Below are 56,542 nucleotides of genomic sequence, written 5' to 3' on the forward strand. Positions count from 1 at the left end.
ACGCCCGGTTACATTCCGAACCCGGAAGCTAAGCCTTTCAGCGCCGATGGTACTGCAGGGGGGACCCTGTGGGAGAGTAGGACGCCGCCGAACAACCCGCCCTTTTAGCTCAGTCGGTAGAGCGTCTCCATGGTAAGGAGAAGGTCAACGGTTCGATTCCGTTAAAGGGCTCCAAGGAAAAAGGCCCCCGCCATCTGGCGGGGGCCTTTTTTGCGTTGTGGCCGGCTGTCAAGCCCCGACTTTCCGGGTCGTGACCGCGGTCGTGGCGTGGGGCGCAATGGGATCACGGATGAGGGAACGGGGCGGCAGCGGCCTTCTCACCGCATCCGCAGCCCGAGTCCCAGAGCCGCGGAAGGACCGTCTCATGACCATCGCAAGGATCCGACGCCTCGTTCTGAACATCGTGACGGCCCTGGGCCCCGAGGCGGACGCCCCCTCGACCCCCGAGCCCGTCCACCCCGCCACCACACCGGAGCACACCGGCACCCAGGTCCACAACGACCGGCTTCCCCTGGCCACGGAGATGGCGGCCCCGTCCTTCATGATCCTGTCGACCCGGCCGAGGCCCCGGCAGTAGGGAAGGAGAGAAGGGGACTACAGCGCTCTCAGTCGCCCTCGCGCTGCTGCGGGACGCGGAAGGCCAGGATGGCCATGTCGTCCGAGGCGGGTTCGGCGGCGAAGCGTTCCACCGCGCGCAGGACGCGGGAGGCGACCGCGCCCGCGGTGAGGCCCGTGCAGGTGGTGAGGACCTCGGTGAGGCCGTCGTCCCCCAGCATGCGGCTGCCCTCGCGGCGTTCGGTCACGCCGTCCGTGACGCACAGCAGCACGTCGCCCGGGTCCAGGGTCAGCGTCTGCTCGTAGAGGTCGAGGTCGTCGATCACGCCCAGCAGGGGCTGGGGGTCGGCGGCCGGGAGCACCTCGCCGTTCGGACGCAAGCGCAGCGGCAGCGGGTGGCCGGCGCAGACGACCTTCATCAGGGCGCCGCCGTCCGGCTGCGGGTGGAGCTCGCCGTAGAGGAGCGTGAGGAACCGGCTGCGGGCGCCCTCGTCGAGGATGGCCGCGTTGAGGCGTTCCAGGACGGCGGGGCCGCCGAGGCCCTCGCGGGCCAGCAGGCGCAGGGCATGGCGGGCCAGGCCGGTGACGGCGGCCGCCTCCGGACCCGTACCGCAGACGTCGCCGATGGCGAAGCCGTACGCGCCGTCGCGGATCGGGAAGACGTCGTAGAAGTCGCCGCCCACCTCGTTGCCCTCGCCGGCCGCGCGGTAGATGACCTCCACCTCCATGCCGGGGATGGCCGGGGAGCCGGGCGGCAGCAGGCTGCGCTGGAGGGAGCGGCTGATGGCGGTGCGCTCGGAGTACAGCCGGGCGTTGTCGAGGGCGAGGGCGGCCCGGCGGGAGAGGTCCTCGGCGAGTTCGAGGATCTCCTGGCGGAAGTGCTCCTCGCTGGCCTTGCCGAGGGTGAGCATGCCGATCACGCGGTTGCGGGCCATCAGCGGCAGGACGACGGTCTCGCCGCCGACCGCGAGAGCCGTTTCCGGCCAGGGCCGGGCACCGGCCCCGCGGACCGGTTCGGGCGGGCTGACCCGGGAGAGCAGCGCCTTGAGGCCGTCGATGCGCTCCTCGTCCTCGTGCAGGACGTAGGAGAGATACGGATCCGAGGACTGGTCGGCGATGGTGTAGACGGCGCACCAGGTCGCGAGGGTGGGGACGGTCATCTGGGCCATGAGGGCCAGGGTCTGGTCCCGGTCGAGGGTGCCGGCCAGCAGGTCGGAGGCCTCGACGAGGAAGGAGAGCGAGCCGCGGCGCAGGCGTTCGAGCTCGCCGAGGCGGGCGGACTCGACGGCGAGGGCGATGCGGTCGGCCGCGAACTGGAGGCGCAGGGCCTCCTCGTTGGAGTAGCGGCCGGGGATCTCGGCGGCGACGCCGAGGGAGCCGGTGAGCCGGCCTTCGACCTTGAGGGGGACGGTCACCACGGACCGCATGCCGGTGGACTCCAGGAGCGGGACGGCTCCGGGTACGGCGGTGAGGTCGTCGTGGACGGCGGGCATGCGGGCCGAGCCGTACCGGTTGGTGCCGGCCTCGACGGGGACGCGGGCGAAGCGCTGTCGGGTGGAGGGCAGCCCGGTGGTGGCGCGGACCTCGAGCTCGGTCTCGTCGTCGGTGGCGAGGAGCAGGAAGGCGGCGTCGGCGTCGAGGAGGTCGCGGGCCCGCTCGACGGTGCGCTGGAGGAGGCCGTCCAGGTCGTCGGGGGCGGGCGAGCCGATGAAGACCTCGAAGGGGTCCGCGGGGCGGGGCTCGGTGAGCTGGCCGCCGTCCGTGGGGATCCGTACCGGGGTCTGCAGGAGGGCGCGCTCGTCGTCGTGGACGAGGAGGCAGACGATGGAGGGTTCGCCATGGGCGTCGCGTACCCGGAGGTGGGAGGCGTAAACGGGGATGACGCGGCCGTCGGCGCCGCGGATCCCGTAGCTGCCCTCCCAGCGGGACAGGCCCAGGGCCTCCGCGATGCCGGTGCCGGTGCCGGGGGTCTGGGGCCAGGCGGCGAGCTCGGCGAGCGGGCGGCCGACGGCCTTCTCGGCGGGGTAGCCGAAGACGTGCTCGGCGTCCTCGTTCCAGGCGGAGACGGCTCCGGCGGAGTCGATCTGGAGGACGGCGACGCGGACCCGGCTGTCGGCGAGGGGCAGCAGCCGGTCGGGGACGACGGGGCCCGCGGAGCGGGTACCGACCGGACGGTCTGGCAGGTCGAGGCGGAACCACACGTGTTTGTGGGTGGCGGTGTACTCGACGCCCCAGCGGGTGGCGAGGGCGGCGCAGAGCATCAGGCCGCGGCCGTTCTCGCGGTCGGGGTCGGCGTACGGGCGCTCGCCGGGGTGCTGGAGGGGGAGCTCGCGCTCCGGGTAGCGGTCGGCGACCTCGACGCGTACGCCGTCCTCGGCGCGCAGGCACAGGACCTCGGCCCGGGTTCCGGCGTGGACCACGGCATTGGTGACGAGCTCGCTGGTGAGCACCACCGCGTCGTCGACGATGTCCGCGAAGCCCCAGCCGTGCAGGGTGTCGCGGACGAACGCGCGGGCGGCGGCGACCGAGCGCCCGAGGGGGTCGAAGCTGGCAGCCGCCCGTGCCGTGATCACAAGTCTCCTTCGACGCGGTTGGACATCGGGTGCCAGGTTACTTACCTTCGCGGTCGGCATGGTGCCGTCGTCGGGGATTCCACCCGCAGGGTACGGCGGGTGTGCGATGGTGCCGAAGTGTTATGGCCGGGTTCGGCCAGGGTGAAACACTGGGCAGGCTTGAAGAGCTGGGCAGGAACACTCGTAGCCCGGTGGAACAGTGGTCGACCCTTTCGGGAGGGACACGGTGGAGTCTGGCGCAGCGGTGCGGCGAACGGGAACGCGGCCGAAGGGCGGTCGGTCCCGGCGCGGCGGCACGACCGAGGTCGATACCGCCGCTCTGAACCGGCTGCTCACGGCCCTGGTGTCGATGCGGGACGGGAACTTCCGCAAGCGGCTGACGGTGTCCGGCGAGGGCGTGATGGCGGAGATCGCCGCCGTCTACAACGAGGTCGCCGACCGCAACCTGCACCTGACGGGGGAGCTGTCGCGGGTCCGCAGGATGGTGGGCCGCGAGGGCAAGCTCAGCGAACGGCTGGAAACCGGTGCCTGTGAGGGCTCGTGGGCGGCCGCGATCGACGCCTCGAACCAGCTGGTGGACGATCTGGCGCGGCCGGTGTCCGAGGTGGGCCGGGTGCTGTCGGCGGTCGCCGAGGGTGATCTGGACCAGCGGATGGATCTGCGGACCCAGGCCCAGGAGGGGGCGGGGCATCCGCTGCGCGGGGAGTTCCTGAAGGTCGGGCGTACGGTCAACAACCTGGTCGACCAGCTGTCCGCGTTCACCGACGAGGTGACGCGCGTGGCGCTGGAGGTGGGTACCGAGGGCAAGCTCGGCGGTCAGGCCCAGGTGCGCGGAATGTCCGGTTCCTGGAAGGATCTGACCGACTCCGTCAACACGATGGCGTACCGGCTCACCGCTCAGGTGCGTGATATCGCTCTCGTCACGACGGCGGTGGCCAAGGGTGATCTGTCGCGCAAGGTCACCGTGCACGTGGCCGGCGAGATGCTCCAGCTGAAGAACACCGTGAACACCATGGTGGACCAGCTGTCCTCGTTCTCCTCCGAGGTGACCCGGGTCGCCCGCGAGGTGGGTACGGAGGGGGAGCTGGGCGGCCAGGCGAAGGTGCCCGGTGTCGCCGGTGTGTGGAAGGACCTGACCGACTCCGTCAACACGATGGCGGGCAATCTGACGGCTCAGGTGCGCGGGATCGCGCAGGTGACGACGGCGGTCGCGAACGGCGACCTGTCGCAGAAGGTACGGGTGAGCGCGCGCGGCGAGGTCGCGCAGCTGGCCGAAACGATCAACCAGATGACGGAGACCCTGCGGACCTTCGCGGACGAGGTCACGCGCGTGGCCAGCGAGGTCGGGGCCAAGGGTCTGCTGGGCGGTCAGGCGCAGGTGCCGGGGGCCGCGGGGACGTGGAAGGACCTCACCGACTCGGTGAACACGGTCTTCCGCAACCTGACCACGCAGGTGCGGGACATCGCACAGGTGACGACCGCCGTGGCCAACGGCGACCTGTCGCAGAAGGTCACGGTCAACGTGGCCGGCGAGATGCTGGAGTTGAAGAACACCGTCAACACGATGGTGGACCAGCTCCAGTCCTTCGGTGCGGAAGTGACGCGTGTGGCCCGTGAGGTCGGCGTCGAGGGCGAGCTGGGCGGTCAGGCGCAGGTGCCGGGGGCCGCGGGGACGTGGAAGGACCTCACCGACTCGGTGAACACCGCCTTCCGCAACCTCACCGGCCAGGTCCGCAACATCGCGCAGGTGACTACGGCGGTGGCCAACGGCGATCTGTCGCAGAAGGTCACCGTGGACGTCTCCGGCGAGATGCTCCAGCTGAAGAACACCGTGAACACGATGGTGGACCAGCTGTCGTCCTTCGCCGACCAGGTCACGCGGATGGCGCGGGACGTGGGCACCGAGGGGCGTCTCGGCGGCCAGGCACGGGTCGAGGGGGTGTCCGGCACCTGGAAGGAGCTCACCGACTCCGTCAACTTCATGGCCGGGAACCTGACCTCGCAGGTGCGCCAGATCGCGCAGGTGACCACGGCGGTGGCGCGCGGTGACCTGTCGCAGAAGATCGACGTGGACGCCCGGGGCGAGATCCTCGAGCTGAAGAACACCATCAACACGATGGTCGACCAGCTCTCCGCCTTCGCGGAGCAGGTGACCCGCGTGGCCCGGGACGTGGGCACCGAGGGGCGGCTCGGCGGCCAGGCCCAGGTGCCCGGGGTGGCCGGCGTATGGCGTGACCTGACGGACTCGGTGAACGGCATGGCCGGGAACCTGACCTCGCAGGTGCGCAACATCGCGCAGGTCGCCACGGCGGTGGCGCGCGGTGACCTGTCGCAGAAGATCGACGTGGACGCCCGCGGCGAAATCCTGGAGCTGAAGAACACCCTCAACACGATGGTCGACCAGCTCTCGAACTTCGCGGAGCAGGTGACGCGGGTCGCCCGTGAGGTGGGCACCGAGGGCATCCTGGGCGGTCAGGCGGAGGTGAAGGGTGTCTCCGGCACCTGGAAGGACCTCACCCAGTCCGTCAACTTCATGGCGAACAACCTGACCTCGCAGGTGCGCAACATCGCCGAGGTGACCACGGCGGTCGCCATGGGCGACCTGTCGAAGAAGATCACCGTCGACGCCAAGGGCGAGATCCTCGAGCTCGTCACCACCGTCAACACGATGGTGGACCAGCTGTCGTCCTTCGCGGAGCAGGTGACGCGGGTGGCGCGCGAGGTGGGCACCGAGGGCATCCTCGGCGGCCAGGCACGCGTGCGCGGTGTGACCGGTATCTGGAAGGACCTGAGCGACAACGTCAACACCATGGCCGGGAACCTGACGGCCCAGGTGCGCGGGATCGCGCAGGTCTCGGCGGCGGTGGCCAACGGCGACCTGACGAAGAAGGTCACCGTCGAGGCGCGCGGTGAGGTCGCGCAGCTCGCCGACACGGTCAACACGATGGTGAAGACCCTGTCGTCCTTCGCCGACGAGGTCACGCGCGTGGCCCGCGAGGTGGGTACGGAGGGCCGGCTGGGCGGTCAGGCGCACGTGCCGGGCGTCTCGGGGACGTGGAAGGACCTCACCGACTCGGTAAACTTCATGGCCTCCAACCTCACCGGTCAGGTGCGGCAGATCGCCATGGTCACGACCGCCATCGCCAAGGGCGACATGACCAAGAAGATCGACATCGACGCGCGCGGGGAGATCCTGGAGCTCAAGACCACCATCAACACGATGGTGGACCAGCTGTCCTCGTTCGCCGACCAGGTGACGCGGGTGGCCCGCGAGGTGGGCACCGAGGGCATCCTGGGCGGTCAGGCCCGGGTCCGGGACGTCGACGGCACCTGGCGGGACCTGACGGAGTCCGTGAACGAGATGGCCGGGAACCTCACCCGGCAGGTGCGCGCGATCGCGGCCGTTGCCACCGCGGTGACCCGCGGCGACCTCAGCCTGAAGGTCGACGTGGACGCCGCGGGCGAGATCCAGGTCCTCCAGGACAACATCAACACGATGATCGTCAACCTGCGCGACACCACCTTGGCCAACAAGGAGCAGGACTGGCTCAAGGGCAACCTGGCGCGGATCTCCGCGCTGATGCAGGGCCGCCGCGAGCTCGACGACGTGGCCTCGCTGATCATGAGCGAGCTGACCCCGGTGGTCTCGGCGCAGCACGGTGCCTTCTTCCTGGCCCTGCCGGCCGGCGGCACCAACGAGATCGGTACGGAGGGCGGTACGGACGGCTCGTACGAGCTGCGGATGCGCGGGAGTTACGCGTACGCCGGTGGCCAGGTGCCCACCTCCTTCCGACCGGGGGAGGGGCTGATCGGGACGGTCGCCGAGGAGAAGCGGACGATCCTGGTCGAGAACACCCCGCCCGGCTACCTGAAGATCTCCTCGGGGCTGGGCGAGGCGCCGCCGGCGCACGTGATCGTGCTGCCGGTGCTCTTCGAGGGGAAGGTGCTCGGCGTCATCGAGCTGGCGTCCTTCACGCCGTTCACGCAGATCCAGAAGGACTTCCTCAGCCAGATCGCCGAGATGATCGGTACGAGCGTCAACACCATCAGCGTCAACTCCAAGACGGAGATGCTGCTGAAGCAGTCGCAGGAGATGACCGAGCAGCTGCGCGAGCGCTCCGACGAACTGGAGAACCGGCAGAAGGCCCTGCAGGCCGCGAACGCGGAACTGGAGGAGAAGGCCGAGCTGCTGGCCCAGCAGAACCGGGACATCGAGGTGAAGAACACCGAGATCGAGGAGGCCCGGCAGGTCCTGGAGGAGCGGGCCGAGCAGCTCGCGGTCTCGATGCGCTACAAGTCCGAGTTCCTCGCGAACATGTCGCACGAGCTGCGGACCCCGCTCAACTCGCTGCTGATCCTGGCCAAGCTGCTCGCCGACAACGCGGACGAGAACCTGTCGGGGAAGCAGGTGGAGTTCGCCGAGACCATCCACGGCGCCGGCTCGGACCTGCTCCAGCTGATCAACGACATCCTCGACCTGTCGAAGGTCGAGGCGGGCAAGATGGACGTCTCGCCGACGCGGATCGCACTGGTCCAGCTCGTGGACTACGTGGAGGCGACCTTCCGGCCGCTGACCGCGGAGAAGGGGCTCGACTTCTCGGTGCGGGTCTCGCCGGAGCTGCCGGCCACGCTGCACACCGACGAGCAGCGCCTCCTCCAGGTGCTGCGCAACCTGCTGTCCAACGCGGTGAAGTTCACCGACACGGGGGCGGTGGAGCTGGTGATCCGGCCGGCCGGGGCGGACGTCCCGACGGCGATCCGGGAGCAGTTGCTGGAGGCCGGGTCGCTGCGGGAGGCCGACGCGGACCTGATCGCGTTCTCGGTGACCGACACCGGCATCGGGATCGCCGCGAGCAAGATGCTGGTGATCTTCGAGGCGTTCAAGCAGGCCGACGGGACGACGAGCCGCAAGTACGGGGGCACGGGCCTGGGCCTGTCCATCAGCCGGGAGATCGCCCGGCTGCTCGGCGGGGAGATCCACGCGGCCAGCGAGCCGGGCCGCGGCTCCACCTTCACGCTGTACCTGCCGCTGCACCCGAGCGAGCTGCCCCCGCAGGGGTACGCGCCGCCCACGCCCGGCGGCGGCCGCGCCGAGCTGTACCGCAAGCCCGTCGAGGAGGCGCGGCCCGCGCTGCCGGCGGCCCCCGCGGCGCCCGCTCCGGCGGGTCCGGGGTTCGGCTCTCCCGCCCGGGCGGAGCGCTCGGCCCTGCCGGGCTCCGAGCCGGGCCAGGGCGGGGCGGCGCTGTTCCGGCGCCGGCGCAAGTCGCTGAGCGACCTGGAGCCGCGTACGGCCGTGCCGGGGCAGCCGGGTGTGGCGGGGCCCGAGGACGGCTGGGGCAGCGCCGAGGAGGAACTCCCGGTCGTGCCCCGGACGTACGACTTCCATGGTGAGAAGGTGCTCATCGTGGACGACGACGTGCGCAACGTCTTCGCGCTGACCAGCGTGCTGGAGCAGCACGGGCTGGCGGTGCTGTACGCGGAGAACGGGCGGGAGGGCATCGAGGTGCTGGAGCAGCACGACGACGTGACGGTCGTGCTGATGGACATCATGATGCCGGAGATGGACGGGTACGCCACGACCTCGGCGATCCGGCGGATGCCGCAGTTCGCGGGGCTGCCGATCATCGCGCTGACGGCGAAGGCGATGAAGGGGGACCGGGAGAAGGCGATCGACTCCGGTGCTTCCGACTACGTGACCAAGCCGGTCGACCCCGACTATCTGCTGTCGGTGATGGAGCAGTGGATGCGCGGAAAGTGAGCGCCGGGCGAGCGGGCTGACAACGATTGCTGACGGACTGTGCCCGAGGCGGTGTGGGAGGGCGGTAAACGGGGAACCTTCTGCTCTCCCGCCACGTTTCTGCTTCGTGCACAGTGACATCTTGGTGACAGGGTGTGGCGATCTCAGGACTGGGGCTACGATGACCGGCACAAGGACGGACGGCGCAAGGATGCCGTCCTCTGGGGCGGGGCCCGGCGCACAGGCCGGAGCCCGGAGCCGGGGAGGCCCCATGCCGGGGCGAGGAGGACAGGGCATGGTGCAGAAGGCCAAGATCCTCCTGGTCGATGACCGGCCGGAGAATCTGCTGGCGCTGGAGGCCATCCTCTCCGCGCTCGATCAGACACTGGTCCGGGCGTCGTCGGGGGAGGAAGCGCTCAAGGCGCTGCTGACGGACGATTTCGCGGTCATCCTGCTGGATGTGCAGATGCCGGGAATGGACGGATTCGAAACGGCCGCGCACATCAAGCGGCGGGAGCGGACCCGGGACATCCCGATCATCTTCCTGACCGCGATCAACCACGGTCCGCACCACACCTTCCGCGGGTACGCGGCGGGCGCGGTCGACTACATCTCCAAGCCGTTCGACCCGTGGGTGCTGCGGGCCAAGGTCTCGGTCTTCGTGGAGCTGTACACGAAGAACTGCCAGCTCCGCGAGCAGGCGGCGCTGCTGCGGCTCCAGCTGGAGGGCGGCGGCACGAACGGCGTGGACGGCAGCAAGGAGACGGCCGGACTGCTGGCCGAGCTCTCCGCGCGGCTGGCCGCGGTCGAGGAGCAGGCCGAGGCGCTGACCAAGCAGCTCGGCGAGGACTCGGCCGAAGCCGCGGTGGTGGCGACCGCGGCCCATCTGGAGCGCAAGCTGACCGGGCTGCGGCGGGCGCTGGACGCGCTGGAGCCGGGGGCCGGCGGGGGAGCCGTACTGCCGCTCCAGGGCTGAGGGGCGCCGCACCTGGCGGTGTGTCAGGTCTGGTGGTGCGTCAAAGCACCGGTGGAACGGGCGACACGAACGGGTGAAGGGGTGGGCACGCGTGTCCACTGGCGTGGACACCGGTAACCTCGGCCCATGGCCTCACGTACGTCCGGCAAGGGTTCCCAGAGCACCGCGGGCACCGCGAAGGGCCGCACCGGCCGTACCCCGGCGCCGGCGAAGAAGGCGGCCCCCGCGCGCAAGCCCGCCGCGAAGAAGGCCGCGGCCCCCCGGCGCGCCCCGGTCAAGAAGGCCGCGCCCAAGCCCGCGCCGTCCCCGACCGGGGGTGTGGTGCGGCTGGTGCGGGCCCTGTGGCTTGGCTGCGCGCACGCGGTCGGGGCCGTCTTCCGCGGGATCGGCCAGGGCGCAAGGAACCTCGACCCGGCCCACCGCAAGGACGGCCTCGCGCTGCTGCTGCTCGCCCTCGCGCTGATCGTCGCCGCCGGAACCTGGTCGAACCTGAGCGGTCCCGTCGGGGACCTGGTCACCATGCTGGTCACCGGTGCCTTCGGACGACTGGATCTGCTCGTGCCGATCCTGCTCGGTGTCATGGCGGTACGTTTCATCCGCCATCCCGAGCAGGCCGACGCCAACGGCCGCATCGGCATCGGGCTCTCGGCCCTGGTCATCGGGGTGCTGGGGCTGGTCCACATCGCCTGCGGGGCGCCGGGCCGGGACGAGGGCACCACCGCGATGCAGAACGCGGGCGGGCTCATCGGCTGGGCCGCCTCCAAGCCGCTGATCTTCACCATGGGCGCGCCGCTGGCCGTGCCGATGCTGGTGCTGCTCACCGTCTTCGGGCTGCTCGTGGTCACCGCGACACCGGTCAATGCGATCCCGGAGCGGCTGCGGCGGCTCGGGATCAGGCTCGGGATCATCGCCCCGAACGAGTATGACGAGGGGTACGGGGAGCGCGAGGGCGCGGGCGACCGGCACGATCCGGACCGCTGGCGGGCCCGTACCGGAGCCGGGGAGGTCCCCGCCGACCCGGCGGACGCGGCCGAGGACGAGGCGCCGGCCCGGCGGCGCAGGCCGCGGCGGGCCGCGTCCCGGCCGGCCATGGACCGGGAGATGGACGCCGTCGACGTGGCCGCGGCGGCCGCGGCCGCGCTGGACGGCGCGGTCTACGGCGGAATGCCGCCCTCCCCGCTGGTCGCCGACCTCACCCAGGGGATCTCCGTCGACCGCGAGGGCGTGGAGATCACCGCTCCGGTGCCGACCGCCCGCGAGGAGCGTTCCGTACCGCGTCCGGGCGCGCCTGCCGCCGCCTCCGCAGCTTCCGCCGCTTCCGCCGCGGAGGATGCCGAGGCGGCCGAGAGCCCGCACGACACCACCGCCGCGGCCTCCGGGACGCTGGCGGTACCGGACCTGACCAAGGCGCCGCCGCAGAGCCACGGCCTGCCGCCGCGCGCCGAGCAGCTCCAGCTGCGCGGGGACATCACCTACGCCCTGCCCTCGCTGGATCTGCTCGAGCGCGGCGGGCCGGGCAAGACCCGCAGCGCCGCCAACGACACGGTGGTCGCCTCGCTGACGAACGTGTTCACCGAGTTCAAGGTCGATGCGCAGGTCACCGGTTTCACCCGGGGGCCGACGGTCACCCGCTACGAGGTGACGCTCGGCGCGGCGGTGAAGGTCGAGCGGATCACGGCGCTGGCGAAGAACATCGCCTACGCCGTGGCCTCGCCGGACGTGCGGATCATCAGCCCGATCCCGGGCAAGTCGGCGGTCGGCATCGAGATCCCGAACACCGACCGCGAGATGGTCAACCTGGGCGACGTCCTGCGGCTGGCGGACGCGGCCGAGGACGACCACCCGATGCTGGTCGCGCTGGGCAAGGACGTCGAGGGCGGCTACGTCATGGCCAACCTCGCGAAGATGCCGCACGTGCTGGTCGCCGGCGCCACCGGTTCCGGAAAGTCCTCCTGCATCAACTGCCTGATCACCTCGATCATGGTCCGGGCGACCCCGGAGGACGTCCGGATGGTGCTGGTCGACCCCAAGCGGGTGGAGCTGACGGCGTACGAGGGCATCCCGCACCTGATCACGCCGATCATCACCAACCCCAAGCGGGCCGCCGAGGCCCTCCAGTGGGTCGTGCGCGAGATGGACCTGCGCTACGACGACCTGGCCGCCTTCGGCTACCGGCACATCGACGACTTCAACCAGGCCATCCGGGACGGCAAGATCAAACTGCCGCCGGGCAGCGAGCGCGAGCTCAGCCCGTACCCGTACCTCCTCGTGATCGTCGACGAGCTCGCCGACCTGATGATGGTGGCCCCGCGCGACGTAGAGGACTCGATCGTCCGCATCACCCAGCTGGCCCGCGCGGCCGGCATCCACCTGGTGCTGGCGACCCAGCGGCCCTCGGTGGACGTGGTCACCGGCCTGATCAAGGCGAACGTGCCCTCGCGCCTCGCCTTCGCCACCTCCTCGCTCGCCGACAGCCGGGTCATCCTGGACCAGCCGGGCGCCGAGAAGCTCATCGGCAAGGGCGACGGGCTGTTCCTGCCGATGGGCGCGAACAAGCCCGTCCGGCTCCAGGGCGCCTTCGTCACCGAGGACGAGATCGCCGGGATCGTCCAGCACTGCAAGGACCAGATGGCGCCCGTCTTCCGGGACGACGTCACCGTCGGGCAGAAGCAGAAGAAGGAGATCGACGAGGAGATCGGCGACGACCTGGACCTGCTGTGCCAGGCGGCCGAGCTGGTCGTCTCCACCCAGTTCGGCTCCACCTCGATGCTCCAGCGCAAGCTGCGCGTGGGCTTCGCCAAGGCCGGACGGCTCATGGACCTGATGGAGTCGCGCGGGATCGTCGGCCCGAGCGAGGGCTCCAAGGCCCGTGACGTGCTGCTGAAGGCCGACGAGCTGGACGGGGCGCTCGCCGTCATCCGCGGGGAGACCCCCCCGTGAGGCGGCCGGCCCGCCGGGAAACGGCGGGGATATCGCGGGCAACCGTTTCCCTTGGGCCCGCGTCCAGTTGAAGGGAGGTGGCGGCACCGCGCACGGCATCGCGCACGGCGCAGCGCCGCCGCACGCCGCCCGCACCGGGCGGAGCCCTCCGCGCCATTCGGATGGCGTATGAAGTGCACCCTCCGGTTGCTCCACCCTTTCGTCACCCCCCTAGACTGGACATCCAGCAGGTGGCTACACGCTCGAAAGGCGCCCTCGTGTCCATCGGCAACGCCAACTCCCCCGAAGAAGAGCGGCCTTCGACCGACGACCGGTCCGAGGACCGCATCGTCGAACGTTCCGCCGAAGCCCCTTCCATCGGGACGGCTCTCAAGAAGGCCCGGATCGCCGCCGGGCTCACCGTCGACGAGGTCAGCTCCACCACCCGCGTGCGCATCCCGATCGTGCACGCGATCGAAGAGGACGACTTCACGCGCTGCGGCGGCGACGTCTACGCCCGCGGCCACATCCGTACGCTCGCCCGCGCCGTCAACCTCGATCCGGCACCCCTGATCGAGAGCTACGACGCGGCCCACGGCGGCCGGCCGGCACCCACCCCCGCCGCGCCGATGTTCGAGGCCGAGCGCCTCCGCCCCGAGCGGCAGCGGCCCAACTGGACCGCCGCCATGGTCGCCGCCATCGTCGCCGTGATCGGTTTCGTGGGCTTCACCGCCTTCAGCGGCGGCGACGAGAAGACCAAGAAGCCGGTGGCGGAAGGTTCCGCCGCCCCGCAGCCCGCTCCCAAGCAGAGCGGCGGCAAGCCGGCCACCCCGCCCCAGCAGACCCCGCAGGCCCCCAAGCCGGAGCCTTCCGACAGCGCGATCGCCGCCGCGCCCAAGGACCTCGTCACGGTCGTCCTGACGGCCGACACCGGCGAGAGCTGGATCTCGGCCAAGGACCACAACGGCCGGCTGCTCTTCGACGGCACCCTGAACCAGGGTGAGTCCAAGACCTTCACGGACAAGGAGTCCGTCGACCTCGTGCTCGGCGACGCCGGGGCCGTGAAGCTGTTCGTGAACGGCAAGGAGATCAAGGACGACTTCCAGCCGGGCCAGGTGGAACGTCTCACATACACCAAGGCGGACCCCCTCGAGGAACAGCCCCAGGCGGGCTGATCCGAGGCCGCCCTAGGGCGGAACGCTTTGATCCGGATCCCCGGGGCGCTGCGCGGCACCTGCCGCAGGCCCCGGGGATCTTGCTGTGAGGGGGCGTGAGTCGGGTGCCGCCGCCGGGACGAAGTAGTCTTGAGTCCATGCCCGAACGCCGTACCGTCGCCCTTGTCACTCTTGGCTGCGCCCGTAACGAGGTGGACTCGGAGGAGCTCGCAGGCCGCTTGGCGGCGGATGGCTGGGAGCTCGTCGAGGACGCCGCCGATGCGGACGTAGCCGTCGTCAACACCTGCGGCTTCGTCGAAGCCGCCAAAAAGGACTCCGTAGACGCCCTGCTCGAAGCCAATGATCTGAAGGATCACGGCAAGACGCAGGCCGTCGTCGCCGTCGGCTGTATGGCCGAGCGCTACGGCAAGGAACTCGCCGAAGCGCTTCCCGAGGCGGACGGTGTGCTCGGCTTCGACGACTACGCCGACATCTCGGACCGCCTGCAGACCATCCTCAACGGCGGCATCCACGCCTCCCACACCCCGCGCGACCGGCGCAAGCTGCTGCCGATCAGCCCGGCCGAGCGGCAGGCCGCCGACGTCTCCCTGCCGGGCCACGCCCAGGAGCCGGCCGAGGCCCCCGCCGACCTGCCGGAGGGGCTCGCGCCCGCCTCCGGGCCGCGCGCGCCGCTGCGCCGCCGCCTGGACAAGAGCCCGGTCGCCTCGGTCAAGCTGGCCTCCGGCTGCGACCGGCGCTGCTCCTTCTGCGCCATCCCGTCCTTCCGCGGCTCCTTCATCTCCCGCCGCCCCAGCGACGTGCTCGGCGAAACGCGCTGGCTCGCGGAGCAGGGCGTCAAGGAGATCATGCTGGTCTCCGAGAACAACACCTCGTACGGCAAGGACCTCGGCGACATCCGCCTGCTGGAGACCCTGCTGCCCGAGCTGGCCGAGGTCGACGGCATCGAGCGCGTCCGCGTGAGCTACCTCCAGCCCGCCGAGATGCGGCCCGGCCTGATCGACGTACTGACCTCGACCCCCAAGGTCGTGCCGTACTTCGACCTGTCCTTCCAGCACTCGGCCCCCGACGTGCTGCGCTCCATGCGCCGCTTCGGTGACACCGACCGGTTCTTGGAGCTGCTGGACACCATCCGCTCCAAGGCCCCGCAGGCCGGCGTGCGGTCCAACTTCATCGTCGGCTTCCCCGGCGAGAAGGAGTCGGACTTCGCCGAGCTGGAGCGTTTCCTCACCCACGCGCGCCTCGACGCCATCGGCGTCTTCGGCTACTCCGACGAGGACGGCACCGAGGCCGTCACGTACGACGGCAAGCTGGACGAGGAGACCATCGCCGAGCGGCTCGCCCACATGCAGCGGCTCGCCGAGGAGCTCACCTCGCAGCGCGCGGAGGAGCGGATCGGAGAGACGCTGGAGGTACTCGTCGAGACGGTCGTCCCGATCGACGAGGCGGAGGACGGCGAGGGTGCCTACGGGCGCGCCGCCCACCAGGCCCCCGAGACCGACGGGCAGGTCGTCTTCACGGACGGCGCCGGCCTGGTCCCCGGGCGTATCGTCACGGCGAAGGTGGTCGGCACCCTGGGTGTCGACCTGGTGGCCGAGCCCCTGGGCGCGGATCTTGAGGAGGCGGCCGGATGACCGGAGTCCCGGCATCTGCGGCGGGCGGGACCGGCCGCCGGCCCGCGCCCGGCGCGAAGCTGGGAGCCGCGGCGGTCAATCAGGCCAGCCTGTGGAACATCGCCAACATTCTGACGATGATCCGGCTCGTGCTGGTGCCGGGCTTCGTCTTCCTGCTGCTCGCCGAGGGCGGCTACGACCCGGCCTGGCGGGCCTGGGCGTGGGCGGCGTTCGCCGTCGCCATGATCACGGACATCTTCGACGGGCACCTGGCCCGCACGTACAACCTGGTCACGGACTTCGGCAAGATCGCCGACCCCATCGCCGACAAGGCGATCATGGGGTCGGCGCTGATCTGCCTGTCCTGGCTGGGCGACCTGCCGTGGTGGGTGACCGGGGTGATCCTCGGCCGCGAGCTCGGCATCACGCTCCTGCGCTTCTGGGTGATCCGCTACGGAGTGATTCCGGCCAGCCGGGGCGGCAAGCTGAAGACCCTGGCGCAGGGCACGGCCGTGGGCATGTACGTGCTCGCGCTGACCGGACCGCTGGCGACCTTGCGCTTCTGGGTGATGGCGGTCGCCGTCGTGCTGACCGTGGTCACCGGTTTGGACTACATCCGGCAGGCGGTCGTCCTGCGCCGCAAGGGCATCGAGGCGGAGCGGGCCGCCGGGTGACGGACGCGGCGGGGGAATCTCCGGGGGCGGTGGACGCGTCCGGAGCGGCCGACGGGGCCCGGGTGGCCGCGGAGGTGCTGCGGCTGCTCGCGGAGCGTGACCAGACCCTTGCCGTGGCCGAATCGCTGACCGGCGGGCTGGTGGCCGCCGAAATCACCGCCGTCCCCGGAGCCTCGAAGTCCTTCCGCGGCTCGGTCACGGCCTACGCGACGGAGCTCAAGCACCGGGTGCTGGGCGTGGACGCCGCGCTGCTGGCGGCCGAAGGCGCGGTGAACGCGCAGGTCGCGGCGGAGATGGCGGCGGGCGTGCGGGGCGTCATGGGCGCTTCGTGGGGAATCGCGACCACCGGAGTGGCCGGCCCCGACCCGCAGGACGGGCAGCCGGTGGGCACCGTTTTCGTGGCCGTGGCGGGTCCGGACGTCAGGAAAACGGCCCGGCTGAGGTTGAACGGCTCCCGTGCGGAAATTCGTAGGGAGAGTGCACGGACAGTGCTCGAACTTCTCTCAAGCCAACTCCGTGAGAATGCGCGGGGGCAGGATACGGAACAGAACGGGGGGATTTGATGTTTGCAGCCCTGAGTGAACACGACATCGCTCCCCGCACGGCCGCGGCGCGAGGCGGTACGGTGGGGCGTGAAGGATGCGGCTACACGGTCAGAGGAGGGAGCCACCGATGATTCTGCTCCGTCGCCTGCTGGGTGACGTGCTGCGTCGGCAGCGCCAGCGCCAGGGCCGTACTCTGCGCGAAGTCTCCTCGTCGGCCCGAGTTTCGCTCGGCTATCTCTCCGAGGTGGAGCGGGGGCAGAAGGAGGCATCCTCCGAGCTGCTCTCCGCGATCTGCGACGCGTTGGACGTACGGATGTCCGAGCTGATGCGCGAAGTCAGTGACGAACTGTCGCTGGCCGAGCTGGCACAGTCGGCCGCGGCAAGCGAACCGGTGAGCGTACCGGTCCGCCCGATGCTCAATTCGGTCTCCATGACTTCGGTCACGGCCGGACCGGAGCGGGTGACCATCAAGGCGCCTGCGGAAGCGGTGAATGTGGTAGCCGCGTGAGCGAGTACGTGCGCGTGTGAGTGTGGCCGGAGCCCCGGCCGGTGCCCAAGGCACCGGCCGGGGCTCCCGGCCGTTCTGGGTGCGGGCCGGGGGCGGGTGCGGGAGGATGGTGCGGTCCGGGCTCCGGCCCCTTGGAGGTAGCCGTGCGGCCATTACTGACAGCCTTCGCGTTGGCGGTGGGCGTGCTGTGGTGGTGGGCCGTGCTGCGGCTGGCCCTGGCGCCGGCGGAGTCCGGGCCGGTGGAGGGCGCGGTGGCCGTGGGGGGCTGGGGGCTGGGACTGCTTCCGGTGCACTGCGTCCCCGGCCCGGTGCGGCGCAGCAGGGCCGCCGGGGCGGCGGGCGCTACCAGGGCATCGACACTCCACCGTTCGGGCGCAGGATCTGGCCCGTCATGAAGGACGAGGCGTCCGAGGCCAGGTAGAGCACGGCCTGGGCGATGTCCTCGGGCTCGCCGACCCGGCGCAGCGGGGACATGCGGACCATGACCGCCTCGGTCTGCTCCTGGACCTCGGTGCCGTGCCGGCCGGTCATCGGGGTGCGGATCCAGCCCGGGGCGACGGCGTTGACCCGGATGCCGTGGGGTCCGGCCTCGGTGGCGAGGGTCTTGGTCAGCTGGACGACGGCGGCCTTGGCGGCGCTGTAGCAGAGCAGGCCGGGCTGGGCGGCGTCCACGGCCCCGGAGGCCATCGTGACGATCGAGCCGGGCCGGCCCGCCGCGATCATGGAGCGGGCGGCTTCCTGGCAGGTGCGCAGGACGCCCTTGAAGTTGATGTCCAGAACCCGGTCGAGGTCCTCGTCGGCGGTCTCCAGGACGCTGCTGGTGTGCATGACCCCGGCGATGGCCGCGGCGATGTCGAGCGGGCCCGCGGCGGAGACCGCGGCCTTCAGAGCGGTCCGGTCGGTGACGTCCAGGGCGTGGACGGTGGCGGCGCCGCCGGCCTTGGCCACGAGGGCGGCCGTCTCGGCGAGCCCCTGTTCGTCGCGGTCCGCGCAGTGCACGTGTGCGCCCGCGCCGGCGAGCAGGACGGCGGTGGCGCGGCCGATGCCGCTCGCCGCGCCGGTGATCAGGGCGGTGCGGCCGGTGAGGTCGTACGAGGCTGTGGGCATGCCGGGACCGTACGAGCGCATCTGACGGCCAGTCAACTAGCCGGTCGGGCCGGATTGGCACCGGGGGCACCAGTACGTGGGGCGGCCGTCCTGCGGGGCCTCGCGGATCGGGGTGCCGCAGCGCAGGCAGGGGCGGTGGGCGCGGCCGTACACGAAGAGGTCCTGGCCCCGGCGGTGGCTGCCGGTGGTGTTGCGGGGGCCGGGCCGGTCGCCGGTGTTCGCGGCCAGCAGGCGGTGGGCGGCGGCGGCCAGCCGGGGCAGGGTGGCCTGCGGGAGCGTGCCGACGGGGGTCCAGGGGGTGACGCGGGCCAGGAAGCACAGCTCGGCCTTGTAGATGTTGCCGATCCCGGCGAGGTTGCGCTGGTCGACCAGGGCCTCGCCGAGGGGGCGGCCGGGGGCGGCGAGGAGGTTGGCGGCGGCCCGGTCCGGGTCCCAGTCGGGGCCGAGCAGGTCGGGGCCGAGGTGGCCCACGGCCCGGTCCTCGTCGGCGGTGCGGATCAGTTCGAGGACGGGGAGGCGGTAGCCGACGGCGGTGTCGTCGGCGGTGCCGAGGACCGCCCGGATCTCGTACGAGGGCCCGCCGTGCCATGTCGCGCCCGCGGGGAAGACGTGCCAGGCGCCGTCCATGCGCAGATGGCTGTGCAGGGTGAGGCCGCCCTCGAAGCGGGCGAGGAGGTGCTTGCCGCGCGGGGTGACGCCGAGGGTGGTGCGGCCGGTGAGGTCGGCCGTGGCGAAGCGGGGGACGCGCAGGTCGCTGAGGGTGAGGGGCTTGCCGGCGAGGGCGCTGTGGAGTCGGGACGCCGCGCGCCGGACGCTGTCTCCTTCGGGCATGACGCCATTGTCCCGCCGGGGGGCGGGTCGGGGGCCTGCGGCCCGCGCCTCGCGCCCGGTGGGGGCCCTTCGGCCGCTTCGGCGATCCGCTGCCCCCGGTTCGGGTCGTGTCGGCGGGGTCCCGCGGGCTTCGTCGGTCACTTTGGTCAGGTGTCGCAGTCGCCGGGGGGAACGAACAGGAGAGAGCCATGAAGATCGCAGTCCTCGGCACCGGCGGCGGTGGGCGCGCGCACGCCGCCCGGCTCCTGGAGCTCGGCCACGAGGTGGTCGTCGGTACCCGAGACTCGCAGGCCACGCTGGGGCGGACCGAGCCCGACTTCATGGGCATCGAGCCCTTCGGGCAGTGGCTCGCCGGCTACCCGGGCATCGAGCTCATGAACTTCGCCGACGCCGCCGACCGCGCCGACTTCGTGATCAACGGGATCGACGGGGCCAGCGCCGTGCGGGTCCTGGGCGGCATCGGCGGGCACCTGGCCGGGAAGACCGTCATGGACTACGCCGTTCCGTTCATCTACAACCCGGAGCGGGCCCATCCCTGGCCCACTCCCTGGGGAGTCATGCCGGCCCTCGACCCGGTGGACTCCGACAGCCTCGGCGAACGCATCCAGCGGGCCGTGCCGCGGGCCCGCGTGGTGAAGGCGGGAGTCACCCAGGAGCAGGAGACCGTGGTGAACCCGCGGGCCGTCGGCGGCGGCGACCACACGATGTTCATCGCTGGCGAGGACGCCGCCGCGAAGCAGCAGGTCACCGAGGTGCTGCGGGCGTACGGCTGGCAGGACGTCCTCGACCTCGGCCCGCTCGTCTCCTCCCGGGGCATGGAGATGTACGCCCACATGCACAGCGCGATCCAGTTCGCACTCGGCGGCGCCCGCTTCGGGATGAAGGTGGTCCGCTGACCGGTCGGGTGGTCCGCTGATCAGTGGGGCGGTCTGCCGGCCAGTGGGGTGGTCCGCCGTTCAGTTCCGCAGCCGCAGCCCCCTCGGGGTCGCGTGGAACCCGGCCTCCTCGAGTGACCGGCCCAGCGGAGAGGTCAGCGACGGGGAGGCGTTGATGCGCTCCACCGTCAGCGCCGGGAGCGTGCCCGCGCGGGCGGCCGCCGCCAGCGTCCCGACGGCCGCCTCCAGACGGGGATCGCCCGCCTCCGGCCAGGCGAGGAGGGTCTTGCCGCCGCGCTCCAGATACAGGGTGAGCTCGCCGTCGACCAGGACCACCAGGGAGCCCGCCTTGCGGCCCGGCTTGTTCGTGGCCCCCGTCGGAGGCTCCGGCCAGGGCAGCGCCGCCCCGTACGCGTTCGCCGGATCCGCGGCCGCCAGGACCACCGCCGCCAGCGGGGGTGGGGTCCGCTCGGCGGCCCGCAGCCGGTCCACGGCCCCGTCCATCGCGAACTGGGCCGCGCCGAGCCCCTCGACCACATAGCCCCGGCGGGCCTGGCCGCTGTCCTCGAACGCCGACAGGACGCGGTAGACCGCGCTGAACCCGCCCTCCACGCCCTCGGCGGCGACCGCGCCCCGGGTCACCACCCCGTGCCGGTCCAGCAGGGTCCTGGCGAGCGCGTGGGCCCGGTGGGTCGGGTCGGGGGCTTGGGACGGCAGCAGGGACCAGCGGCCCGAGACCGTGGGCGGGCCCGTACGGGACACGGTCGCGCTGAGCGTGCCGTACCGTCCGCGCGGGACCGTGCGCCGGGCCCGGTGGGCCGTCGAACCCGCCGTGCGGCCCGAGCCGAGCAGGGACCGCAGCGGGCCCAGGGTGTCATTGGTGAGCCGGCCCGACCAGGCCAGGTCCCACACCGCCTCCGACAGCGCGACGTCGGAGGTCTCCGGGACCGCGGCCCGCACGGACTCGGCGATCTGGCGGAAGAACAGGCCGTATCCGCCCGAGAGGCAGTCCAGGACCGCATGGTGGAGCGGTCCGAGCTCCAGCGGGTGCGGCGGGGGCAGGAGCAGCGGAGCGGCCTCCGCCAGGTACAGGGAGACCCAGCCGTCCTTGCCCGGGAGGGCTCCGGCGCCCGCCCAGACCACCTCGCCCGCCGTGGTCAGCTCGTCCAGCAGGCCGGGGGAGTAGCCGCTGACCCGGGACGGGAGGATCAGGCGCTCCAGCGCCGAGGCCGGGACCGGGGCCCCCTGGAGCTGCTCCACGGCCCGGGCCAGGCCGTCGATGCCGCGCAGGGCGCCGCCCAGGTGCTGCCACTGCGGCAGGAACGTGGCCAGCGAGGCCGGCGGGACCGGCTCCAGCTCCTGGCGCAGCGCCGCCAGCGAACGGCGGCGGAGCCTGCGCAGCACCGTCGCGTCGCACCACTCCTGGCCGATGCCCGCCGGATGGAACTCGCCCTCGACCACCCGACCGGCCGCCGCCAGCCGGTGCAGGGCGCCCTCGGTGACCGCCGGGCCCAGGCCGAAGCGGGCGGCGACGGCGGCCGTGGTGAACGGCCCGTGGGTGCGGGCGTACCGGGCGAGCAGGTCCCCCAGCGGGTCCTTGACCGGCTCGGTGAAGGCCTCCGGGACGCCGACGGGCAGCGCCGTGCCCAGGGCGTCGCGCAGCCGGCCCGCGTCCTCGATCGCCGCCCAGTGGTCCGCGCCGCCGATCCGGACCCGGATGGCCCGGCGCGCCGCGGCCAGCCCGGCCGCCCAGTCGGGCTCGGCCCCGCGGCCGGCCAGCTCGGCCTCGGTCAGCGGCCCCAGCAGCCGCAGCAGGTCGGCCACCGACTCGGCGTCCTTGGCCCGGCGGTCCTCGGTGAGCCACTGGAGCTCCCGCTCCAGCTCCTCCAGGACCTCCGCGTCGAGCAGTTCGCGCAGCTCCGCCTGGCCCAGCAGCTCGGCCAGCAGCCGGGAGTCCAGCGACAGCGCGGCCGCCCTGCGCTCGGCGAGGGGCGAGTCGCCCTCGTAGAGGAACTGGGCCACATACCCGAACAGGAGGGAGCGGGCGAACGGCGAGGGCTCGGGGGTGGTGACCTCGACCAGGCGGACCCGGCGGGCCTCGATGTCGCCCATCAGCTCGGTGAGGCCGGGCACGTCGAAGACGTCCTGGAGGCATTCGCGTACGGCTTCCAGCACGATCGGGAACGAACCGAACTCCGAGGCCACCTGGAGCAGTTGCGAAGCGCGCTGGCGCTGCTGCCACAGCGGGGTGCGCTTGCCCGGGCTGCGCCGCGGCAGCAGCAGGGCGCGGGCCGCGCACTCGCGGAAGCGGGAGGCGAACAGCGCCGAGCCGCCGACCTGGTCGGTCACCAGCTGGGTGACGTCGCCCCGGTCGAAGGCGACATCGGCCGCGCCGAGCGGGGCCTGCTCGTCGTCGAACTCGAACGGCGCCGGTGCGGTGGGGTCGTGGTCCAGCAGGTCCATGGAGAGCAGGTCGGCATCCGGCAGGCGCAGCACGATCCCGTCGTCGGCGTGCATGACCTGCGCGTCCATGCCGTACTTCTCGGCGAGCCGGGCGCCCAGCGCCAGCGCCCACGGCGCGTGCACCTGGGCGCCGAAGGGGGAGTGGACGACGACCCGCCAGTCGCCGAGCTCGTCGCGGAACCGCTCGACCACGATGGTCCGGTCGTCCGGCACGTGACCGCAGGCCTCGCGCTGCTCGGCGAGGTACGCCAGCACGTTCTCCGCGGCCCACGCGTCCAGCCCGGCCGCCAGCAGCCGCAGCCGGGCGTCCTCGTCGCCGAGGCCGCCCAGCTCGCGGAGGAACGCGCCGACCGCGCGGCCCAGTTCGAGCGGCCGGCCCAGCTGGTCGCCCTTCCAGAACGGCAGCCGGCCCGGCACACCGGGCGCCGGGGTCACCAGGACCCGGTCCCGGGTGATGTCCTCGATCCGCCACGAGGTGGTGCCGAGGGTGAACACGTCCCCCACGCGGGACTCGTAGACCATCTCCTCGTCGAGCTCCCCGACCCGGCCGCCGCCCTTCTTGGGATCGGATCCGGCGAGGAAGACGCCGAAGAGGCCGCGGTCGGGAATGGTGCCGCCGGAGGTGACCGCGAGGCGCTGGGCGCCGGGCCGGCCGGTGACCGTCCCGGCCACGCGGTCCCACACCACCCGGGGTCTGAGCTCAGCGAACGCGTCCGAGGGATAGCGGCCCGCCAGCATGTCCAGCACCGCCGTGAACGCCGACTCCGGCAGCGCGGCGAAGGGCGCCGCCCGCCGGACCAGCGCGAGCAGGTCGTCCAGCTGCCAGGTGTCCATCGCCACCATCGCGACCAGCTGCTGCGCCAGGACGTCCAACGGGTTCGACGGGACGCGCAGGGACTCGATGGAGCCGGTGCGCATCCGCTCGGTGACCACGGCCGCCTGCACCAGGTCACCCCGGTACTTGGGGAAGACCACACCGGTGGAGACCGCGCCCACCTGGTGCCCGGCGCGGCCCACCCGCTGCAGCCCGGAGGCCACCGAGGGCGGGGACTCCACCTGCACCACCAGGTCCACCGCGCCCATGTCGATGCCCAGCTCCAGGCTGGACGTCGCGACCACGGCGGGCAGCCGGCCCGCCTTCAGATCCTCCTCCACCAGCGCCCGCTGCTCCTTGGACACCGAGCCGTGGTGCGCGCGGGCCATGAGCGGGGGCGCGCCGAGGGCGGCGCCGGACTGGGCCATGACCTCCGCCGGGGGAGCGCCCTCGGGCAGCCGCTCGCCCAGCGCGCGCTCGTACGCGATCTCATTGAGCCGGTTGCACAGCCGCTCGGCGAGGCGCCGGGAGTTGGCGAACACGATCGTGGAGCGGTGCGCCTGCACCAGATCCGCGATCCGCTCCTCCACATGCGGCCAGATGGACGGCTTGTCCCCGCCCTCCCGGCCCTCGGTGGCCGGCGAGCCCCCCAACTCGCCCATGTCCTGCACCGGGACGACCACCGACAGGTCGAACTCCTTGGCCGACGGCGGCTGCACGATCTCCACCCGGCCGCGCGGCGCGAGGTACCGGGCCACCTCGTCCACCGGCCGGACCGTCGCCGACAGCCCGATCCGGCGCGCCGGGCGCGGCAGCAGCTCGTCCAGCCGCTCCAGGGACAGGGCGAGGTGGGCGCCGCGCTTGGTCCCGGCCACGGCGTGCACCTCGTCCAGGATCACGGTCTCGATCCCCGACAGGGCGTCCCGGGCGGCCGAGGTCAGCATCAGGAACAGCGACTCGGGCGTGGTGATGAGGATGTCCGGCGGGCGGGTGGCCAGCGCCCGGCGCTCGGCGGGCGGGGTGTCGCCCGAGCGGATCCCGACCCGGATCTCCGGCTCGGGCAGACCGAGGCGGACGGACTCCTGCCGGATCCCCGTCAGCGGACTGCGCAGGTTGCGCTCCACGTCCACGGCCAGGGCCTTCAGCGGCGACACGTACAGCACGCGGCAGCGCTTGCGGGCCTCGGCCGGGGGCGGGGACGAGGCCAGCCGGTCCAGGGCGGCCAGGAAGGCGGCCAGCGTCTTGCCCGAACCGGTGGGCGCCACCACCAGCACGTCGGAGCCCTGCCCGATCGCCCGCCAGGCACCCTCCTGCGCGGAGGTGGGCGAACGGAAGGCCCCCGTGAACCAGGAGCGGGTCGCGGGGGAGAACGAGGCGAGCGCGGAGCCGGACATGCCCCCATCGTGCACCCCGGCACTGACAACGGGCCGGACCTGCGCGAACGCCCCCGGCCCGACGGGCGCAGAATGGGGTGATGGGGACGGACGAGGGGCGCCGGGAGTGGGCCCGGCACTGGCAGTACCCGGAACTGCCCGGGCTGGACCTGCTGCGCGCCCACTACGTGCGCCACACCTTCCCGCGCCACGCCCACGACGGATACGTCATCGCGGCCGTCACCGGCGGCATCGAGGAGATCGGCCTGCCCGGCGGCACTGTGCGGGCCGGGCCGGGCAGCGTGGTCCTGATCAACCCCGAGGTGGCGCACACCGCGCGTGCCGGGGTGCCGGAGGGCTGGGCCTACGCCACCCTCTACCCCTCCCGCGGCCTGATCACCGAGGTCGCCGCCGAGATCGGCACGCTGCGTGGGACCCCTGGATTCACCGCCGACATGGTCGCCGACGCGCAGGGCTCCCGGGTGATCGCCGAGGTGCACCGGGCCGCCGAGGCCGGAAACGCGCTGGCCGCCGACACGCTGCTGCGGGGTGTGGTGGCGCGGATGCTCAGCCGCCACGCGGGCCCGCTGCCCGCCCGTACGGCCCGCCGCGCGGGCGCCGCCGACGCCGAGCGGGCCCGGGCCGTGCTGGAGGACCGGATGGCCGATCCGCCGTCGCTGGAGCAGCTCGCGGCCGAACTGGGGACGAGCCCGTTCGCCCTGCTCAGGGCCTTCCGGGAGCGGTTCGGGATGCCGCCGCACACCTGGCTGACCGACGCCCGGGTCCGGCGGGCGCGCCGGCTCCTCGACGCGGGGAACCCGCCCGCGGAAGCGGCCGTCACCGTCGGCTTCAGCGACCAGCCGCACCTGAACCGGCACTTCACCCGCATCGTCGGCGTCCCGCCGGGCGCGTACCGGCGGGAGCGGGCGGCGGGCCGGGCCTAAGGGCGTCGCGGGTCCCGGGCACGGGATGTCGCGGGTCCCGGACATGGGATGTCGCGGGCCCGGACATGGGATGTCGCGGGCCCGGGCGGGCGCAAGAACGTACAAGACCGCCGGGCCGGACCCCGCATAGCTTCGGGGCGTGGGAGAACAGCGGATGATCACAGAGGACGAGACGCGGGAGAGCGCGGTGGCGCCCGGGCGGCCGCGCGCCGCCGTCGTGCGCGACGCACTCGGGGTGGGGGTGGCCGTCGGACTGTCCGGGTTCGCGTTCGGCGTCACCGCCGCGGGAGCCGGCATCAGCGTGCTCCAGGCGTGCGTGCTGAGCCTGCTCGTCTTCACCGGCGCCTCGCAGTTCGCGCTGGTCGGGGCGCTGGCGGCCGGCGGCAACCCGTTCACCGCCGCCGCCGGGGCCTTCTTCCTCGGGACGCGCAACGCCTTCTACGGGCTGCGGCTGTCCCAGCTGCTCGCCCTGCCGCGCGCCGTCCGGCCGCTCGCCGCGCACTGGGTGATCGACGAGACCACCGCCGTCGCGCTGGCCCAGCCGGACCGCAGGTCCGCCCGGCTCGGCTTCACCGTCACCGGGCTCAGCCTCTACGTGCTGTGGAACCTCACCACCCTGCTCGGCGCGCTCGGCGCGGAGGCCATCGGCGACACCGCCGCGTGGGGGCTGGACGCCGCCGGGCCCGCCGTGTTCCTCGCCCTCCTCGCGCCGATGCTCAAGACCGGCACCGAGCGGGCCGTCGCCGCCCTCGCACTCGTCCTCGGGCTGGGATTCCTGCCCGTGCTGCCCGCCGGGGTGCCCGTGCTGATCGCCGCGCTGGCCGCGCCCGCCGTGCTGTGGATGAAGGGACGCCGCTCGTGACCGTCTGGATCGCCATCGGACTGACCGTCCTCGGCTGCTACGCAGTCAAGCTCGCCGGGCTGCTCGTGCCCGCCGGGGCCCTGGAACGGCCGCTGGTGCGCCGGCTCGCCGCCCTGCTGCCGGTGGCGCTGCTCGCGGCGCTCACCGCCCAGCAGACCTTCAGCACCGGCAGCGCCCTCGTCGTCGACGCCCGCGCCGCCGGGCTCGCGGCCGCCGGGCTCGCCCTGCTGCTGCGCGCGCCCTTCCTGCTCGTGGTCGCGGCCGCCGTCGTCGTCACCGCGGGGGTACGGGCCCTCGGGGGCTGACCCCGGCCGCCAGGCGCCCGTACGCGCGCAGCGTCAGCAGGGCCTCCAGCGTGGCGATCGGCCGCCGCTCCAGCGAGCTGCCCGGCGCCCAGGCCCGGCGGCGCACCGGCCAGCCGCCGTCCGCCTGCTGCTCCGAGGCCAGGAAGTCCAGCGCCCTGGCCATCTCCCGGTCGGTGAACCAGCTCCGGGCCGACGACTCCGGGCGGCGGGCGAAGTCGTAGGCGTACAGGTGCTCGCCCGGCGCGTAGCCGGGGAACAGCGGGTGCTGCGAGCGGCGCCACGGGTCGAGGACCACGAGGTTCTGCTCGCGCACCAGCCGCCCCAGCCGGTCCGCGGCCGCCGTGGCCCGGGCCCGGTCGGGGGCGCCGTCGAGGAAGGCCACCGCGCTCTGGACCTCGTACGGATGCGAGTGGCGCATGGTCTCGATGCGGTCCCAGCAGAAGTCCGTGGCCCGGAAGAGCCAGGCGTGCCACACCCGGTTGCGGTGCAGCAGGCCGACGACCGGGCCCGTGGCCAGCAGCTCGCCGGGCGGGTCGTCGTAGGCCGGGTGGTAGGGGGCGGCCGGGTAGCCGCGCGGGGCCGGCGAGACCACCGGGAGGGCGCCCTCCGCGGTGGAGACCCCGGTCAGGTGGCGGCAGAGCCGCTCGATGCGCTGCCCGGCGCAGCGGCCCAGGCTGTCCAGCACGCGCAGCGCGTGCGCGGTGTGCAGGGGGTGGCTGAGCGGACCGCGCAGATCCGGATCGAGGGCGTGCCCGTAGCCGCCGTCGCCGTTGAGGTAGGAGCCGAGGGCGGTGTCCACCGGGTCGGCGTCTCCTCCGAGGAAGTGGAACGCGAACCGCCGCTGCTCCAGCACGCGCGCCGTGAGCCAGATGAACTGCTCGGCGCGGGCCAGCGGGGTCGGCGCGGAAGCTTCGTCTCCAGACATGCGTGCAACGTAGGGCGCGCCGCGGCGGCGGGGAGGGCCGAACGCGGCCGGTGCACTCTCCCGGGGCGGGATACTGGAGGCATGCGGTTGACGATTTTCTGGGAGCGGATGGCCGAGCACTTCGGAGCGGGGTACGCCGACTCCTTCGCGCGGGACCACGTCATGGCGGAGCTGGGCGGCCGGACCGTCCACCAGGCGCTGGACGCCGGCTGGGAGGCCAAGGACGTGTGGCGCGCGGTCTGTTCGGCGGTGGACGTGCCGGCCTCGCTGCGCTGACGCCCGGTGGGACGCGGAGCCACGCGTCGCGCGGGCGGGTCTTCGCGTCCCTCGCGGTGCGAGCCGTGTTCGCGCGCGCGGGCACCGCTTCGTGGTGCGGGCTGCCGGTGGGACAGACTGGGCCGCGTGGCAGCCAGTGATGAGACGACACCCGATCAGCCCGCAGACTCCCACGGCGTGACGCAGCCGCCGCCGGCCGGGCCCGCCTCGCAGGCCGCGCCCGCCGGCCCCGGAATACCGCCCGCCGGCCCCACCGGGGCGGCCGGGGCCGGGCCGGCGGGCGGCGCGGGGACGGCCGGGGCCGGGAGCCCGCCGGCCGCCGCGCCCCCCGGCAGGGACGAGGCGCGGATGCCGCGCTGGCTGCCGCGCGCCGTGATCCTCGTACTGGCCCTCGTCGCCTGCTTCCAGCTCGGCAGCTGGGCCTTCCACCAGCTGATCGGGCTGCTCGTCAACATCCTGATCGCGTTCTTCCTCGCGCTCGCGATCGAACCCGCGGTGTCCCGGATGGCGGCCCGCGGCCTGCGCCGCGGGCTCGCCACCTTCCTGGTGTTCCTCGCGGTCTTCATCACGGCCGCGGGCTTCCTCACGCTGCTCGGCTCGATGCTCGCCGGGCAGATCATCGAGATGGTGGAAGGCTTCCCGGGCTACCTCGACCGGGTGATCAACTCGATCAACGACACCTTCCACACCGACCTGTCCCGGCTGGAGATCCAGGACAGCATGCTGCGCTCCGACTGGCTGCGGAAGTACGTGCAGAACAGCGCGACCGGCGTGCTCGACGTGTCCGCCACCGTGATCGGCGGACTCTTCAAGCTGCTGACGATCGGCCTGTTCTCCTTCTACTTCGCCGCCGACGGACCGCGGCTGCGGCGCGCCCTGTGCTCCGTACTGCCGCCCGCCAAGCAGGCCGAGGTGCTGCGCGCCTGGGAGATCGCCGTCGCCAAGACGGGCGGCTACCTCTACTCGCGCGGACTGATGGCGCTGATCTCCGGCATCGCGCACTACATCCTGCTGGTGATCCTCGGAGTGCCGTACGCGCCCGCGCTCGCCGTGTGGGTGGGACTGGTCTCCCAGTTCATCCCCACCATCGGCACCTACCTCGCGGGCGCGCTGCCGATCCTGATCGCCTTCGCCGTCGACCCCTGGTACGCGCTGTACGTCCTCGGATTCGTGGTGGTCTACCAGCAGTTCGAGAACTACGTCCTGCAGCCGAAGCTGACCTCGAAGACCGTGGACATCCATCCGGCGGTCGCCTTCGGATCGGTCGTCGCGGGCACCGCCCTGCTGGGCGCGGTCGGGGCGCTCATCGCCATCCCGGCCATCGCCACGCTGCAGGCCTTCCTCGGCGCGTACGTGAAGAGGTACGAGCTGACGCGGGACGCCGACGCCTCTACTGCGCGGCCTCGCCGCCGAGTACCGCTGCCAAGGCTTCGGTGACGGCGGCCTCGACGGCGTTCTTGTCCACCCCGAGGCCGGTCAGCAGGCCCTCGCCGTGCTCCTGCTCCAGGAGCGCGAGGAGCAGGTGCTCCGTGCCCACGTAGCCGTGGCCCAGGCGCAGGGCCTCGCGGAAGGTGAGCTCCAGGGCCTTCTTGGCGGAGGCGTCGAAGGGGATGAGGTCGGGGACGTCCGCCGCGGCCGGGGGCAGGGCGGCGGTGGCCGGGGGCAGGGCGGCGGTGGCCGCGGCGCGTACGGCGTCGGCCGCGACCCCTTGGGCGGTCAGGGCGAGCGCCGCGAGGCCCTCGGGCTCGGAGAGCAGGCCGAGGACGAGGTGCTCGGTGCGGATCTCGGTGTTGCCGGCGGCGCGGGCCTCGTTCTGCGCGACGACCACGACGTTGCGGGCGCGGGGGGTGAACCGGCCGAAGCCCTGGTTGGGGTCGAGGCCGGGGTCGCCCTCCTTGTCGGCCTTGGGCACGAAGCGCTTCTGGGCGGCCTGGCGGGTGACGCCCATGCTGCGGCCGATGTCGGTCCAGGAGGCACCGGAGCGGCGGGCCTGGTCCACGAAGTGGCCGATGAGGTGGTCGGCGACGTCGCCCAGGGCCTCGGCGGCGACGACGGCGCCGCTGAGCTGCTCCAGGGTGTCCGTGTGGACCTTCTTGATGGCCTCGATGAGGTCGTCGAGGCGAACCGGATTGGTCATGCGAACGGGTTCCACGGAAGGGTTCGTCATGGGTGCAACCGTAGGTTGACAGTCGAGAGGGTGTCAACCCGCGGTTGTCACTTGGCGGGTCCGTGGACTCTTGCGGACCTTTGCGGATCCCTGCTTCGCGGCCGGGTCGCCGCGCAGGTCGAGCCGCATCAGGACGCGGGGATGGCCGGCCAGTACGGAGGAGGTGTCGGCGGCGTGGCGGAAGCCGGCGCGCTCGAAGTTCTTCCGGAGCCCGGCGTACGCCATCGTCAGGTCGACCTTGGCGCCGCCGTTGTCGAGCGGGTAGGCCTCGATCGCCGGTGCGCCGTGGGCGCGGGCGAACTCGACCGCGCCGGCGATGAGGGCGTGCGAGATGCCCTGCTTGCGGTGGCCCGGGCGTACGCGGATGCACCACAGGGACCAGACCGGCAGGTCGTCGACGTGCGGGATCCTGCGGCTGTGCGCGAAGGAGGTGTCCGCGCGCGGTGCCACGGCGGCCCAGCCGACCGGCTCGTCGCCGTCGTAGGCGATCACGCCCGGCGGGGGTTCGCCGCGACACAGCCCGGCGACGTACTCTCCGCGGGCCGGCCCGCGGAGCTCGTTGTTGAGCTTGGAGGGGATCCGGTAGCTCAGGCACCAGCAGACGTTGGCCCCGGGCGACTTCGGGCCGACCAGGGTGCGGACGTCCTCGAAGGCCGACGCGGGGCGTACCTCGAGGGCCATGACCGCTCCCTTCCCGCGGTCGTTCGACCGCATGTCCACGATGGCACGTCCGGCTCGGCGGGGTGACGGCGTGGTGCGCTTGACAGGGAAATCGAACATCCATTCTGATGAGTTATCCACAGCCGTACCGGTCGTGGAGGCGCATTGTCAGTGGCAGGCATTAGCGTCAATGGCGTGAAGCGATCGACTCAAGCAAACCGGGTGGAACCCATGGCAGGCACCGACCGCGAGAAGGCTCTCGACGCCGCGCTCGCACAGATTGAACGGCAATTCGGCAAGGGTGCGGTCATGCGCCTCGGCGACAAGCCGAACGACCCCATCGAGGTCATCCCCACCGGGTCGACCGCGCTGGACATCGCCCTCGGCGTGGGCGGGCTGCCCCGCGGCCGCGTGATCGAGGTGTACGGGCCGGAGTCCTCCGGCAAGACGACCCTGACCCTGCACGCCGTGGCCAACGCGCAGAAGGCCGGCGGCACCGTCGCCTTCGTGGACGCCGAGCACGCGCTCGACCCCGAGTACGCGAAGGCCCTCGGCGTCGACACCGACAACCTCATCCTGTCGCAGCCGGACACCGGCGAGCAGGCGCTGGAGATCGTGGACATGCTGGTCCGCTCCGGTGCCCTCGACCTGATCGTCATCGACTCCGTGGCGGCCCTGGTGCCGCGCGCGGAGATCGAGGGCGAGATGGGCGACTCGCACGTGGGTCTCCAGGCCCGCCTGATGAGCCAGGCCCTCCGGAAGATCACCGGTGCGCTCAACCAGTCCAAGACCACCGCGATCTTCATCAACCAGCTCCGCGAGAAGATCGGTGTGATGTTCGGCTCGCCGGAGACCACCACCGGTGGCCGCGCGCTGAAGTTCTACGCCTCCGTGCGCCTCGACATCCGCCGTATCGAGACCCTGAAGGACGGCACCGACGCGGTCGGCAACCGCACCCGCGTCAAGGTCGTCAAGAACAAGGTCGCGCCCCCGTTCAAGCAGGCCGAGTTCGACATCCTCTACGGCCAGGGCATCAGCCGCGAGGGCGGCCTGATCGACATGGGCGTGGAGCACGGCTTCGTGCGCAAGGCCGGCGCCTGGTACACGTACGAGGGCGACCAGCTCGGCCAGGGCAAGGAGAACGCCCGCAACTTCCTGAAGGACAACCCGGATCTCGCCAACGAGATCGAGCGGAAGATCAAGGAGAAGCTGGGCGTGGGGGTCCGCAAGGACGCCGCCGCGGACGACGCCGCAGCCGCCGCGCCCGCCGAGGCCGCGGCCGTGCCCGCGCCCGCCACGAAGGCGAAGACGACGGCCAAGGCCGCCGTGGCCAAGAGCTGACCCGTGCGGGAGCAGGAGCGGGGCGGCAGGGACCGGGGCGGCCGTGAAGGCCGCCAGGAACTGCCGCCCCAGAGCCCCGAGGAGCAGGCGCGGGCGATCTGCCTGCGCCTGCTCACGGGGAGCCCGCGCACCCGGCGCCAGCTCGCGGACGCCCTGCACAAGCGGGGCATCCCCGAGGAGGTGTCGCAGCAGGTCCTCTCCCGGTACGAGGAGGTGGGCCTGATCGACGACGCCGCCTTCGCCGGGGCCTGGGTCGAGTCCCGGCACCGCGGCCGGGGCCTGGCCCGCCGCGCCCTCGCGCAGGAGCTGCGGACCAAGGGGGTGCACGCCACGCTCGTGGCGGACGCCCTGGAACTGCTGGACTCCGACCAGGAGGAGGAGACCGCCCGCGAGCTCGTGGAACGCAAGCTCCGCGCCACCCGGGGCCTCGAGCGCGACAAGCGGATCCGGCGCCTCGCCGGGATGCTCGCCCGCAAGGGGTACCCGGAGGGCATGGCCCTGCGAGTGGTCCGCCGTGCCCTGGAGGCGGAGGGCGAGGACGCCGACGACCTGGAGCACCCCGGGTAGGCGCGTCAGGAGGGTTCGGTCACCGGCAGGCCCGCCGACTTCCAGGCCTGGAAGCCGCCCGTCAGGTCCGTCGCGCGGTGCAGGCCCAGGGCGTGCAGGGAGACCGCGGCCAGGCTGGAGGCGTAACCCTCGTTGCAGATCACCACGACCTGGAGGTCGTGGCTGTCGGCCTCGGGGGCGCGGTGGCTGCCCTGCGGGTCCAGGCGCCACTCCAGCTCGTTGCGCTCCACCACCAGCGCGCCCGGGATCAGGCCGTCGCGCTCCCGCAGGGCCTGGTAGCGGATGTCCACCAGCAGGGCTCCGGTGCGGAAGGCCTCGTACGCCTCCTCGGGGCCGAGCCGGGCATAGCCCGCGCGGACCCGCTCCAACAGCTCGTCGATGCCGCTCGGGGCGCTCACTGCCAGTCCGCCGGACGCTCGACGTGCTCCAGGCTGAGCACCGGGCCGCTGCGGCTGTAACGCCGGATCAGCGGAAGCGGCGGGTAGTAGGCGTGCACCGAGACCGCGTGCTCGGCCTTGGACTCGTTGAGGACCTCGTGCACGTGGTGCTCCCCGAAGGCCCGCCCGGTGCCCGCGCCCAGGCTGCGGCTGCGGTCCAGTCCGGGAGCCAGCTCCAGCGACTGCCAGCCTTCCGCGGGCAGGCGTACGGCCAGCGAGTGCTCGGTGAGCCGGCCCCGGGCGGTGGCGAACGCGCCCCGCGACTCGGCGTGGTCGTGCCAGCCGGTGCCCGTCCCCGGCGGCCAGCCGATCAGCCACGCCTCACTGCCGCCCGGCCCGTCCAGCCGGATCCAGGTGCGGCCCTCGGGGTCGAGGGGCAGCGAGGACACGATCTCGGGGTCGGCGGCGGTGCGCAGGGCGAAGTCGAGGAGTTCGGCGGCCGTGGGGCCGCCGCCCCGGACGGGCTCGGGGGCGGGTGCGGGAGCGGCTGCGGGCAGCGTGGACTGCGCGGATGGTGCAGACATGAAGGGGACCGTTCCTGGGTTCGCGGAATGCGCGCAGGCCGGTGACGGCACGGGGCGCGCGGAGGAAAGGGCGAATCAGCAGGAAGGGCGACACACGCAGCCCGCGTAGCGGAGCAGGTCCATATGGACCCTCCGCCACAGGCGTACGTCATTGCCGGTCATGCCCGCGAGTGAACCACGAGGGCCACGAGCCGGTCAATCGATCACCGCGATCGGCGGCGTGGCGGCCGAACGCGCCGGCACCCGCGACGCGGGCGCGCCCGCCCGCACCGCGTCCGCCGCCTCGTACAGCTCCGCCGGACGCACCCCCGCGAAGGTGGCGGCCAGGTGTCCGTCCGGCCGGACCAGGAGCACGGTATGCGCGGGAGCCCCCGGATAGCCGTCCGCGACGAGCAGATCGGTACGGACGGGCAGCGCGCTCACCGCCGCCGCGAGGCGGGGCATCAGCCCGGCGCCGAGCCAGTGGCGCCGGTCCCAGACCCCGGTGCCCGGCGCGACCAGGACCACCAGCAGCCGGCCCTGCCCCAGCAGGTCGCGCAGCGGCACGGTCGACCCGTCGGGAGCCGTCACCGGTACGTTCGCCACCGGACCGCCCGGTTCCGTGGCCGTCGGGACCTCCCGTACGGCCACCGGCGGGGCGTACGCGGGCGCCGCGCCCAGCGGGCCCCGCCCCAGGTGGCCGTCGGTCAGCAGGGACTCGGCGGACCGCGCGGAGCCGGGCAGGTACGTGCGCAGCGCGCCCCCGGCCCGCAGCGCCGGCATCGCCTGGTCGGCGGCGCGCAGCCGTGCGGCGACCGCCGTGCGGCGTTCGCCCTCGTAACTGTCGAGCAGGGCCTCGGACGCCCCCTGGTGCCAGGCCAGGGACAGCTTCCACGCGAGGTTCTCCGCGTCCCGGAGCCCCTCCTCCACCCCCTGCGTGCCGAGCGCGCCCAGCAGGTGGGCGGCGTCCCCGGCGAGGAAGGCGCGCCCGTCGCGCCAGCGGCGCGCGAGGCGGTGGTGCAGCGTGTGGACCCCGGTGTCGAGGAGGTCGTACGGGGGAGTCGTACCCCCGCACCATGCCGCCAGGGTGTCCCGTACGAGGGTCACCAGCGTGTCGGGGGTGACGAGCTCGCCGCGGGCCGGAAGCAGCCAGTCCAGCCGCCACACCCCGTCGGGCAGCGGCCGGGAGGTGACCTCCTGCGGCGGGCTGCGGTGCAGCAACGCCTCGCCCGGCCAGGGCAGTTCGGTGCGCAGGGCGGCCACGGCGTGCCGCTCCACGGCGGTGCGGCCCGGGAAGCGGATGCCGAGCAGTTTGCGCACGGTGGACCGGGCGCCGTCGCAGCCGACCAGGTAACTCCCGCGCCACCACGTCGTCTCGGCGCCCTGCGTGTGCGCCGTGACCCCGTGGTCGTCCTGCTCCACGGAGTCCAGCCGGCTGTCGCTGACCAGCTGCACGAGCGGGTGCGCGCCCGCCGCCGCGCGCAGCCCGCGCGCCAGGGCGTGCTGCGGCAGGTGCAGCGGGGCGGGGCCGTCGTCGAAGGTGATCCGCTGGGCGGGGCGGCTGCGCCGCATGGTGCGCCAGGCGGCGAAGTACGCCCCCTCGTCGCGCAGCGTCGCACAGCCCAGCCGGTGCGCCATGGCCGCCGTGTCGGCGTGCAGGACGACGGTCCGGGCCGGACGGGGTTCGTCCTTGCCGGGCCCTTCGTCGAGCACGACAGAGGGCACGCCCTGGCCGGCCAGGGCGAGGGACAGGGACAGTCCGACGGGCCCCGCGCCGACGACGATCACCGGGTCCATGGCGCGGCTCCCGATGTCCGGTATGTGATCACAGAACGTATGCAACCCACTGGAGGTGCCTGCGTCAAGTGACGCCGGTCGCGACAACGCCGTGTGGTGCGGCGTAAAGTGTTCCGCCGCACCACACGGGCTACGCACTATGACTGACCCTATGTCAGGCCGTCGGGGGCTTCCGGAGCCGGAAGCGGGTTCGAGTCAGCCGCCCGCGTTGTTGGCGCCGGTGGCCATGTCGCTGACCTCGGCCACGCCGACGACCGCGCCGGTGCCCTTCTTCGACTTCCGCAGCCGGGCCTCGAGCCAGGAGGCGAACGAGGTGAGGGCGAAGTTCACGACGATGTAGATCAGCGCGATCACGACGAGGGTGGCGATGGTGTTGCTGTAGTTCGCCGAGACCTGCCGGTACATCGACAGCAGCTCGGCGAGGCCGAGCAGGGAACCGCCTAGGGCGGTGTCCTTGAGGATGACCACGAGCTGACTGACCAGGGCCGGAAGCATCGCCGTGACTGCCTGCGGGATGAGCACATACGTCATGGTCTGGCCCTTGCGCATGCCGATCGCCTTGGCCGCGTCGGTCTGGCCGCGGGGGAGGGACAGCACGCCCGCCCGGACGATCTCCGCGATGACGGCCGCGTTGTAGAGCACCAGGCCCGTGACCACGGCGTACAGCGGCCGGACGTCCGAGGGGACGTTGGTGAACTGCACGTACAGGGCAGATCCGAAGAGCATCAGCATCAGCACCGGGATGGCGCGGAAGAATTCCACGAACGCGCCGACCGGCCCCCGTACCCAGGCGTGGTCGGACAGTCGACCGATGCCCAGCAAGGCGCCCAGTGGCAGCGCGATCACCATGGCGATCGCGCCGGCCTTGAGGGTCTCCAACAGGCCGGGGATCAAGAACGTCGTCCAGATCTGGCTGTCGGTGACGAAGGGAGTCCACTTCTCGGCATCGAGCTGGTTCTTCTCGGCCATGAGGGACAACACCCACCACACGGCGAGCCCGAGCAGCGCAATGAAGACGCCGGTGTAGATCCAGTTGCGCGCCTTGGCCTTGGGGCCCGGCGTGTCGTACAGCACGGAGGTCATCGCTTCACCGCCACTCGCTTGGCCACCCAGCCCAGCAGCAGGCCGGTGGGCAGGGTCAGCAGGACGAAGCCGAGGGCGAAGACCCCGAAGACGGCGAAGAGCGCGTCCGCCTCGTTCTCGATCATTTCCTTCATCAGCAGGGCCGCTTCGGCCACGCCGATGGTCGCCGCCACCGTGGTGTTCTTGGTGAGGGCGATCAGTACGTTGGTGAGCGGTGCGACGACCGCCCGGAAGGCCTGGGGGAGCACGATGATGCGGAGCACCTGGAAGAAGCTCAGCCCCAGTGCGCGGGCAGCCTCGGCCTGTCCCACGGGCACCGTGTTGATGCCGGATCGCAGGGCCTCGCAGACGAAGGTCCCGGTGTAGGCGATCAGCCCGAGTACCGCGAGCCGGAAGCCTGCCTCCTTGGACGTGTCGCCGCCCAGGTTGATGCTGAGGGTCTGGTACAAGCCCAGCGAGCAGGCAAGGATCAGCACGGTCAGCGGGGTGTTGCGCACCAGGTGGACGTACGCGGTACCGAAGCCCCGCAGCAGAGGGACCGGGCTGACCCGCATCCCGGCCAGGGCGGTGCCCCAGACCAGCGATCCGGCCGCCGAGTAGAGGGTGAGCTGAACCGTCACCCAGAAGGCTCCGAGCACGTCGTACTGCCCGGAATCAAGAAAATCGAACACGATGCCCTGCGCTCTCCCCAGGATGGCCGGTGAGGTGCGCCGCCGCCCGTGACAGGCGGGCGGCGACGCCCCTCACCGATGAATCAGCTGCCTTCGGTGATCTGCGGAGCAGGCTCGCTCTTGTAGTTGGCCGGGCCGAAGTTCTTCTTCACGGCCGCCTCCCAGGCGCCGTCCGCGACCATCTTCTTCAGCGCGGCGTTGACCTTGGTCTGAAGGTCCTTGTCGCCCTTCTTCAGACCGATGCCGTAGGGCTCGTTGCTCAGGCTCAGCCCGACCAGCTTGAACTTGCCCTTGTTCTTGTCCTGCGCCGCGTAGCCCGCCAGGATCGAGTTGTCCGTGGTCAGGGCATCCACTGCCTTGTTCTCAAGGCCAGTGAGGCAGTCGGAGTAGCCCGGGTACTCCTGCAGGTCGGCCTCGGGGGCCAGCTTGGTCTTGACGTTCTGTGCCGACGTGGAGCCGGTGACCGAGCAGAGCTTCTTCTTGTTCAGGTCCTCGGCCTTGGTGATCGAGGTGTCGTCGGCGCGGACCAGCAGGTCCTGGTGCGCGAGGAAGTACGGGCCGGCGAAGTCGACCTTCTCCTTGCGCTTGTCGTTGATCGTGTAGCTCGCCACGACCAGCTTCACGTCGCCGTTGGAGATCAGGTTCTCGCGCTCGGCGCTGACCGCCTGCTTCCACTCGATCTGGTCCGGCTGGTAGCCCAGCTCCTTGGCCACGTACGTCGCGACGTCGACGTCGAAGCCCGTGTACTTGCCGTCCGGGGTCTTGAGGCCCAGGCCCGGCTGGTCGAACTTGATGCCGATGACGATCTTGTCCTTCTTGGCATCACCGGACGCACCGCCGTCGGCGGAGCCCTTGTCGCTGCCGCCGCCGCAGGCGGTGGCGGTCAGGGCGAGAGCGACGGCCGCGGCCGCGGCCGCAACGGCCTTGGAGATCTTCATGGTGAACTTCCCTCGGATGAGACGTTGTTGAACGACGAGCGACGCGTACGGCCGCACACGCGGGCAGCGCGAACCGCCCGCCGGTGGTCCGTCACCGGATGACTACCAGACCGGAACCTCAGTGGTGCAGGATCTTCGACAGGAAGTCCTTCGCCCGGTCACTTCGCGGGTTGCTGAAGAACTGCTCGGGCGCGGCCTCTTCGACGATCTTTCCGTCGGCCATGAAGACGACCCGGTTGGCCGCGGAGCGGGCGAATCCCATCTCGTGGGTGACGACCACCATCGTCATCCCCTCACGGGCGAGCTGCTGCATGACCTCCAGCACCTCGTTGATCATCTCCGGGTCCAGCGCCGAGGTCGGCTCGTCGAACAGCATCACCTTCGGCTCCATGGCCAGCGCACGGGCGATCGCCACGCGCTGCTGCTGGCCGCCGGAGAGCTGCGCCGGGTACTTGTCGGCCTGCGAGCCGACGCCCACCCGGTCCAGCAGGGCCACCGCCTTGGCGTGGGCGGCCGCCTGGTCCGTCTTGCGGACCTTGAGCTGGCCCAGCATGACGTTCTGGAGCACCGTCTTGTGCGCGAAGAGGTTGAACGACTGGAACACCATGCCGACGTCGGCGCGCAGTCGGGCCAGTTCCCTGCCCTCGGAGGGCAGCTCCTTGCCGTCGAGCGTGATGGTGCCCGAGTCGATGGTTTCCAGCCGGTTGATGGTCCGGCACAGCGTGGACTTGCCCGATCCCGAAGGACCGATCACCACGACGACCTCACCGCGGGCAATGCTCAGATCGATGTCCTGAAGCACGTGCAGCGCGCCGAAGTGCTTGTTGACGTTGCTCAGTACGACCAGGTCGTCCGCGGCGCCGGCCGCGTCCTGCACGTCCTTGGTCACTGATACTCCGCTCATCGGCTTCTTGCTCCGTCCTCCTCGGTTGGGAGGACAGTAGTGACGATGCATCCACAGCGTCATCACATCTGAGGGAGAATTGAGCATAACGATCGGGCCTCGCCCGGATACGCTCCGTGCGCCTCCGCGATCTGCTCGTACCGGGTGCATAACGGAAGGCGCGCCGAGCCGGAACCCCCTTGACGCGGGCGTCCGCATCGGCGTGGATGCAAGGTGGCCCTGAACAGGAACCGAAGACCGAGAGAAGGAGAGGGGGACGACATGAGACTGCTGCTCGTCGAGGACGACGACCACGTCGCCGCCGCCCTGTCCGCGATCCTCGCCCGGCACGGCTTCCAGGTCACCCATGCCCGCAACGGCGAGGAGGCCCTCCAGGCCCTGCTGCCCGCCGGAGCGCAGCCCAGCACCCCTCCCTACGGGGTCATCCTGCTCGATCTCGGACTGCCCGACCAGGACGGCTACGAGGTGTGCGGGAAGATCCGCAAGCGCACCGCGACGCCCGTCATCATGGTGACGGCGCGGGCCGACGTGCGCTCCCGCATCCACGGCCTGAACATGGGCGCCGACGACTACGTGGTCAAGCCGTACGACACCGGCGAACTCCTGGCCCGCATCCACGCGGTCGCCCGGCGCACCGGCGCCTCCGAGGAGGCCGCCGCCACCGGCACCGGGACCCCCGCCACGGTCCGGCTCGGCTCCGTCAGCATCGAGCTGCCCACCCGCCGGGTCAGCGTGGACGGCGCCGATGTGCCGCTCACCCGCAAGGAGTTCGACCTGCTGGCGCTGCTCGCGCAGCGGCCCGGGGTCGTTTTCCGCCGCGAGCAGATCATCAGCGAGGTGTGGCGCACCAGCTGGGAGGGGACCGGCCGCACCCTGGAGGTCCACGTCGCCTCGCTGCGCTCCAAGCTGCGCATGCCCGCCCTCATCGAGACCGTCCGCGGGGTGGGCTACCGGCTCGTCGCCCCCACCACCCCCTAAGGAACCCGCTCCGTGCGCGCCAGGCTGCTCCCGCTGCTCGTCGTCCTGATGGCGGGCACGCTCCTCGCGCTCGGCTTCCCGCTCGCCGTGAGCCTGGCCGCCGGACAGCAGCAGCGGGTGGTCGTCGACCGCATCGACGACAGCGCCCGCTTCGCCGCCCTGGCCCAGTTCGTCATCGACGCCGAGGGCGCCGGATCCAGCGGCGCCGACGAGCGCATCGCGACCCTCCAGCACGAACTCGCCCGCTACCAGGACCTGTACGGCATCCGCGTCGGCATCTTCTACCGCGACGACAACGCCATGGCCCGCGCCCCCGGCTGGTGGCAGCTCCCCGCGTCCGGCGAGGGCCGCCTCGCCTTCAAGGAGGCACTGGCGGGGCGGCGCAGCCACGACCCCGGCCAGGTCTGGCCCTGGCAGACCCACGGCAAACTCCTGGTCGCCTCCCCGGTGGTGCTCGACGGGGACGTGGTCGCGGTCGTCGCCACCGAATCGCCCACCGACCTGATGCGCGCCCGGATCCTGCGCGGCTGGCTGCTCATCGCGGGCGGGCTCGCCGCCGCCATGCTGGTCGCCTTCGGGGCCGCCCTGCGCCTCACCAGCTGGGTCCTCAAGCCCGTGCAGACCCTGGACGCGGCCGCCCACGGCATCGCCACCGGGCGGATGAACTCGCGGGTCGCGGCCGCCGGAGGGCCGCCGGAACTCCAACGCCTCGCCCGGTCGTTCAACGAGATGGCCGACAACGTCGAAGAGGTACTGGAGCAGCAGCGGGCGTTCGTCGCGGACGCCTCCCACCAGCTGCGCAACCCGCTCGCCGCGCTGCTCCTGCGGATCGAGCTGCTCGCCCTCGAACTCCCCGAGGGCAACGAGGAGATCGCTTCCGTGCGCGCCGAGGGCAAGCGCCTGACCCAGGTCCTGGACGACCTGCTGGACCTGGCGCTGGCCGAGCACGCCTCCGCCGAGATCAGCCTCACCGACATCGGCGCGCTGGCCGCGGAGCGGGTCGCCGCCTGGAGTCCGTTCGCCGAGGAGAAGGGCGTACGGCTCACCGCGACGGGCCGGTCCGCGGTCACCGGCTGGGCCGACCCCATCGCCCTGTCCAGTGCGCTCGACGCCGTCATCGACAACGCCCTGAAGTTCACGCCCGCCGGCGAGGTGGTCGAGGTGTCGGTCTCCGTCGTCGAGCGCACCGTGCGCGTGGTCGTCGCCGACCGCGGCCCCGGCCTCACCGAGGACGAGCTGATGCGCATCGGCGACCGGTTCTGGCGCAGCGGGCGCCACCAGAACGTCAAGGGCTCCGGGCTCGGCCTGTCGATCTCCCGGGCCCTGCTCGCCGCGGGCGGCGGGTCCCTCTCGTACGAGACGAACCCGCCGCACGGGCTGCGGGTCACGGTGGCGGTCCCGCGCACCGAACCGCACCCTTCCTGACCTGCGGTTCTACCAGCTCAGGGTGGTGCGGGCCGGGAGGGAGGCCGCGTACAGCTCGTCCACGGCCCGCACCTCGAGGACCGTGGCCCGCTCCTGCCCGGCCCGCCGGACGGACGGCAGGTAGAGGGCGGCGGAGCAGGTTCCGCCGAGGAAGCGGCGGCTGCCGTCGGGCAGCACCCGGGACACCGCGTAGTGCCGGACCGGCCCGGCCGCCCTGCGCCACGAGAGGCGGAGCCGGGCCTGGTCCTCGTGGCGGGCCGCGGCGTCCACGGTCAGTGCGGCAGGAGCCGCCGGGCGCCGGGCGGCGGCGGTGTCGCGTACCGACAGGGCCCCGAGCCGCCAGGCCACGGCTTCCGTCCCGAGCCCCGTGATCCGTACCGCGAGCCCGTATGCCGTCCTCCCCGCCAGCGCCGACAGCCCGACCCGGGTCCGGCGCCAGGCACGCCCCGCGCCGAGGGTCTCCGCCCGCAGCCAGGTGTACGGGACGGGCTCGCCCGGAGCCGCCGGCTCGCGGGTGGCCACCCCGACCTCGACGGCGACCGGGCCCGCCTCGGTGGCGTGCACCAGCTCCAGGGCCGTGGACCGGGTCAGCGGAAGGCGGGTCGCGTGCAGGCCGACGGCGGCCGGGGCGGTGAGGGGCCCGGCGACGAGCAGGCTGGAGCCGCCGCGCCAGGCGCGCGCGAAGTCCAGGGTTACGGCGGGCCGCTGCCCGGCGGTGTCCACGACCCAGCGGCGGCCCGGCAGCCGGTCCTGGAGCCCGAGGTGGTTCCACGCGATGTCGGAGGCGACCTCGCCCTCCTCGTACCAGCGCTCCCCGTGCCCGGTGTTGAAGGAGCAGGCGAAGGGCAGCGAGGCCACCGTGGCCCGGTCGGCGACGGCGCTGGCCGGGGCCCGCCAGGTGTCGGCGGGGTCCGGGCGGGACGGATCGAGGGACGCGCCCGTCCAGAACCGGTCGTCGGCGCGGTGGAAGGCGCCGGGGGAGCGGTCGGTGAGGTGGTTGCGGGTCCACTCGGGCCGGTAGAAGCCGTAGCTGACCACGTGCTCGCGCTCGCGCGGGATGATCGCGTCCCAGCGGACGGCGGAGTTCCAGCCGTGGGACTCGGTGTCCACCGCCGCCCACAGTTCGTGCCGGGACCGGCCCAGCCGGTCCGCGAGCGCCCCCGAGTCGGCCAGGGACCGCGGGGTCCAGCGGAAGTCCACGAACATCGTGTCCGCGACCTTTCCGGCCCGGTCCTCGAAGAACTCCTGGTTGAGCTCGTTGAGCGCGCCCTGCCAGCCGACCCGCCCGGTGGTGTTCATCGCGTCGTACCAGGTGATGCGCAGCCCGTGCGGCTCGCCGGCCGCCCGCAGGGCGCGCAGGAACAGCCGCATCAGGGTGGCGAGTTCGCTGTCCCCGCCCTCGGTCTCGGCGTTGACGAACCAGCCGTCGAACCCGTACGCCGTCGCCACCCGCACCAGCTGCTCGGCGATCGGGAAGCGGCCGAGGGAGTCCCGCTGGACCAGGTCGCGGGTCCACCGGAGGTCGCCGCCGTAGGCCGCGGGCGGCAGGAACACGTTGCCCAGCACCCGGACCCCGTTGCGGTGCGCCGCGTCCACCACGGGCGCGTTCGGGGCGAGCACGATGCCCTCGCCGGCGGAGCCGCCCCAGAACACCAGCTCGTCGATGTACGCCCAGTGCGCCAGCGCGTAGTGGTCCGCGGTGGCCGAACCCTGCGAGGGGTTCTGCGCGGTCGGGCCGAAGGAGACGAGGGAGGCGATCCGGGCCTGGCCGGCGCGGGCGCCTGGGTGCGGCGGCACCGGGGTGAAGCGCGGCGCGAGCGGCACGGTCGCGGTGTTGTGGGCGAGATCGGGATCGCTCTGCGGGGTCCACCGCTTGAGCGAGCGCCATACGATCCCGGGGCCGGGGGCGCCGTCGGGGAGGGAATCGGGGTACCAGTAGGAGGCGTACGGGGCCAGGTCGGCGGGGGTGGCAGGGGCGGCCGCGGCCGCCGGGGCCGGGGCTGTGGCCGACGGGGCCGTGGCTGCCCGGGCCTGCGCGGCGGCGGCCGGTGCCGGGGCGGACCCGGCCGCCAGGGCGACCGCCCCCGCCCCGGCCGCCAGCACCGTGCGTCGGCCCGGCCGTAACGCGCCACACCGCGGATCGTCGATCGGTATCGCCTCGCGCCGCGCCTCGGGGTGTCTCAACGCATCGCTCTCGGACATGCCGGTTCCTCCGGATGGGCGTCAGATCGGGTCGGGAACGCGCAGCACCTCGGTGATGCCGCGCGCGGACAGGTGCGCCTGGTCCTCGGCGAGTTCGGCCAGCACCACCGCCGGCCGGACCCCCTGCGCGGTGAGCTCCGCCCACGCCTCGAAGAAGGCCCCGCCCGGCGCGCACACCGAGCGCCGCGGAGCCGTCTCCGCCCCGCCGACGTCCACGACCAGCGCGGTGGACCGTACGGCGGGACGGTGCGCGCGCCCCCGCCACCGCTCGGCGATCCGGGCGACGGCGGCCCCGGCGGGCTTGGTCCGGCGGTCGTTGGTGAGCAGGCCGAGGCCGTACTCCAGCTCCGGGAAGTCCGCGAGCTCCCGGGAGACGTCGTGCGAGCACCACCAGGTCACGCCCCACAGGTCCGGGCAGTCCAGGGCGCCCGCCACGGTGGCCTCGGTGAACGCGGCCGCCCGCTCGGGCCCGATCAGCGGGGCGGGCGCGCCGACCTCCTGGAGCCACACCGGCCGGTGCGGGTCCAGCGCCCAGGCCTTGGACAGCTCGACCAGGTACGCGGCGTGGTGCTCGGTCGCCGTCCCCGCCGGGCCGTGGCGCTGCGCGGTGCCGTTGAACACCCAGGAGTGCACGGCGGTGGCCGCGCCCAGCCGCGCGGCCTGGGCGACGGTGAAGGGGTGCCCGTCCCGGTACCAGGCGGCGTCGTACTCGGCGTGCACGTGGAACCGCCCGGGCGCACCCTCCTCGCAGGCGGCCAGCATCCGCTCCAGCCAGCGGGCGGCCTGCTGCGGGGTGATCCGGTCGGGGTCGGGGTGGGGGTCGTCGGAGAACTGGTTGATCTCGTTGCCGACGGTCATGCCCAGGAAGTTGGGCCGGTCCGCGAGGGCGGCGGCCAGCGTGCGCAGGTAGTGCTCCTGGCCGGAGACCACCTCAGGGTCGGCGAAGAGGCTGCGCCGGTGCCAGGTCCGGGTCCAGGCGGGCAGGAAGTCGAAGCTCGACAGGTGCCCCTGGAGCCCGTCCACCGCGACGTCCAGGCCGCGTTCGGCCGCCGCGTCGGCGAGCGCGACGAGCTGCTCCACGGCGCGCGGCCGGATCAGCGTCCGGTTCGGCTGGAACACCGGCCACAGCGGGAACACGCGGACGTGGTCCAGCCCGAGTGCGGCGATCGAGTCGAGATCGGCCCTGACCTCGTCGAGGTCGAAGTCCAGCCAGTGGTGGAACCAGCCTTGGGCGGGCGTGTAGTTGGCGCCGAAACGGAGCGCGTGCTCATGCACTGGGCGTCCCTGGAGTCCTAGGAATTCACCGGGCGAGCCACAACCTGCCGGGGCGGAGGTGGAAAGTCAACAGGGCCTCGGCCTTGTGTACTTATGCGCTTGAGCCCTGTTGACACAAGGGTTCCGGCCATCAGAACCTGTGGGAACTAATGCGCTTTAGCTGTGACCGGCCGCAGGGAACCGCGCGGAATGGGACAGCGGTATTTCGGAAGTCACCGAAGGACGAGGCAGGCATGGCTCGCAGACCCACCATCAAGGACATAGCCCGCCGGGCCGGAGTATCGGAGAGCGCCGTCTCCTTCGCGCTCAACGACCGGCCCGGCGTCTCCGACGCCACCCGCGCCCGGATCCGCCGCGTCGCCGAAGAGCTCGGCTGGCAGCCCAACAGCGCCGCCCGCGCCCTGTCCGGCGAACGCTCCGGAGCCGTCGGGCTGGTCCTCGCGCGGCCCGCGCACACGCTCGGCGTCGAGTCCTTCTTCCTCCAGCTCGTCTCCGGCATCCAGGAGGTCCTCTCCGCCGCCCGGACCGCCCTGCTGTTCCAGGTCGTCGAGGACATCGACGCCGAGTGCGCCGTCTACCGCCGCTGGTGGGCCGAGCGGCGGGTCGACGGCGTCCTCGTCGTCGACCCGCGCGTCCACGATCCGCGCCCCGCGCTGCTCGCGGAGCTGGCCCTGCCCGCGGTCATGGTCGGCGAGGGGGACCTCTCCCGCGCCGAGGCCGCCGTCTCCTCGGTCCGCGCCGACGACGCCGGCGCGATGACCCGCATCCTCGACCACCTCCACGGCCTCGGCCACCGCCGGATCGTCCACGTCGCGGGCCTGCCCGGCCTCGCCCACACGGCCCGCCGGATCGAGGCGCTGCGCACCGAGGCCGCGCGGCGCGGGCTCGGCCCCGACCGGGTGCGCTCCGTGGTCACCGACTACTCCGACGCCGAGGGCGCGGCGGCCACCCGCCGGGTCCTCGGCGAGCCCGGGCCGCCCACCGCACTCGTCTACGACAACGACGTGATGGCCGTCGCCGGGATCGCGGTCGCCGCCGAGCTCGGCATCCCCGTGCCCGGCCGGCTCTCCGTGGTGGCCTGGGACGACTCCGCGCTGTGCCGGGTCACCCACCCCAGGCTCACCGCGCTCGTACGGGACACCGCGGGCTTCGGCCGGCTCGCCGCCGAGGAGCTCCTCGCCGTCCTCGCGGGACGGCCCCCCGCGGTGCGCACGAGCGAGCAGCCGCGGCTGGAGCCCCGCGAGAGTACGGCGCCGCCGGCGGCGCATACTGAATCCTGACCCCTTGCCTGGAGCCGCCACCGTGACCACCCCCACCGCCCCCTTCCCCACCCCGCGAGCCGGCACCCCGGCCGCGGGCCTGACGGTGGCGATCGACATCGGCGGGACGAAGATCGCCGGGGCGCTCGTGCACCCCGACGGCACCATGACGGCTACCACCCGCCGCCCCACCCCGCGCGGCGGGGACGCGGAGACCGTGATGGCGGCGGTCACCGAGGTCATCGCCGAACTGTCCGGCTCCCCGCTGTGGCCCTCCGCGGCCCGCTGCGGGATCGGCAGCGCCGGCCCGGTGGACTCCTCCCGGGGGACGGTCAGCCCGGTCAACATCGGGGCCTGGCGGGAGTTCCCCGTCCAGGCCCGGATCACCGCGGAGCTCGCGGCGCGCGGCGCCGACGTCCCGGCCGTGCTGGCCGGCGACGGCGTGGCGATGACCGCGGCGGAGCACTGGCTGGGAGCGGCCCGGGGCCACGCGAACGCCCTGTGCATGGTGGTCTCCACCGGTGTCGGCGGCGGCCTCATCCTGAACAACCAGCTCCACCCCGGCCCCACCGGCAACGCGGGCCACATCGGCCACATCAGCGTCGCCTTCGACGGCGACCCCTGCGTCTGCGGCAGCCGCGGCTGCGTCGAGTCGATCGCCTCCGGCACCGCCATCGCCGACTGGGCCCGCGCCCAGGGCTGGACCCCGGCCGAGCCCGGGGGCGACGCCACGGCCGCCGGAGTGGCCGCCGCCGCCGAGGCCGGGGACCCGGTCGCGCAGGCAGCCTTCGACCGGGCGGGCCGCGCCCTGGCGGCGGCCATCGCCGCCACCGCGACCCTCGTCGAGACGGACATCGCGGTCATCGGCGGAGGCGTCGCGGCCTGCGGCGAGACCCTCTTCGCCCCGATCCGGAGCCACCTCGCCGACTACGCCACGCTGTCCTTCGTACAGGGCCTGACCGTGGTCCCGGCGAGTCTGGGCACGCACGCGGGCCTGATCGGCGCGGCCGCCGCGGCGACCATGCTGCTGCCCCAGGCCGGTACCCCGACCGCTACGGCTTGACCGAACGGTAGTAGCGCCGCGCACCCTCGTGCAGGTCCAGCGGATCGGTGTAGATCGCGGTCCGCAGGTCCACCAGCTGCGCCGCGTGCACCTCGCCCCCGATCTCGTCGCGGCTGTCGAGCACCGTCCGGGTGAACTGCTCGGTCAGCCCGGGGTCCGTGTCCTCCGTGGTCACCAGCAGGTTCGGCACGGCCAGCGTGGACACCGCGCTGGTGTTGCGGGCCCGCGCGTACGCGTCCTGCGGCATCACCGCCGCCCGGTAGTAGCGCGCCGGGCTTCCGCTTCCCTGCAGCTGCTCCACCAGGTCGCCGAGCTGCACGAGCCGGATGTCGTACCGCTCCGACAGCTCGCGCACGGCGTTCGTCGGCAGGCCGCCCGACCAGAAGAAGGCGTCGATCCGCCCGGCCTCCAGCTCGGCCGGCATGGTGTCGATGCCGATGGACACCGGGGTGATGTCGCGCACCGGGTCCAGCCCGGCCGCCGTCAGCAGCCGCTCCGCGATGAGCCGCACCCCGGATCCCGGCTGGCCTATGGCCACCCGCTTGCCCTTCAGGTCCCGCGCCGACTGCACCGGGGAGCCGGCCGGCACCACCAGCTGCACGTAGTCGTCGTAGAGCCGCGCGACCCCGCGCAGCGAGTCCGCCCCGGGCTTCCCGTCCTGCCGGTACTTGGCCACCGCGTCCGCCGTCGCCACCGTGAAATCCGCCTCCCCGGCGGTCACCCGCTGAAGGTTCTGCTGCGAGCCCTCGCTCGTCTGCAGCCGCACCTTCACCCCGGGCATGTCCTGCCGCAGCCGCTGCTCCAGCAGCTCTCCGTAGCGGTGGTAGACCCCGGTCCTGACGCCCGTGCTGAAGGCCAGCTCCCCCTTGAGCTCCGGCTCCCCGAAGGGTTTCAGCCACCAGACCAGGACGCCGAGCAGGGCGAGTACGGCCACCAGGGCCCGCAGGGCGTGGCGCCTGCTGATCCGGGGCGGTACGTGAGGCATGGCCGCGATCCTGCCACCCGCCCGCCGTCCTGTCACGGCGCGGGCCGCCGCCCCCGGGCGGCCGGAGGCCCTCCGGGCACCGCCTACCCTTGTTCCATGACCAGCAGCAGCGACCGGAGCACGGCAGTGGACGTCAAGGGAACATACGAGGTGCGCACCTACGGGTGCCAGATGAACGTGCACGACTCCGAGCGGCATCCGCACGTACCGTGCGTTTGAGTTCATCCTAGGCCGTTCTGACGCACGGTCCCACACAGGCCGCTGACACACTTTCCGTACACCATCTCTCGCTCTTCGGAGTCAGCCCCAAAGGGTGCACGATTCCTGCATGACCATGCATTGCCCACCGCATGGGTCTCCACTGCTGCGTATGGGCATACGAATGAACCCCCGTGGTCTTCCACAGGGGTTCGATGTGTGTCCGGGGCCAATAGATCACGCGTTGGTCGTGCGGTTTCATGCGGTCGCGTGCAATTTCTTGTCGGCCTCATTCTCCTTCGGGGTCTTCCACGCGAGATTTGAGGCGCGGTTGTCCTGGTTGTCGCCGTTCAAGTGGGCGGCATGGTGTTTCGGGTGCGGTTTCTCCCCGTGGAAAGCCAGCGCTACGAGGTAGTGGACGTACCGGGTGACGATGTTCCCGGACGAGTCTTTGACGCACACATGCAGGTAACCCTTGGGGTTGGGGCTCGACTTGAGCCATGCCGGTACGCCGTGCCTGCCCGGTCCCTGTATCCGGCCGCAGTCCGAGACCAGGTAACCGGGGTAGCCGGGCAGGGTTCTGACGGTGGTCAATCCGCCCTGGTCTGGCCGGTGAGGTTCTGGCGGTGAGGCATGGGTGATCTCCCAACGGTGTGCGGTGAACTCCCCCTGTCTGAACATTACGCGTGACGGCCTGTGCTGAAACCGGGTTGGGTTCCCGCTCGATCATTTTCCGGTGGTTACGCCGGGGCAGCGATCAAGTGCAATGCGTAGGTTGAAATCGATTCAAAGGCCAACCCGCCGCCCACCCTGTCAAAGCGGTGCACGTGGGTCCATGTTTGGCAAGTTGGGTGGAGATATTCAAATTTAACCATGGAATCCCAAGATCGCGGACAAGGGTTTTCGTCATATCGCGCTGCTTCCGTGCACGGGGGTTACGGCCTGAAACAGGCTTTGACCTGCGGCTATGCCCCTGTGGGTGGGGTTTCGGCGCACGTCGCGCCGCCCTACGTGCCTATGGCGTCTCCGGTAGGTCCGTGCATGCCACGCCCGGGAAGTCCTCCGGGAATGCCCGAACCTGCCGCCTGGCCTGCGGTTTTAAATGCCCCGCGATCTACTTTATGTATAGAAGGAGAAAAAAGAGGAGCCGTGAGAGAGTGCTTGTCCGGGGGTGCCCAATGTATGTTGCGGGGCATTTTCGAGAGCACACGCGCTTGCCCAGGTGAGGCCAGTGCGAGTCCCCGCGCCGGGGGGCAGCCTGTGGGCATGGTGTCCATGCTCCGTAGATGGCAGGCTTGGCCGCCAAAGCAGGGGAGGGTGAAGGTGAGTGAGTCCTACTGGGTCGCCGCTCAGGGCGACGCCGTGCACCGGTCCAGAGAGTGTCCGGGGCTGGTGTCTGGGCAGCAGGGCAACGAGGCGCAGGGCATCGCGTCCCAGGATGTGATCGAGTACAGCTCGCAGGCTGAGGCCATCGAGCGGGCCGCCGAGCACCGGATGTGCAGACACGCGAAGTGCGCGCTGTGAGCATGCGTTCCGTGGCCCAGCGGACCGTGAAGATTGCGAAGAAGGTCTGGCATTGGTTCGGCATGGTCTGTGCCGGACTGTTTGTGCTTGTGTTCCCGGCGCTCATGATCTTCGGGATCATCGACGGGATCAAGCGCGACGAACAGGAGGAGCGCGAGAGGCAGGCCAGACTGGCGTCGGTGCCGTCAGCGGCACCCACCACACGTACGCCGATCAACTGGACGTACGAGGGAGCTGTCTGTGCCGACGGGACTCTGTCCTTCTCCATCGGTAAGCAGGGGGCGTGCAGCCACCACGGCGGTGTCGCTGGAAGTTGGGAAGCGGATGACGGTACGCAGGTGATCTGCCGGAACCATCCGCCCCGCACGCAAGAGCAAGTTGACCGGCAGATGGCTAAGTTCGGTCGGATCGTCTGCTAGCGGCGGTGGCAGGGACACTGGCACTTGCGGACGAGCAGGATCGAACCGCCGGAGTACGGCAGGGGTACATCCCGGGATTGACGGCACATCCTGTGAACGTCCTCATAGCCCGCCCGTTCCCCGAGGCGGCACTCGACGGACAGGATCCGCCGTCCGGTCTTCGCGGGCGTGGCCACCGGTCGTCAGTCCTTCGGGCAGGCGACGTGCCGGTACACCACAACGGGGGAACCTGAAGCCCGTTCAAGCTCTCCCCGGCGTACCCGCTCAAGCCGCCCGATCGGCAGCATGCAGGCCGGGCAGGTCTCACCGGAAGGGGCGTACGTCACGTACTCCCACTTGCTCGCGTCGGTCTCGTGCTCATTGATCTTGGCTGCCATGTGTGCTCCCCGCATCGGTCGTGGCTGGCGGTTCGACCGTAGGGGGCGGGAGTTGGGGCAGATAGAGAATATTCTCGGCTATTCTCTCGCGGTCCCCGGGGATGCCTCGACATTCGCATGTCCCAACGGACACGCTCTCCCGTGGGGCAACTTCCGCCGGGAAAGGCGGCGAGTGATGGCGCGACAGTTGAGGTTCAACGGCACGGGGAGCGGCGAGGGAGGGTGCCCATCGGTCCATGAGGACTTGGGCTCGGGCGAGGTGATCGTGCACGGGCCACCGTTGACCGACCCCGAGGACGTCGCCCAGCTCCGGCACCTGGGCGAGGGGGAGGTGGCCGTCGTCGTACCGCGAGAGTTGCTGACCGACTGGACTCCGAAGGATAAGACCCGTCAGGCCCGGATCATTGACCTGGACGCGTTCGGCAAGCTCTTTGAGAACTTCGAGCACACGGCATGGCGACTGGAAACCCGGCGAAGGTACGCGTCCGACGAACTCACTGACACCTATGGCCAGTTCCTCCGGGGCGAGGCCCCTGTGTGGGACCTGGACACGCCGTGGGCCCGAACCATCAAGGAGAAGACCGCAGGCGGCGCAATCGTCGGCCGGGTCCGGATCGTTGACACCCCGACGCCCACCGAGGGACAGCGCTACCTCACCGCGCACGCGGAGAAGAACGAAGCCCTCGGGGAGGACATCCGCAACCTGTCCCGGACGGAGGCCGGCGAGCTCCAACTCCCAGAAGAGGACTTCTGGTTGTTCGACAGCCGACTCGTCGCGCTCCTGCGGTTCGACGGAGACGACAACCTGTTGGACGCCGAGCTGATCACCGAGCCGGCTGAGGTCGTCCGGTACGCCATGGTCCGTGACGCGGCATGGCATCACGCCGTGCCGTACCGGGAGTTCACGGCAGAGCAGGGCAAGTAGAAGCAAGAGCGGGAAACGGAACGGGTACCGGTGAGCACGACCGACTTTCAGAGGGCACGTGAGGAGTTGGGCCGACGGCTGCGCGAAATGCGCTCCGAGAGCCCACACGGGCGTCTCACCGGTACTGCTCTGGCACGGATTCTCGGCTGGCCGCAGTCGAAGATCAGCAAGTTGGAGAACGGACGCCAGACGCCCACCGCCGACGATCTCCGAGCATGGGTCGACGCCACAGGGCACCCCGGGGCGTACGAGGAGCTGCACGCCCGCCTCAGGGGTTTCGAGAGCGAGATCCGGAGTTGGCGGCGGCAGCTCGCCAGAGGACAGCGTCCGGTGCAGGAAGCGCACAACGCCGCACAGGCGAGCGCGAGAGTTCTCCGAGCCTGGGAGTCGTCCTGGGTCGTCGGAGTGCTCCAGACCCCCGACTACGCGCGGGCGATCCTCGGCAGCTTCGCGGAGCTGCACCAGAGCCCTCGGGATATCGAAGGGGCCGTGCGTTCCCGCATGAGGCGGCAAGCGGGCCTGTACGACTCGGGCAAGCAGTATCACATTCTTCTGTGGGAGGGGGCCCTTCACGCCCGGGTATGCCCTCCTGAGGTCCTGGCGGCCCAGCTAGACCGCCTCATGGGAACCGTGGGCATGGATACCGTCCGGCTCGGGATTGTGCCCCTGGACGCCGCCCTGTGCCTTCCGCCGGGCAACGGCTTCTGGATCTATGACGACCGTGTGACCACGGAGACGTGGCACGCGGAGTTTTGGCTTGAAGGCGCGGACACCCTGGCCACCCACCTACGGGTGTGGAGGATGCTGCACCAATCTGCCGTGTACGGCGCTGAGGCGCAGCGGGTGATCAGCCGGGTGCGTCGCTCTATCAGCACGTGATCAATGCGGTGCGGTGCGGTGCGGGTCCAGACTCCTGCCACTACTGGCAGTCGTAGTAGGTCCTCGCCCGGCCGCCGAGTGACCCCGCCCCCCGCAAGCGCTGCAAGGGCCTGAGGGTCTACGGCCGAACGTCGTAGCGCCTGCCCTCCCGCGCGGCCCTGGTGATCTAGCGGTTTCACCCTTGCTACCCACAGGTAATGTCCGGATAGCTGTTGCACAAAGCTGCGCTTTGCGGACAGAGCTGGACAAAGCGTGGTACATAGTGTACAATGGGTGGTACAAACGCGTGATCTTGAAAGGAGATCTGGAAATGCCCAAGACATCAGCACCGGGAAGCCGGTGGGAGCAGTTCCACACCGTGCGGCTGGACAAGCCGCTGTGGGAAGCCATGACCGAGGCAGCGAAAGCGGAGGACCGCCGCCCCACCAACATGATCCACCGGGCCCTGAAAGAGTGGCTCCGCGAGCATGGCCACGACGGCCGACTATGAACGAAGACGATCTATACCGCGACTTCGCGGCTTACGCGGACGTGGTCTACCGGTTCGACCACAAGGGCTCCCAGGACCTGTATGCGGGCGTCTGCCGCGACGGTCCGGCCGATACGGTCATGTACCGCACGGACAGACTGAGGGACCGCCTACAAGCCCGCAGGTTCCGCCTCGTGCACTGGGGCGACGCGTTCGCGACGACCGGTCTCTACCGCACCACGGACAACCGCCGTCGCTCGAACTGGGCAGGGGCATGGACCGCCTCGGCGGACATTGACACCCCCAGACCCCTGGACGTGGTGCTCAAAGAGTGCGACTGGCTCGGGCTGCCGCCCACGATGGTCGTCGAATCATCGCCCGACCGTTGGCATGTGTACTTCGGACTTCGTGACCTCCTGACCGACGTAGTCGCTCTGCAAGAGCTGAACTCCCGACTGGTCGCCGCTCTGGACGCCGACCCCAGTGGTTTCGACGCGACACAGCTACTCCGCCCCCCGGTGGGTTCTCGGGCCAAATACGGCGGATGGCGACCGCGTATCGCTCTCCATGAGCCGCAGCGCCGGTACGGACTGACTGAGGTTCAGGAAGCCCTCGCAGAGCACTCGCCGGCCTCGACGGCCTGGCGCAGTGCCAACGGGCCCGAGGTGGTCCCCAGCTTCCCTGTGGAAGCGCTGCTCCTGCATGAAGTGCCCGCCGTGGCAACCTGGTTGCCTGATTGGGCAACGACCCTTCTGGTCGACGGCTGCGCCGACCGATCCTCCGGCCGCTATCGAGTTGTCCGCCAACTCAAGCGCCAGGGTACCGACCTGGATACGTTGACCGCACTCATTCTTGGTTCGCCCCTCGGGAAGTACAGCCGGGGTGAGTCGAATTGGAAATCTCCCGAGCGTGTCGCACAGGACGTGGCCAGGATCTACTACCGGGCCAACGACATCTAACCGCCCTCACCTTGGAGGTGTGCAGGAAGGAAGCCACCATTGTTGCCATGGAATCGCGCGAAAGAGCTATACAACAAGATCCTACCCGGAGCCGATCCGGGATCACTAGCGTTTGATCTGGCCGTTGCTGTCAGCGCGGACGCCCGATGCGAACACAAACCGCTGATGGGCATAACAGTCAACCCGCCATCATCCGGTAAGACGGTGTCACAGGAGTTCACCCCCCGCGACAGGGTAGTTGGCGATGTCACCAAAGCCGGAATCTTCGGGGCTGAAATCGACAGCAAGACGAAAGAGGTCAGGCCGACAGGCATTTTGGCTCAACTCGGCAACGGCTGTGAGGCAGTCGTCCATGTGCCTGACATCAGCCAACTCGTCGCCAACTCCGCAGTCAAAGAAGACATCTACGCATTGTTGCGGGATGTCCACGACGGCCACGCGGTGCGTACTTTCAACGGCGTTGACATCCAGTGGAGTGGGCGTGTCTCTTTTTGCGTCTGCGCCACGGGTGTCGGCGTCGACCAGCCTGTGACTGGCCTGGGGGAGAGGTTCATCTACTACAGGCCCTTTCCGGGATCCCTGGCCTGGCGTGAAGCCCGCAAGATTCGCGATAACTCTCCTGCGGTAAAGACGGAGTTGAAGCGAATCTGTAAAGAGCTTGTCAAGCTTGGCCGGGAAAACTACGTGAATACCAAGCTGCCAGACGATCTAGATCATTTGATCGAGGACTGCGCTGACTTCACAGCTATGGCTCGCACAGCAGTTCCCCGTGATCGCTACTACCGCGACGTGAACGGACCCGTGGAGCGGGAAGAGCCTTTCCGCTTGGCTAACTGCTTTGAAATTGTGGGCCGCTCGCTACTTGCGATGGGTGTACCGGAAGCCGAGGTCGCCGAAGTGGTCCGCCGAGTTGCTACGTCAACTGTGGTTCCCGCACTACGTCTTGACCTTATCCGCGCGGTCCATCTCGATGGCGTACATGAACGCTTTACGACTTATCTGGACGTGAAGCGCACCACAACCGACCGGACCCTAGAGGACCTTGTGCAAGCTGGTGTCTTCTACGAAGTGCCGGGCGGTCGAGGGCGCGGGAACTACGCCCATTACTACCTCACTGAGGAATTCAAGACGTTCGCAAGTAACGTTTTGATCTAGTAAGTCAGCGGGGCGCTCCCGACGCCCCGCTCCTACCCCCTCCTACTGGCTTCGATGCCATGGGAGTTGAAGATGTCAGCTAAGAAAGAGGGCGGAATTGAGATCATGATCAGAGATGGAACAAGACGCAGCAACATCAACACCATGGAACAGCTATCCGGACTGGGATTGGATGAACGGGCCGGACCCGAACCATACAGACATCTCGCCAGACAATCCGCGCTGCGACTACGCGGAATGCGATCTACCGGCGTGCGTGACGCAGAGACGGAACGAAGAAATCCACCGTCACCTCACACGTTGTGGAGAGCGGGGCGTCCGGGGAATCCTCGTAAAGGGGATGTGTAGGCACTATGAATCCTGACCGCCTAGCGGAATGCGTTATTTGTCGAAGGGGTCGCAAGATCAAAAGCTACTACTCGGAGCCTGTCCGCAATAAAGAGAACGCCGAGCTGCACTTTTATGAATGCCCGTCATGTGGCGTCCCGTTCCGCAAGTTTTGGTCCACAAGCCATGTGGACCAAGCTCAAGCCGCTCTCGATGATGCCCACTTGCCGGCTCGGTTCAGCAAGGCAAGGGACCCGTACGAGGTGCAACGGAGTAAGCGCAGAAGACAGGAAGGTAGCCAAGAAAGGAAAAGGGCAGTGACAGCAAAGAGATCATTTAAGAAAGAGGGCGAGGCGGAGCTGGGAAAGATCACCATTCCCATTTCGCCACCTGACGGGTTCACATGGCCCGTAGACGGCCTGAAGCGTCCTCGGTGGGTAGATGTGCCAGGGTCGGTCTTGTCGGGCCTACAGGTCACCACTGACGGCACGGTGAGGGTCAATCCAGCGGTGCCGTACCCGCCACATCTGACGGACGAGTGGCTGAACAAGTTCGATACGGCAACCGCGACCTACGGCACGTTTCTCAAAATGGGTGACGAGAGCACTCGCTACGGCAGGTGGATGCTGGTCTACTCAGCCATGACCGGCGCTGATCTTGATTTGGTTCGGGCCTGCGGAATGGCTGTGATCCGAGAAGATCCAACACGCCATGATCACTGGACTAACCTCAAGGGTTTGACGACGGCCCTAAAAGGTGACGCTCCGCTGCCGGAGCCGTATGACGTGACCTCCTGTGAAAATCATTTCCATAACGTTGATGGATGGATCAAGCGCGGTTTGGACGGAGCGCAGCGGTGTATCGGCAAGGTGTGTTTGATACCTGACGGCAAGGGTGGTATCCATCGCAAGAAGGAAAGATTCTCCGGGCCGAAAAGCGTCACTTACCATCCCCCCACCGGAGCGACAGACAAGGAATACTAGGAGTAGCGATTATGACTAAGAAGTA

Annotated in this window: 51 protein-coding genes, 1 tRNA gene, 1 rRNA gene and 1 pseudogene (1 of these 54 cut by a window edge); 34 read left to right on the top strand and 20 right to left on the bottom strand. The window is 71.2% G+C overall.

Annotated features, from left to right (window positions below):
- The 3 genes from rrf to ACFWP3_RS04095 form a co-directional block, all read left to right on the top strand.
- Window positions 1-93: ribosomal RNA gene (rrf, locus tag ACFWP3_RS04085) — 5S ribosomal RNA — on the top strand; the annotation flags it as partial.
- 5 nt (window positions 94-98) lie between these two features.
- A tRNA-Thr gene (locus ACFWP3_RS04090) sits at window positions 99-174 on the top strand.
- Window positions 175-364: 190 nt separating this feature from the next.
- On the top strand, window positions 365-577 hold the full coding sequence (locus ACFWP3_RS04095; RefSeq protein ID WP_384215922.1) for a hypothetical protein: 213 nt from the start codon (window positions 365-367) through the stop codon (window positions 575-577).
- A 28-nt stretch (window positions 578-605) separates the two neighbouring features.
- On the opposite strand, the gene ACFWP3_RS04100 is transcribed toward ACFWP3_RS04095, so the two are convergent.
- Window positions 606-3,188, bottom strand: a complete 2,583-nt coding sequence (locus ACFWP3_RS04100) for a SpoIIE family protein phosphatase (RefSeq protein WP_384215924.1) — start codon at window positions 3,186-3,188, stop codon at window positions 606-608.
- 166 nt (window positions 3,189-3,354) lie between these two features.
- Between ACFWP3_RS04100 and ACFWP3_RS04105 the strand changes: the two genes are divergently transcribed.
- The 9 genes from ACFWP3_RS04105 to ACFWP3_RS04145 all read left to right on the top strand — a co-directional run bounded on the left by ACFWP3_RS04105 (window position 3,355) and on the right by ACFWP3_RS04145 (window position 17,667).
- The gene (locus ACFWP3_RS04105) at window positions 3,355-8,886 is read left to right on the top strand and encodes a HAMP domain-containing protein (protein ID WP_384215926.1); all 5,532 of its coding nucleotides are present in this window, start codon (window positions 3,355-3,357) and stop codon (window positions 8,884-8,886) included.
- A gap of 274 nt (window positions 8,887-9,160) precedes the next feature.
- On the top strand, window positions 9,161-9,841 hold the full coding sequence (locus ACFWP3_RS04110; RefSeq protein ID WP_362294898.1) for a response regulator: 681 nt from the start codon (window positions 9,161-9,163) through the stop codon (window positions 9,839-9,841).
- 126 nt (window positions 9,842-9,967) lie between these two features.
- A complete protein-coding gene (locus ACFWP3_RS04115) occupies window positions 9,968-12,781 on the top strand; it encodes a DNA translocase FtsK (protein WP_384215928.1) in 2,814 nt (937 codons plus the stop codon).
- Between the two features lie 257 nt (window positions 12,782-13,038).
- The gene (locus ACFWP3_RS04120) at window positions 13,039-13,935 is read left to right on the top strand and encodes a RodZ domain-containing protein (protein WP_384215930.1); all 897 of its coding nucleotides are present in this window, start codon (window positions 13,039-13,041) and stop codon (window positions 13,933-13,935) included.
- A gap of 137 nt (window positions 13,936-14,072) precedes the next feature.
- Entirely contained in the window at window positions 14,073-15,566 is a 1,494-nt protein-coding gene (gene rimO, locus ACFWP3_RS04125) for a 30S ribosomal protein S12 methylthiotransferase RimO (protein WP_384215932.1), read from the top strand.
- Complete coding sequence (gene pgsA / locus ACFWP3_RS04130) at window positions 15,563-16,219, top strand: CDP-diacylglycerol--glycerol-3-phosphate 3-phosphatidyltransferase (RefSeq protein WP_384215934.1); 657 nt, start codon at window positions 15,563-15,565, stop codon at window positions 16,217-16,219. Before rimO ends, pgsA begins: the two co-directional genes overlap by 4 nt.
- Window positions 16,220-16,248: 29 nt before the next feature.
- Entirely contained in the window at window positions 16,249-16,782 is a 534-nt protein-coding gene (locus tag ACFWP3_RS04135; RefSeq protein WP_384215936.1) for a CinA family protein, read from the top strand.
- A 109-nt stretch (window positions 16,783-16,891) separates the two neighbouring features.
- A complete protein-coding gene (locus ACFWP3_RS04140) occupies window positions 16,892-17,272 on the top strand; it encodes a helix-turn-helix domain-containing protein (RefSeq protein ID WP_384215938.1) in 381 nt (126 codons plus the stop codon).
- A gap of 143 nt (window positions 17,273-17,415) precedes the next feature.
- Window positions 17,416-17,667, top strand: coding sequence for a hypothetical protein (locus ACFWP3_RS04145; protein WP_384215940.1), 252 nt, complete (start codon window positions 17,416-17,418; stop codon window positions 17,665-17,667).
- Here the strand turns inward: ACFWP3_RS04145 and ACFWP3_RS04150 are convergent.
- Both ACFWP3_RS04150 and ACFWP3_RS04155 read right to left on the bottom strand, forming a co-directional pair.
- Window positions 17,615-18,379: an SDR family NAD(P)-dependent oxidoreductase gene (locus ACFWP3_RS04150; RefSeq protein ID WP_384215943.1), complete on the bottom strand. Its 765-nt coding sequence runs from the start codon at window positions 18,377-18,379 to the stop codon at window positions 17,615-17,617. The genes ACFWP3_RS04145 and ACFWP3_RS04150 overlap by 53 nt on opposite strands.
- Window positions 18,380-18,415: 36 nt before the next feature.
- Complete coding sequence (locus tag ACFWP3_RS04155) at window positions 18,416-19,210, bottom strand: Fpg/Nei family DNA glycosylase (protein WP_384215945.1); 795 nt, start codon at window positions 19,208-19,210, stop codon at window positions 18,416-18,418.
- Window positions 19,211-19,398: 188 nt separating this feature from the next.
- On the opposite strand from ACFWP3_RS04155, the gene ACFWP3_RS04160 reads away from it, so the two are divergent.
- Window positions 19,399-20,106, top strand: a complete 708-nt coding sequence (locus ACFWP3_RS04160) for an NADPH-dependent F420 reductase (RefSeq protein WP_384215947.1) — start codon at window positions 19,399-19,401, stop codon at window positions 20,104-20,106.
- Between the two features lie 60 nt (window positions 20,107-20,166).
- Here the strand turns inward: ACFWP3_RS04160 and ACFWP3_RS04165 are convergent, their stop codons facing one another.
- On the bottom strand, window positions 20,167-24,756 hold the full coding sequence (locus ACFWP3_RS04165; RefSeq protein ID WP_384215949.1) for an ATP-dependent helicase: 4,590 nt from the start codon (window positions 24,754-24,756) through the stop codon (window positions 20,167-20,169).
- Window positions 24,757-24,836: 80 nt separating this feature from the next.
- On the opposite strand from ACFWP3_RS04165, the gene ACFWP3_RS04170 reads away from it, so the two are divergent.
- The 3 genes from ACFWP3_RS04170 to ACFWP3_RS04180 all read left to right on the top strand — a co-directional run bounded on the left by ACFWP3_RS04170 (window position 24,837) and on the right by ACFWP3_RS04180 (window position 26,846).
- Complete coding sequence (locus ACFWP3_RS04170) at window positions 24,837-25,679, top strand: AraC family transcriptional regulator (protein WP_384215951.1); 843 nt, start codon at window positions 24,837-24,839, stop codon at window positions 25,677-25,679.
- A 154-nt stretch (window positions 25,680-25,833) separates the two neighbouring features.
- Window positions 25,834-26,541 (top strand): AzlC family ABC transporter permease, encoded by a 708-nt coding sequence (locus ACFWP3_RS04175; RefSeq protein ID WP_384215953.1) that lies wholly within the window; start codon window positions 25,834-25,836, stop codon window positions 26,539-26,541.
- On the top strand, window positions 26,538-26,846 hold the full coding sequence (locus ACFWP3_RS04180; protein ID WP_384215955.1) for an AzlD domain-containing protein: 309 nt from the start codon (window positions 26,538-26,540) through the stop codon (window positions 26,844-26,846). The genes ACFWP3_RS04175 and ACFWP3_RS04180 overlap by 4 nt, the downstream gene beginning before the upstream one ends.
- On the opposite strand, the gene ACFWP3_RS04185 is transcribed toward ACFWP3_RS04180, so the two are convergent.
- Window positions 26,815-27,771 carry a hypothetical protein gene (locus tag ACFWP3_RS04185; RefSeq protein WP_384215957.1) on the bottom strand — a complete coding sequence of 319 codons (957 nt, stop codon included), beginning with the start codon at window positions 27,769-27,771 and terminating at the stop codon, window positions 26,815-26,817. The genes ACFWP3_RS04180 and ACFWP3_RS04185 overlap by 32 nt on opposite strands.
- 81 nt (window positions 27,772-27,852) lie before the next feature.
- Between ACFWP3_RS04185 and ACFWP3_RS04190 the strand changes: the two genes are divergently transcribed.
- Window positions 27,853-28,047: a DUF3046 domain-containing protein gene (locus ACFWP3_RS04190; protein WP_384215959.1), complete on the top strand. Its 195-nt coding sequence runs from the start codon at window positions 27,853-27,855 to the stop codon at window positions 28,045-28,047.
- 348 nt (window positions 28,048-28,395) lie between these two features.
- The gene (locus ACFWP3_RS04195) at window positions 28,396-29,484 is read left to right on the top strand and encodes an AI-2E family transporter (RefSeq protein WP_384216142.1); all 1,089 of its coding nucleotides are present in this window, start codon (window positions 28,396-28,398) and stop codon (window positions 29,482-29,484) included.
- Here ACFWP3_RS04195 and ACFWP3_RS04200 read toward each other — a convergent pair.
- Window positions 29,438-30,214 (bottom strand): Clp protease N-terminal domain-containing protein, encoded by a 777-nt coding sequence (locus tag ACFWP3_RS04200; RefSeq protein ID WP_384215961.1) that lies wholly within the window; start codon window positions 30,212-30,214, stop codon window positions 29,438-29,440. The genes ACFWP3_RS04195 and ACFWP3_RS04200 overlap by 47 nt on opposite strands.
- A gap of 111 nt (window positions 30,215-30,325) precedes the next feature.
- Window positions 30,326-30,895, bottom strand: a pseudogene (locus tag ACFWP3_RS04205) (GNAT family N-acetyltransferase); the annotation flags it as partial.
- Between the two features lie 210 nt (window positions 30,896-31,105).
- Between ACFWP3_RS04205 and recA the strand changes: the two are divergent.
- Both recA and recX read left to right on the top strand, forming a co-directional pair.
- Window positions 31,106-32,215 (top strand): recombinase RecA, encoded by a 1,110-nt coding sequence (gene recA, locus ACFWP3_RS04210; protein WP_384215963.1) that lies wholly within the window; start codon window positions 31,106-31,108, stop codon window positions 32,213-32,215.
- 3 nt (window positions 32,216-32,218) lie between these two features.
- Window positions 32,219-32,782, top strand: coding sequence for a recombination regulator RecX (gene recX, locus ACFWP3_RS04215; protein ID WP_384215965.1), 564 nt, complete (start codon window positions 32,219-32,221; stop codon window positions 32,780-32,782).
- Between the two features lie 5 nt (window positions 32,783-32,787).
- Here the strand turns inward: recX and ACFWP3_RS04220 are convergent, their stop codons facing one another.
- The 8 genes from ACFWP3_RS04220 to ACFWP3_RS04255 form a co-directional block, all read right to left on the bottom strand.
- Window positions 32,788-33,180 carry a rhodanese-like domain-containing protein gene (locus ACFWP3_RS04220; RefSeq protein ID WP_384215967.1) on the bottom strand — a complete coding sequence of 131 codons (393 nt, stop codon included), beginning with the start codon at window positions 33,178-33,180 and terminating at the stop codon, window positions 32,788-32,790.
- On the bottom strand, window positions 33,177-33,743 hold the full coding sequence (locus tag ACFWP3_RS04225) for a cysteine dioxygenase (protein WP_384215969.1): 567 nt from the start codon (window positions 33,741-33,743) through the stop codon (window positions 33,177-33,179). The genes ACFWP3_RS04220 and ACFWP3_RS04225 overlap by 4 nt, the downstream gene beginning before the upstream one ends.
- 75 nt (window positions 33,744-33,818) lie before the next feature.
- Complete coding sequence (locus ACFWP3_RS04230; protein ID WP_311318651.1) at window positions 33,819-33,905, bottom strand: putative leader peptide; 87 nt, start codon at window positions 33,903-33,905, stop codon at window positions 33,819-33,821.
- Window positions 33,906-33,938: 33 nt separating this feature from the next.
- A complete protein-coding gene (locus ACFWP3_RS04235; protein ID WP_384215971.1) occupies window positions 33,939-35,519 on the bottom strand; it encodes an FAD-dependent monooxygenase in 1,581 nt (526 codons plus the stop codon).
- A 195-nt stretch (window positions 35,520-35,714) separates the two neighbouring features.
- Window positions 35,715-36,602 carry an amino acid ABC transporter permease gene (locus tag ACFWP3_RS04240; protein WP_384215973.1) on the bottom strand — a complete coding sequence of 296 codons (888 nt, stop codon included), beginning with the start codon at window positions 36,600-36,602 and terminating at the stop codon, window positions 35,715-35,717.
- Complete coding sequence (locus tag ACFWP3_RS04245) at window positions 36,599-37,273, bottom strand: amino acid ABC transporter permease (RefSeq protein ID WP_384215975.1); 675 nt, start codon at window positions 37,271-37,273, stop codon at window positions 36,599-36,601. The genes ACFWP3_RS04240 and ACFWP3_RS04245 overlap by 4 nt, the downstream gene beginning before the upstream one ends.
- 83 nt (window positions 37,274-37,356) lie before the next feature.
- Window positions 37,357-38,211, bottom strand: coding sequence for a glutamate ABC transporter substrate-binding protein (locus tag ACFWP3_RS04250; RefSeq protein ID WP_384215977.1), 855 nt, complete (start codon window positions 38,209-38,211; stop codon window positions 37,357-37,359).
- Between the two features lie 118 nt (window positions 38,212-38,329).
- Entirely contained in the window at window positions 38,330-39,115 is a 786-nt protein-coding gene (locus ACFWP3_RS04255) for an amino acid ABC transporter ATP-binding protein (RefSeq protein ID WP_384215979.1), read from the bottom strand.
- Between the two features lie 261 nt (window positions 39,116-39,376).
- On the opposite strand from ACFWP3_RS04255, the gene ACFWP3_RS04260 reads away from it, so the two are divergent.
- Together ACFWP3_RS04260 and ACFWP3_RS04265 are read left to right on the top strand one after the other, a co-directional pair.
- Complete coding sequence (locus ACFWP3_RS04260; RefSeq protein WP_384215981.1) at window positions 39,377-40,093, top strand: response regulator transcription factor; 717 nt, start codon at window positions 39,377-39,379, stop codon at window positions 40,091-40,093.
- Window positions 40,094-40,105: 12 nt separating this feature from the next.
- Window positions 40,106-41,518 (top strand): ATP-binding protein, encoded by a 1,413-nt coding sequence (locus ACFWP3_RS04265; protein ID WP_384215983.1) that lies wholly within the window; start codon window positions 40,106-40,108, stop codon window positions 41,516-41,518.
- Between the two features lie 9 nt (window positions 41,519-41,527).
- On the opposite strand, the gene ACFWP3_RS04270 is transcribed toward ACFWP3_RS04265, so the two are convergent.
- Complete coding sequence (locus tag ACFWP3_RS04270) at window positions 41,528-43,720, bottom strand: endo-beta-N-acetylglucosaminidase (RefSeq protein ID WP_384215985.1); 2,193 nt, start codon at window positions 43,718-43,720, stop codon at window positions 41,528-41,530.
- Between the two features lie 21 nt (window positions 43,721-43,741).
- The gene (locus tag ACFWP3_RS04275) at window positions 43,742-44,995 is read right to left on the bottom strand and encodes a glycosyl hydrolase (RefSeq protein WP_384215987.1); all 1,254 of its coding nucleotides are present in this window, start codon (window positions 44,993-44,995) and stop codon (window positions 43,742-43,744) included.
- A 233-nt stretch (window positions 44,996-45,228) separates the two neighbouring features.
- Between ACFWP3_RS04275 and ACFWP3_RS04280 the strand changes: the two genes are divergently transcribed.
- Together ACFWP3_RS04280 and ACFWP3_RS04285 are read left to right on the top strand one after the other, a co-directional pair.
- On the top strand, window positions 45,229-46,275 hold the full coding sequence (locus tag ACFWP3_RS04280) for a LacI family DNA-binding transcriptional regulator (protein ID WP_384215989.1): 1,047 nt from the start codon (window positions 45,229-45,231) through the stop codon (window positions 46,273-46,275).
- 22 nt (window positions 46,276-46,297) lie between these two features.
- Window positions 46,298-47,317, top strand: coding sequence for an ROK family protein (locus ACFWP3_RS04285; RefSeq protein WP_384215991.1), 1,020 nt, complete (start codon window positions 46,298-46,300; stop codon window positions 47,315-47,317).
- Here the strand turns inward: ACFWP3_RS04285 and ACFWP3_RS04290 are convergent.
- A complete protein-coding gene (locus ACFWP3_RS04290; RefSeq protein ID WP_384215993.1) occupies window positions 47,307-48,302 on the bottom strand; it encodes a TAXI family TRAP transporter solute-binding subunit in 996 nt (331 codons plus the stop codon). The genes ACFWP3_RS04285 and ACFWP3_RS04290 overlap by 11 nt on opposite strands.
- Window positions 48,303-48,398: 96 nt before the next feature.
- Here ACFWP3_RS04290 and ACFWP3_RS04295 point away from each other — a divergent pair, with 96 nt between their 5' ends.
- Entirely contained in the window at window positions 48,399-48,521 is a 123-nt protein-coding gene (locus ACFWP3_RS04295; protein WP_384216152.1) for a hypothetical protein, read from the top strand.
- A 237-nt stretch (window positions 48,522-48,758) separates the two neighbouring features.
- Here ACFWP3_RS04295 and ACFWP3_RS04300 read toward each other — a convergent pair whose 3' ends face one another.
- Window positions 48,759-49,094, bottom strand: a complete 336-nt coding sequence (locus ACFWP3_RS04300; protein ID WP_384215995.1) for an HNH endonuclease signature motif containing protein — start codon at window positions 49,092-49,094, stop codon at window positions 48,759-48,761.
- Between the two features lie 729 nt (window positions 49,095-49,823).
- Between ACFWP3_RS04300 and ACFWP3_RS04305 the strand changes: the two genes are divergently transcribed.
- Together ACFWP3_RS04305 and ACFWP3_RS04310 are read left to right on the top strand one after the other, a co-directional pair.
- Window positions 49,824-50,024, top strand: a complete 201-nt coding sequence (locus tag ACFWP3_RS04305) for a hypothetical protein (protein WP_384215997.1) — start codon at window positions 49,824-49,826, stop codon at window positions 50,022-50,024.
- Between the two features lie 11 nt (window positions 50,025-50,035).
- Window positions 50,036-50,443 (top strand): DUF3761 domain-containing protein, encoded by a 408-nt coding sequence (locus ACFWP3_RS04310; RefSeq protein WP_384215999.1) that lies wholly within the window; start codon window positions 50,036-50,038, stop codon window positions 50,441-50,443.
- A 182-nt stretch (window positions 50,444-50,625) separates the two neighbouring features.
- On the opposite strand, the gene ACFWP3_RS04315 is transcribed toward ACFWP3_RS04310, so the two are convergent.
- Window positions 50,626-50,820: a hypothetical protein gene (locus tag ACFWP3_RS04315; protein ID WP_384216001.1), complete on the bottom strand. Its 195-nt coding sequence runs from the start codon at window positions 50,818-50,820 to the stop codon at window positions 50,626-50,628.
- 175 nt (window positions 50,821-50,995) lie between these two features.
- Between ACFWP3_RS04315 and ACFWP3_RS04320 the strand changes: the two genes are divergently transcribed.
- The 7 genes from ACFWP3_RS04320 to ACFWP3_RS04350 all read left to right on the top strand — a co-directional run.
- Window positions 50,996-51,745, top strand: coding sequence for a DUF6879 family protein (locus tag ACFWP3_RS04320; protein ID WP_384216003.1), 750 nt, complete (start codon window positions 50,996-50,998; stop codon window positions 51,743-51,745).
- A 30-nt stretch (window positions 51,746-51,775) separates the two neighbouring features.
- Complete coding sequence (locus tag ACFWP3_RS04325; protein ID WP_384216005.1) at window positions 51,776-52,624, top strand: helix-turn-helix domain-containing protein; 849 nt, start codon at window positions 51,776-51,778, stop codon at window positions 52,622-52,624.
- Between the two features lie 310 nt (window positions 52,625-52,934).
- Window positions 52,935-53,114 carry a hypothetical protein gene (locus tag ACFWP3_RS04330; RefSeq protein ID WP_384216007.1) on the top strand — a complete coding sequence of 60 codons (180 nt, stop codon included), beginning with the start codon at window positions 52,935-52,937 and terminating at the stop codon, window positions 53,112-53,114.
- Window positions 53,111-54,052 (top strand): hypothetical protein, encoded by a 942-nt coding sequence (locus ACFWP3_RS04335; protein WP_384216009.1) that lies wholly within the window; start codon window positions 53,111-53,113, stop codon window positions 54,050-54,052. The genes ACFWP3_RS04330 and ACFWP3_RS04335 overlap by 4 nt, the downstream gene beginning before the upstream one ends.
- Before the next feature lie 42 nt (window positions 54,053-54,094).
- Window positions 54,095-55,207, top strand: coding sequence for a hypothetical protein (locus ACFWP3_RS04340; protein WP_384216011.1), 1,113 nt, complete (start codon window positions 54,095-54,097; stop codon window positions 55,205-55,207).
- Between the two features lie 644 nt (window positions 55,208-55,851).
- Window positions 55,852-56,517 carry a hypothetical protein gene (locus ACFWP3_RS04345; RefSeq protein ID WP_384216013.1) on the top strand — a complete coding sequence of 222 codons (666 nt, stop codon included), beginning with the start codon at window positions 55,852-55,854 and terminating at the stop codon, window positions 56,515-56,517.
- Between the two features lie 11 nt (window positions 56,518-56,528).
- On the top strand, window positions 56,529-56,542 hold the 5' portion of the coding sequence (locus ACFWP3_RS04350) for a hypothetical protein (RefSeq protein WP_384216015.1). Its footprint extends 226 nt past the window's final position; the window shows 14 of its 240 coding nt (coding positions 1-14); the start codon lies at window positions 56,529-56,531; the stop codon falls past the right edge of the window.

This window comes from Streptomyces sp. NPDC058525 (assembly GCF_042719495.1).
Classification (GTDB): domain Bacteria; phylum Actinomycetota; class Actinomycetes; order Streptomycetales; family Streptomycetaceae; genus Streptomyces.

Coding starts and splice junctions, on each gene's coding strand:
- ACFWP3_RS04095 (WP_384215922.1), top strand. CDS start 365: ATGACCATCGCAAGGATCCGACGCCTCGTTCTGAACATCGTGACGGCC.
- ACFWP3_RS04100 (WP_384215924.1), bottom strand. CDS start 3,188: ATGCCGACCGCGAAGGTAAGTAACCTGGCACCCGATGTCCAACCGCGT.
- ACFWP3_RS04110 (WP_362294898.1), top strand. CDS start 9,161: ATGGTGCAGAAGGCCAAGATCCTCCTGGTCGATGACCGGCCGGAGAAT.
- ACFWP3_RS04115 (WP_384215928.1), top strand. CDS start 9,968: ATGGCCTCACGTACGTCCGGCAAGGGTTCCCAGAGCACCGCGGGCACC.
- rimO (WP_384215932.1), top strand. CDS start 14,073: ATGCCCGAACGCCGTACCGTCGCCCTTGTCACTCTTGGCTGCGCCCGT.
- pgsA (WP_384215934.1), top strand. CDS start 15,563: ATGACCGGAGTCCCGGCATCTGCGGCGGGCGGGACCGGCCGCCGGCCC.
- ACFWP3_RS04140 (WP_384215938.1), top strand. CDS start 16,892: ATGATTCTGCTCCGTCGCCTGCTGGGTGACGTGCTGCGTCGGCAGCGC.
- ACFWP3_RS04150 (WP_384215943.1), bottom strand. CDS start 18,379: ATGCCCACAGCCTCGTACGACCTCACCGGCCGCACCGCCCTGATCACC.
- ACFWP3_RS04155 (WP_384215945.1), bottom strand. CDS start 19,210: ATGCCCGAAGGAGACAGCGTCCGGCGCGCGGCGTCCCGACTCCACAGC.
- ACFWP3_RS04160 (WP_384215947.1), top strand. CDS start 19,399: ATGAAGATCGCAGTCCTCGGCACCGGCGGCGGTGGGCGCGCGCACGCC.
- ACFWP3_RS04165 (WP_384215949.1), bottom strand. CDS start 24,756: ATGTCCGGCTCCGCGCTCGCCTCGTTCTCCCCCGCGACCCGCTCCTGG.
- ACFWP3_RS04170 (WP_384215951.1), top strand. CDS start 24,837: ATGGGGACGGACGAGGGGCGCCGGGAGTGGGCCCGGCACTGGCAGTAC.
- ACFWP3_RS04175 (WP_384215953.1), top strand. CDS start 25,834: ATGATCACAGAGGACGAGACGCGGGAGAGCGCGGTGGCGCCCGGGCGG.
- ACFWP3_RS04185 (WP_384215957.1), bottom strand. CDS start 27,771: ATGTCTGGAGACGAAGCTTCCGCGCCGACCCCGCTGGCCCGCGCCGAG.
- ACFWP3_RS04190 (WP_384215959.1), top strand. CDS start 27,853: ATGCGGTTGACGATTTTCTGGGAGCGGATGGCCGAGCACTTCGGAGCG.
- ACFWP3_RS04195 (WP_384216142.1), top strand. CDS start 28,396: ATGCCGCGCTGGCTGCCGCGCGCCGTGATCCTCGTACTGGCCCTCGTC.
- ACFWP3_RS04200 (WP_384215961.1), bottom strand. CDS start 30,214: ATGACGAACCCTTCCGTGGAACCCGTTCGCATGACCAATCCGGTTCGC.
- recA (WP_384215963.1), top strand. CDS start 31,106: ATGGCAGGCACCGACCGCGAGAAGGCTCTCGACGCCGCGCTCGCACAG.
- ACFWP3_RS04225 (WP_384215969.1), bottom strand. CDS start 33,743: ATGTCTGCACCATCCGCGCAGTCCACGCTGCCCGCAGCCGCTCCCGCA.
- ACFWP3_RS04230 (WP_311318651.1), bottom strand. CDS start 33,905: ATGACCGGCAATGACGTACGCCTGTGGCGGAGGGTCCATATGGACCTG.
- ACFWP3_RS04235 (WP_384215971.1), bottom strand. CDS start 35,519: ATGGACCCGGTGATCGTCGTCGGCGCGGGGCCCGTCGGACTGTCCCTG.
- ACFWP3_RS04240 (WP_384215973.1), bottom strand. CDS start 36,602: ATGACCTCCGTGCTGTACGACACGCCGGGCCCCAAGGCCAAGGCGCGC.
- ACFWP3_RS04250 (WP_384215977.1), bottom strand. CDS start 38,211: ATGAAGATCTCCAAGGCCGTTGCGGCCGCGGCCGCGGCCGTCGCTCTC.
- ACFWP3_RS04255 (WP_384215979.1), bottom strand. CDS start 39,115: ATGAGCGGAGTATCAGTGACCAAGGACGTGCAGGACGCGGCCGGCGCC.
- ACFWP3_RS04260 (WP_384215981.1), top strand. CDS start 39,377: ATGAGACTGCTGCTCGTCGAGGACGACGACCACGTCGCCGCCGCCCTG.
- ACFWP3_RS04270 (WP_384215985.1), bottom strand. CDS start 43,720: ATGTCCGAGAGCGATGCGTTGAGACACCCCGAGGCGCGGCGCGAGGCG.
- ACFWP3_RS04280 (WP_384215989.1), top strand. CDS start 45,229: ATGGCTCGCAGACCCACCATCAAGGACATAGCCCGCCGGGCCGGAGTA.
- ACFWP3_RS04290 (WP_384215993.1), bottom strand. CDS start 48,302: ATGCCTCACGTACCGCCCCGGATCAGCAGGCGCCACGCCCTGCGGGCC.
- ACFWP3_RS04295 (WP_384216152.1), top strand. CDS start 48,399: ATGACCAGCAGCAGCGACCGGAGCACGGCAGTGGACGTCAAGGGAACA.
- ACFWP3_RS04315 (WP_384216001.1), bottom strand. CDS start 50,820: ATGGCAGCCAAGATCAATGAGCACGAGACCGACGCGAGCAAGTGGGAG.
- ACFWP3_RS04320 (WP_384216003.1), top strand. CDS start 50,996: ATGGCGCGACAGTTGAGGTTCAACGGCACGGGGAGCGGCGAGGGAGGG.
- ACFWP3_RS04330 (WP_384216007.1), top strand. CDS start 52,935: ATGCCCAAGACATCAGCACCGGGAAGCCGGTGGGAGCAGTTCCACACC.
- ACFWP3_RS04335 (WP_384216009.1), top strand. CDS start 53,111: ATGAACGAAGACGATCTATACCGCGACTTCGCGGCTTACGCGGACGTG.